At 44.1% G+C, this 57671-nt stretch carries 42 protein-coding genes, 2 rRNA genes and 9 pseudogenes (2 of these 53 only partly in view); 19 read left to right on the top strand and 34 right to left on the bottom strand.

What is annotated here, in order from left to right:
- The 3 genes from cgtA to rplU form a co-directional block, all read right to left on the bottom strand.
- Positions 1-356, bottom strand: the 5' end (the start) of a protein-coding gene (gene cgtA / locus J5O05_RS12815; protein ID WP_208842363.1) for an Obg family GTPase CgtA. Its footprint begins 805 nt before the window's first position; only the first 356 of its 1161 coding nucleotides appear in the window; its start codon is at positions 354-356; its stop codon lies off the left edge, out of view.
- A gap of 288 nt (positions 357-644) precedes the next feature.
- Positions 645-902 carry a 50S ribosomal protein L27 gene (gene rpmA, locus J5O05_RS12810; RefSeq protein ID WP_005490996.1) on the bottom strand — a complete coding sequence of 86 codons (258 nt, stop codon included), beginning with the start codon at positions 900-902 and terminating at the stop codon, positions 645-647.
- Positions 903-921: 19 nt separating this feature from the next.
- Complete coding sequence (rplU, locus tag J5O05_RS12805) at positions 922-1233, bottom strand: 50S ribosomal protein L21 (RefSeq protein WP_208842362.1); 312 nt, start codon at positions 1231-1233, stop codon at positions 922-924.
- A gap of 366 nt (positions 1234-1599) precedes the next feature.
- Here rplU and ispB point away from each other — a divergent pair, with 366 nt between their 5' ends.
- Positions 1600-2571 (top strand): octaprenyl diphosphate synthase, encoded by a 972-nt coding sequence (ispB, locus tag J5O05_RS12800; RefSeq protein WP_208842361.1) that lies wholly within the window; start codon positions 1600-1602, stop codon positions 2569-2571.
- A gap of 111 nt (positions 2572-2682) precedes the next feature.
- On the opposite strand, the gene rpoH is transcribed toward ispB, so the two are convergent.
- From rpoH to ftsY, 4 genes and pseudogenes are all read right to left on the bottom strand, one after another.
- On the bottom strand, positions 2683-3549 hold the full coding sequence (gene rpoH, locus J5O05_RS12795) for an RNA polymerase sigma factor RpoH (RefSeq protein ID WP_208842360.1): 867 nt from the start codon (positions 3547-3549) through the stop codon (positions 2683-2685).
- Positions 3550-4042: 493 nt separating this feature from the next.
- Entirely contained in the window at positions 4043-5029 is a 987-nt protein-coding gene (gene ftsX, locus J5O05_RS12790) for a permease-like cell division protein FtsX (protein ID WP_208842359.1), read from the bottom strand.
- Positions 5026-5703, bottom strand: a complete 678-nt coding sequence (gene ftsE / locus J5O05_RS12785) for a cell division ATP-binding protein FtsE (RefSeq protein ID WP_208842358.1) — start codon at positions 5701-5703, stop codon at positions 5026-5028. The genes ftsX and ftsE overlap by 4 nt, the downstream gene beginning before the upstream one ends.
- Positions 5704-5842: 139 nt before the next feature.
- A pseudogene (gene ftsY, locus J5O05_RS12780) lies at positions 5843-7863 on the bottom strand (signal recognition particle-docking protein FtsY); the annotation flags it as partial.
- Positions 7864-8279: 416 nt separating this feature from the next.
- On the opposite strand from ftsY, the gene rsmD reads away from it, so the two are divergent.
- From rsmD to purD, 11 genes and pseudogenes are all read left to right on the top strand, one after another.
- Entirely contained in the window at positions 8280-8861 is a 582-nt protein-coding gene (rsmD, locus tag J5O05_RS12775; RefSeq protein ID WP_208842357.1) for a 16S rRNA (guanine(966)-N(2))-methyltransferase RsmD, read from the top strand.
- Between the two features lie 152 nt (positions 8862-9013).
- Positions 9014-9229, top strand: a complete 216-nt coding sequence (rpsU, locus tag J5O05_RS12770; RefSeq protein WP_208842356.1) for a 30S ribosomal protein S21 — start codon at positions 9014-9016, stop codon at positions 9227-9229.
- Between the two features lie 20 nt (positions 9230-9249).
- Positions 9250-9696 (top strand): GatB/YqeY domain-containing protein, encoded by a 447-nt coding sequence (locus tag J5O05_RS12765; RefSeq protein WP_208842355.1) that lies wholly within the window; start codon positions 9250-9252, stop codon positions 9694-9696.
- A 131-nt stretch (positions 9697-9827) separates the two neighbouring features.
- Positions 9828-11585 (top strand): DNA primase, encoded by a 1758-nt coding sequence (gene dnaG / locus J5O05_RS12760; RefSeq protein WP_208842354.1) that lies wholly within the window; start codon positions 9828-9830, stop codon positions 11583-11585.
- A gap of 103 nt (positions 11586-11688) precedes the next feature.
- Positions 11689-13545 (top strand): RNA polymerase sigma factor RpoD, encoded by a 1857-nt coding sequence (rpoD, locus tag J5O05_RS12755; protein WP_208842353.1) that lies wholly within the window; start codon positions 11689-11691, stop codon positions 13543-13545.
- Positions 13546-13616: 71 nt separating this feature from the next.
- Positions 13617-14492, top strand: a complete 876-nt coding sequence (prmA, locus tag J5O05_RS12750; RefSeq protein ID WP_208842352.1) for a 50S ribosomal protein L11 methyltransferase — start codon at positions 13617-13619, stop codon at positions 14490-14492.
- A gap of 344 nt (positions 14493-14836) precedes the next feature.
- Complete coding sequence (dusB, locus tag J5O05_RS12745) at positions 14837-15817, top strand: tRNA dihydrouridine synthase DusB (RefSeq protein WP_208842351.1); 981 nt, start codon at positions 14837-14839, stop codon at positions 15815-15817.
- A gap of 2 nt (positions 15818-15819) precedes the next feature.
- Positions 15820-16111 (top strand): annotated as a pseudogene (gene fis / locus J5O05_RS12740) (DNA-binding transcriptional regulator Fis).
- 424 nt (positions 16112-16535) lie between these two features.
- A pseudogene (gene purH, locus J5O05_RS12735) lies at positions 16536-18123 on the top strand (bifunctional phosphoribosylaminoimidazolecarboxamide formyltransferase/IMP cyclohydrolase).
- Positions 18124-18218: 95 nt separating this feature from the next.
- Positions 18219-19040, top strand: coding sequence for a class I SAM-dependent methyltransferase (locus J5O05_RS12730; RefSeq protein WP_208842350.1), 822 nt, complete (start codon positions 18219-18221; stop codon positions 19038-19040).
- A 16-nt stretch (positions 19041-19056) separates the two neighbouring features.
- Positions 19057-20343 carry a phosphoribosylamine--glycine ligase gene (gene purD, locus J5O05_RS12725; protein ID WP_208842349.1) on the top strand — a complete coding sequence of 429 codons (1287 nt, stop codon included), beginning with the start codon at positions 19057-19059 and terminating at the stop codon, positions 20341-20343.
- Positions 20344-20798: 455 nt separating this feature from the next.
- Here purD and J5O05_RS12720 read toward each other — a convergent pair whose 3' ends face one another.
- The 11 genes and pseudogenes from J5O05_RS12720 to J5O05_RS12670 all read right to left on the bottom strand — a co-directional run bounded on the left by J5O05_RS12720 (position 20799) and on the right by J5O05_RS12670 (position 33495).
- Complete coding sequence (locus tag J5O05_RS12720; protein ID WP_208842348.1) at positions 20799-21767, bottom strand: PstS family phosphate ABC transporter substrate-binding protein; 969 nt, start codon at positions 21765-21767, stop codon at positions 20799-20801.
- Between the two features lie 86 nt (positions 21768-21853).
- On the bottom strand, positions 21854-23170 hold the full coding sequence (gene phoR / locus J5O05_RS12715) for a phosphate regulon sensor histidine kinase PhoR (RefSeq protein WP_208842347.1): 1317 nt from the start codon (positions 23168-23170) through the stop codon (positions 21854-21856).
- Between the two features lie 102 nt (positions 23171-23272).
- Positions 23273-23962, bottom strand: coding sequence for a phosphate regulon transcriptional regulator PhoB (gene phoB / locus J5O05_RS12710; RefSeq protein ID WP_208842346.1), 690 nt, complete (start codon positions 23960-23962; stop codon positions 23273-23275).
- A gap of 155 nt (positions 23963-24117) precedes the next feature.
- Positions 24118-25068: a porin gene (locus J5O05_RS12705; RefSeq protein ID WP_208842345.1), complete on the bottom strand. Its 951-nt coding sequence runs from the start codon at positions 25066-25068 to the stop codon at positions 24118-24120.
- A gap of 383 nt (positions 25069-25451) precedes the next feature.
- On the bottom strand, positions 25452-26516 hold the full coding sequence (gene fba / locus J5O05_RS12700; protein ID WP_208842344.1) for a class II fructose-bisphosphate aldolase: 1065 nt from the start codon (positions 26514-26516) through the stop codon (positions 25452-25454).
- A 117-nt stretch (positions 26517-26633) separates the two neighbouring features.
- Positions 26634-27809: a phosphoglycerate kinase gene (locus tag J5O05_RS12695; RefSeq protein WP_208842343.1), complete on the bottom strand. Its 1176-nt coding sequence runs from the start codon at positions 27807-27809 to the stop codon at positions 26634-26636.
- A gap of 33 nt (positions 27810-27842) precedes the next feature.
- Entirely contained in the window at positions 27843-28862 is a 1020-nt protein-coding gene (gene epd / locus J5O05_RS12690) for an erythrose-4-phosphate dehydrogenase (RefSeq protein ID WP_208842342.1), read from the bottom strand.
- Between the two features lie 165 nt (positions 28863-29027).
- Positions 29028-29594 (bottom strand): 3'-5' exonuclease, encoded by a 567-nt coding sequence (locus J5O05_RS12685; RefSeq protein WP_244369602.1) that lies wholly within the window; start codon positions 29592-29594, stop codon positions 29028-29030.
- On the bottom strand, positions 29594-31432 hold the full coding sequence (locus tag J5O05_RS12680; protein WP_208842341.1) for a DUF294 nucleotidyltransferase-like domain-containing protein: 1839 nt from the start codon (positions 31430-31432) through the stop codon (positions 29594-29596). Before J5O05_RS12680 ends, J5O05_RS12685 begins: the two co-directional genes overlap by 1 nt.
- Positions 31433-31494: 62 nt before the next feature.
- A pseudogene (locus J5O05_RS12675) lies at positions 31495-33220 on the bottom strand (sodium:solute symporter family protein).
- Positions 33221-33231: 11 nt separating this feature from the next.
- A complete protein-coding gene (locus tag J5O05_RS12670) occupies positions 33232-33495 on the bottom strand; it encodes a DUF4212 domain-containing protein (RefSeq protein ID WP_208842340.1) in 264 nt (87 codons plus the stop codon).
- 421 nt (positions 33496-33916) lie between these two features.
- Here J5O05_RS12670 and J5O05_RS12665 point away from each other — a divergent pair.
- Together J5O05_RS12665 and purU are read left to right on the top strand one after the other, a co-directional pair.
- Positions 33917-37342: pseudogene (locus tag J5O05_RS12665) on the top strand (PAS domain-containing hybrid sensor histidine kinase/response regulator).
- A gap of 90 nt (positions 37343-37432) precedes the next feature.
- A pseudogene (gene purU, locus J5O05_RS12660) lies at positions 37433-38264 on the top strand (formyltetrahydrofolate deformylase).
- A 34-nt stretch (positions 38265-38298) separates the two neighbouring features.
- Here the strand turns inward: purU and J5O05_RS12655 are convergent.
- Both J5O05_RS12655 and acs read right to left on the bottom strand, forming a co-directional pair.
- Entirely contained in the window at positions 38299-38952 is a 654-nt protein-coding gene (locus tag J5O05_RS12655; protein WP_208842339.1) for a LuxR C-terminal-related transcriptional regulator, read from the bottom strand.
- Between the two features lie 93 nt (positions 38953-39045).
- The gene (acs, locus tag J5O05_RS12650; protein WP_208842338.1) at positions 39046-40986 is read right to left on the bottom strand and encodes an acetate--CoA ligase; all 1941 of its coding nucleotides are present in this window, start codon (positions 40984-40986) and stop codon (positions 39046-39048) included.
- 350 nt (positions 40987-41336) lie between these two features.
- On the opposite strand from acs, the pseudogene J5O05_RS12645 reads away from it, so the two are divergent.
- Positions 41337-42501: pseudogene (locus J5O05_RS12645) on the top strand (DcaP family trimeric outer membrane transporter).
- 74 nt (positions 42502-42575) lie between these two features.
- Here the strand turns inward: J5O05_RS12645 and recA are convergent.
- A complete protein-coding gene (gene recA, locus J5O05_RS12640; RefSeq protein WP_208842337.1) occupies positions 42576-43625 on the bottom strand; it encodes a recombinase RecA in 1050 nt (349 codons plus the stop codon).
- A gap of 58 nt (positions 43626-43683) precedes the next feature.
- On the bottom strand, positions 43684-44181 hold the full coding sequence (locus J5O05_RS12635; protein ID WP_208842336.1) for a CinA family protein: 498 nt from the start codon (positions 44179-44181) through the stop codon (positions 43684-43686).
- A gap of 20 nt (positions 44182-44201) precedes the next feature.
- Between J5O05_RS12635 and mutS the strand changes: the two are divergent.
- A pseudogene (gene mutS / locus J5O05_RS12630) lies at positions 44202-46807 on the top strand (DNA mismatch repair protein MutS).
- 115 nt (positions 46808-46922) lie between these two features.
- Here mutS and rpoS read toward each other — a convergent pair.
- From rpoS to J5O05_RS12580, 10 genes and pseudogenes are all read right to left on the bottom strand, one after another.
- Positions 46923-47918 (bottom strand): RNA polymerase sigma factor RpoS, encoded by a 996-nt coding sequence (rpoS, locus tag J5O05_RS12625; protein ID WP_208842335.1) that lies wholly within the window; start codon positions 47916-47918, stop codon positions 46923-46925.
- A gap of 49 nt (positions 47919-47967) precedes the next feature.
- Complete coding sequence (locus J5O05_RS12620) at positions 47968-48690, bottom strand: peptidoglycan DD-metalloendopeptidase family protein (RefSeq protein ID WP_208842334.1); 723 nt, start codon at positions 48688-48690, stop codon at positions 47968-47970.
- Positions 48691-48853: 163 nt separating this feature from the next.
- Positions 48854-49495: a protein-L-isoaspartate(D-aspartate) O-methyltransferase gene (locus tag J5O05_RS12615; protein WP_208842333.1), complete on the bottom strand. Its 642-nt coding sequence runs from the start codon at positions 49493-49495 to the stop codon at positions 48854-48856.
- Positions 49496-50242, bottom strand: a complete 747-nt coding sequence (gene surE, locus J5O05_RS12610; protein WP_208842332.1) for a 5'/3'-nucleotidase SurE — start codon at positions 50240-50242, stop codon at positions 49496-49498.
- Positions 50243-51268: a tRNA pseudouridine(13) synthase TruD gene (gene truD, locus J5O05_RS12605; protein WP_208842331.1), complete on the bottom strand. Its 1026-nt coding sequence runs from the start codon at positions 51266-51268 to the stop codon at positions 50243-50245.
- Complete coding sequence (ispF, locus tag J5O05_RS12600) at positions 51262-51741, bottom strand: 2-C-methyl-D-erythritol 2,4-cyclodiphosphate synthase (protein ID WP_208842330.1); 480 nt, start codon at positions 51739-51741, stop codon at positions 51262-51264. Before ispF ends, truD begins: the two co-directional genes overlap by 7 nt.
- Positions 51738-52439 carry a 2-C-methyl-D-erythritol 4-phosphate cytidylyltransferase gene (gene ispD, locus J5O05_RS12595; RefSeq protein ID WP_208842329.1) on the bottom strand — a complete coding sequence of 234 codons (702 nt, stop codon included), beginning with the start codon at positions 52437-52439 and terminating at the stop codon, positions 51738-51740. The genes ispF and ispD overlap by 4 nt, the downstream gene beginning before the upstream one ends.
- Positions 52436-52718, bottom strand: a pseudogene (ftsB, locus tag J5O05_RS12590) (cell division protein FtsB). The gene ispD and the pseudogene ftsB overlap by 4 nt, the downstream one beginning before the upstream one ends.
- 13 nt (positions 52719-52731) lie before the next feature.
- On the bottom strand, positions 52732-53376 hold the full coding sequence (locus J5O05_RS12585; RefSeq protein ID WP_208842328.1) for a hypothetical protein: 645 nt from the start codon (positions 53374-53376) through the stop codon (positions 52732-52734).
- Between the two features lie 70 nt (positions 53377-53446).
- Positions 53447-53926, bottom strand: a complete 480-nt coding sequence (locus tag J5O05_RS12580; RefSeq protein ID WP_208842327.1) for a DUF2947 domain-containing protein — start codon at positions 53924-53926, stop codon at positions 53447-53449.
- 47 nt (positions 53927-53973) lie between these two features.
- On the opposite strand from J5O05_RS12580, the gene J5O05_RS12575 reads away from it, so the two are divergent.
- The 3 genes from J5O05_RS12575 (at position 53974) to J5O05_RS12565 (ending at position 56282) form a co-directional block, all read left to right on the top strand.
- Positions 53974-54198: a DUF1653 domain-containing protein gene (locus J5O05_RS12575; RefSeq protein WP_208842326.1), complete on the top strand. Its 225-nt coding sequence runs from the start codon at positions 53974-53976 to the stop codon at positions 54196-54198.
- 61 nt (positions 54199-54259) lie between these two features.
- The gene (locus tag J5O05_RS12570) at positions 54260-55096 is read left to right on the top strand and encodes an AAA family ATPase (RefSeq protein WP_208842325.1); all 837 of its coding nucleotides are present in this window, start codon (positions 54260-54262) and stop codon (positions 55094-55096) included.
- A gap of 1 nt (position 55097) precedes the next feature.
- A complete protein-coding gene (locus tag J5O05_RS12565) occupies positions 55098-56282 on the top strand; it encodes a vWA domain-containing protein (RefSeq protein WP_208842324.1) in 1185 nt (394 codons plus the stop codon).
- A 477-nt stretch (positions 56283-56759) separates the two neighbouring features.
- Here the strand turns inward: J5O05_RS12565 and rrf are convergent.
- Both rrf and J5O05_RS12555 read right to left on the bottom strand, forming a co-directional pair.
- Positions 56760-56874, bottom strand: a 5S ribosomal RNA gene (gene rrf / locus J5O05_RS12560).
- A gap of 131 nt (positions 56875-57005) precedes the next feature.
- Positions 57006-57671 (bottom strand): 23S ribosomal RNA (locus J5O05_RS12555); it runs 2220 nt beyond the window's last position.

The following is a 57671-nucleotide window of genomic DNA, read 5'->3' as shown; positions in this document are numbered from 1 at the left end:
TTTGCAACGATAAGTTTTTGACCATTCGCCGTTAAGTCACCAATGACTTCGTCGGTGTCGACGTCAGTAATACGAGTTCCAACCGGTACACGAAGGATAAGATCATTCCCTTTTTTACCAGTACAGTTACGAGACGCACCATTTGTACCACGTTCAGCAAAATGAAAACGCTCAAACTGGTAGTCAATTAGAGTATTCAGGTTTTCGTCGGCTTGCAAAAATACGCTACCGCCATCACCGCCGTCACCACCATCAGGACCGCCATCCGGAACGAACTTTTCGCGTCGGAATGATACGACACCATTGCCGCCATCACCGGCTTCTACACGAATTTCAACTTCATCGACAAACTTCATGCTTACTCTCTTTTGACTCGCTTGAGGTTTCAGACCAAACCAAGTTTGGTACTAATATTGGGGTATTATAACAATGATTTGGGGATTGCACCGAGACATAATGCGAATTTGCTCAATATTCGCAGCAGATTTGCTTATTCATGACATTGCCAATTGCCCAAAGCACCAACATTACTTTCGATTCGTGCCAATCCGCTGAACAACAGGTGCTATCTTTTGGAATTGGTCTTACTACCCCATAAAAACAAAAAACCCCGCCTAAGCGGGGTTTTTCTAATTCTTTACCGATTACTCAGCAACGATGCTAACGTATTTACGGTTAAGTGGACCTTTTTGCTCAAACACAACTTTGCCATCTGCAGTTGCGAAGATAGTGTGGTCACGACCGATTGAAGCGTTAGTACCAGCGTGGAATTTAGTACCACGTTGACGAACGATAATGTTACCCGCTAATACTGATTCGCCACCGAAACGCTTAACACCTAAGCGTTTGCTTTCTGAATCACGACCGTTACGAGTACTACCAGCTGCCTTTTTATGTGCCATCTTTCTGTACCTCTAAATATTAAGCGCTAATGCCAGTGATTTTAACTTCAGTGAACCACTGACGGTGGCCCATTTGCTTGCGAGAATGCTTACGACGTCTAAATTTAACGATCTTAATTTTCTCACCACGACCGTGTGAAACAACCTCAGCTGTCACTTTACCACCGTTAACGAACGGTGCACCGATCTCGATTTTTTCGCCATCAGCAATTAGAAGTACTGAATCGAATTCAACTGCCGCACCAGTCTCAACGTCTAGCTTCTCTAGACGAATTGTTTGACCTTCAGTCACACGGTGCTGTTTACCACCACTTTGGAAAACCGCGTACATAATTAACTCCGTCTGTGCGCCCTCAAATCGACGCAACTAAATATTCTTCAATAGGGCGCGAAGTTTACGCTAATGCGACCCTATGCGCAAGTCCATTTTGGACAAAAAACGAATAAAAAATAATTCGAGTGAGGGCGGATAAAATTTTTTTGCTATTGTAGCGATTTTTCGCCTTATGCCAAGCGCTTTTTACATCGAATTGTCACATTTGTAAAATTGCCTAGATGAGGTCCATTTCTGCTTAGGAATTGAGCAAAAAAGAACGTCTTCATGCTTTTTTTTACTCCAACCCGACAAAATCTCGAGACAATGTAATTTTTGTAGTACAATCGCGGCGTTTATCTCACTCACATGGCTTGGAGAGAAATGGATATTAAAGCTATCCAGACGCTAATAAATAACGATATGAAAAGCGTCGATCAATTAATCCATGCGCAAATGCGCTCCGATGTGGCACTAGTCAGCCAACTTGGTTTGTACATCATAAATAGTGGTGGCAAACGCGTACGCCCAATGCTCGCGCTTTTAGCTGCTAAAGCGCTAGGTTATGAAGGTGAGAAGCACGTAACACTCGCAACCATTATTGAATTCATTCACACTGCCACACTTTTGCATGACGATGTCGTTGATGAATCGTTACTTCGTCGAGGTGAGCCAACTGCAAATGCAGAGTTCGGTAACGCGGCAAGTGTTCTAGTGGGCGACTTTATCTATACTCGTTCTTTCCAATTAATGGTTGGTCTGAATAACATGGAAGTCATGCGCATTTTAGCTGACGCTACAAATATTATTGCTGAAGGCGAAGTACTACAGCTAATGAATTGCAATGACCCAGATACGACTGAAGCCAGCTACATGCAGGTTATTTACAGTAAGACAGCAAAACTCTTTGAAGCTGCAACTTTATTGCCCGCCATCATTTTAGATAAAGACGCACAGTGCCAAGAAGCGATGAAATTGTATGGTATGCACCTAGGCACAGCATTCCAACTTGTTGACGACGTACTGGATTACAGCGCTGATGCAAAAGCAATGGGTAAAAACGTCGGTGATGACCTAGCTGAAGGCAAACCAACGTTGCCGCTTCTATATGCGATGAAACATGGTAACGAGGCGCAAGTAGCGCAAATCCGTCATGCTATCGAACACGCGGATGGTTTAGATTATATTGATGAGATCCTAGAAACACTCTCTCAGACAAAAGCTCTCGAATTTACCATGGAGAAAGCTCAGCAAGAGGCTGACAAGGCAATTGCTTGCCTAAGTGTGTTAGATGCATCGCCATACAAAGAGGCGCTAATTTCACTCGCAAACATTGCTGTTCATCGCGACCGTTAAAAAAGATTAGTCGACAGTCGAGCTGAACAACTACAGCATTAGACACAAAAAAGCCCAATCATTGATTGGGCTTTTTTGTATTAATACGATGCGAATTCCGCTAAATGGTTGTTACACCATTGCTTGCTGTAACTTTTTCATCGCGGTTTTCTCTAGCTGGCGAACTCGCTCAGCCGAAACTTGATATTTCTCTGCAAGTTCTTGTAGCGTCGCTTTGTTATCATCTAACCAACGTGCCGCAATAATGTCTTGCGAACGTTCATCAAGTGTTTTAAGTGCAGAGAACAAACGGTTGTGAGACTGTTCTTGCCATTGCTCTTCTTCTACTGCATCAGCTAAATCACCGTTACCATCGGTAAGGTATTGTACTGGAGAGAATGCACCACTTGTTGAGCTGCCTTCATCTTCATCAGACGTAAGGTCAAACCCCATGTCCTGACCACTCATACGCGATTCCATTTCACGTACTTCGCGCTCACTCACACCCAGTTCATTAGCAACGGTAGTCACTTCTTCTTGGTTGAACCAACCTAGACGCTTTTTGTTTTTACGTAAGTTGAAGAACAATTTACGTCGCGCTTTGGTTGTAGCAACTTTAACGATGCGCCAATTTTTCAATACGTACTCATGGATTTCAGCTTTAATCCAATGTACCGCGAAAGAAACCAAGCGAACACCGACTTCTGGGTTGAAGCGTTTCACTGCTTTCATCAGGCCGATGTTACCTTCTTGAATTAAGTCAGCTTGTGGCAGGCCGTAGCCAGAATAGCTTTTAGCGATATGCACCACAAATCTGAGATGAGACATGATAAGCTGTTTAGCTGCATCCAAATCCCCTTCTTCGTGAAGGCGAGTGGCTAGCGCTTTCTCTTTTTCAGCATCGAGCATTGGAATAGTGCTAACCGCATGTACGTAGCCTTCTAAACTCGCGCTTTGCTGTCCAGTTGTAAGTGCCATTGCATATAAATCGTTACCCATTTTTCACCTCAGTGACAAATTTCACGTTAAACTTTAGCACTCTCCCCTTGAGAGTGCTAAAACAATTTATAACGTGGATCGCTGTGCTATGCAAGTTTTTTTACCCTTAGATGCAACAAGTTACAAACCACTGATAAATAATAAGAAAAAACATTAATACAGCATTCAGTTTAAGACAACAATGTGACAATCATGAGACTAAAGAGTGCTAAATAGGGTATGAACTTACGCTGAAAAGTGCTAAATCTGCCACTTGAAATACTGCATAAAGTACAACAACAGTGCGCAACCGATTGAGTTTTTAGCGATTTATCAGAGATTGAGGTTGTGACCTTAGACGGAGTGCTGCTTTTGAAGCTAAAAACGACCAGCGCCACAGAAGAATCGTCATAAAGGTTGATTTAGCACTCTTACATTTCAAATGACTTAATGACGGGCAGCGCTAACAATCCAACTAGCCATTTTGCTGCCCTGTGCCTGCGGTGTCGTTGAGTTAGACTTTATCGGGCTCTATTTCCTTTATATAGCGATTCACTGACAGGAAGGACCCAAAGAATCCGAGTTCAATGGCCATTGACAGCAAAATACCGAATTCGCTGCCACTTAAACCTGTCATCACAAAATCTGTTTGATATACCCCTGCTACACGATGTACTGCGGATTCAAGCCACCACATCATCAAAGTTAAACAAATAAACGCGATAAAACCGCCTATCACACCATACCAAATCCCCGTCCACAAAAAAGGAGTGTGGATAAAGCTATTCGTAGCACCAACCAGTTTCATCACCTGAATCTCGGCTTTTTTGTCCATAATTGATAAGCGGATTGTATTACCAATAATGAGTGTCACCGAAGTCAGCAGTAGTATCGCTATCGTAATTACGCTTTCACGTAATAAACTAAGTAACGCATTCAATCGCTCAAGCCATTCAATATCTAACTTACCAAACTCGACTTCACGCTCTGCAGTCAATTTTTCCAACAGCGCTTTCGCGGCATCCGCGTTACGATGACGGCTTGTCGGCGTAACTAATACGACTTCAGGCAAAGGATTTTCATCTAAATAATCCAAAGCATTGCCGAACCCAGACAAACTTTTGAATTCATCCAATGCTTGCGTTTTACTGATAAAGGTTACTTTTTCAATTTCAGGATAGAGTGCTAACCTTTTCACAAGTGATTGCGTTTGCTGTTCACTCATTTCCTGTTTAACAAACAGTGAGATTTCTGCCGCATCTTGGAAGCCGCTTCTTACCTGTTGTACATTTTTAACAATTAAGTACAAGGTCGACGGTAGGGTTAAACTTAGCCCCAATACACAAATTGTCATGATGGATGCTAAAGGTGTTCGCCACATTTCACCTAAACTTTGCACGCCTTGACGAATAATCATCAAAATAAAGAAATAAACACGGGCGATTATAGAACTGCGCTTTCGTTCGTAGGATACTTGTCGCCCTTTAAACAATAAACTCATTGTAATGCCTCCGCTAACGGGTCTTGAAGCAGGCGACCATGTGATAACGTCAATGAGCGATATTTCATACGCGCGATAAGACCTAAATCATGTGTTGCGATAAGTACAGACGTCCCATGACTGTTAAACTCTTCAAACAGATTCAAGATTTCCATGGACAATTCTGGATCTAAGTTACCCGTTGGTTCGTCCGCTAGTAGCAAAGGCGGGGATGTGACAATCGCGCGTGCAATTCCAACTCGTTGCTGTTCACCACCCGATAACGTTTGAGGATAACACTTCACTTTATCGAGTAATCCGACTTTGTCTAAAGCTGCGTGAACACGTTTAGTGACGTCGCCATGATGCGCACCTTCAATAATCAGGGGCAATGCAACGTTATCAAACACAGTGTAACGGTCAAGCAAACGATGGTTTTGAAAGATAATCCCAATGTCACGGCGCACGTACGGAATGTCCTTGTTACTAATCGAGTTGAGATCAACGCCATTAATATATACCTGACCCGCTGAAGGACGCTCCATCACACTGATGAGTTTGAGCAAGGTGCTTTTCCCCGCTCCACTGTGACCTGTCAAAAACGCCAACTCGCCTTTGGCTAATTCAAAGCTCACCTTTTGCAGCGCTTTGTGTCCACCGGGAAAGGTCTTACTTACCTGTTGAAACTTAATCATCCTCTCGCCTTATTCTTCTAATTTCCTTTATCCGTAAACTAACTCGAACTTTTGACATTCGCTCAAAGCGCCCTCATTAATCCCCACTTTAAAGGCTGTTATGGCAAGAGGCCAATAAGGCCTCTTTAAGTGTTGTTTTCTAATCTTCTTGACTGAACAATGCTTCAATAAAATCGTGACTATTGAATGCTCGCAAGTCATCAATGCCCTCACCAACCCCGATATAACGAATAGGGATCTGGAATTTATCTGCAACTGCAAAAATAACTCCCCCTTTCGCTGTGCCGTCAAGCTTAGTCAACGTAATGCCGGTTAAACCAACAGCTTTATTAAAGAGGTTAACCTGGCTAATTGCATTTTGGCCCGTTCCTGCATCGATCGTTAACATGACTTCATGTGGGGCATCAGGGTCAATCTTTTTCATCACACGAGCAATTTTCTCTAGTTCTTGCATAAGGTTATCTTTGTTTTGCAAACGACCGGCCGTGTCGGCAATTAAAACATCAATGTTACGCGCTTGCGCAGCTTGGAATGCATCAAAAACAACTGAAGCACTGTCAGCTCCCGTATGTTGGGCAACAACTTGAATGTTATTGCGTTCACCCCAAACTTGTAACTGTTCAACAGCTGCCGCACGGAACGTATCACCCGCCGCCAACATGACACTCTTGCCTTGTGCTTGGAATTGCTTAGCCAGTTTACCGATCGTCGTTGTTTTACCAACCCCATTTACGCCAACCATTAAAATAACAAATGGTTTTTTGGTGTCAGGAATGTCCAAAGGCTGCTCAGCAGACTTCAGCATATTAGCCATTTCTTGTTTAAGTAACTCGTAAAGCGCATCACCATCTTTTAGCTGTTTACGATCTGCTACGTCAGTTAGGGTATCAATCAACTTCATCGTTGTGTCTACCCCAAGGTCTGCCGTCAAAAGTTGAGTTTCGAGGCTCTTCAAATAACTCATCATCGATCTTCTTGCCCTTAAATAAAGACGCAAACCCCGACCCGATATTAACCTTTGTCTTTACCAAACTCTCTTTTAGACGAGAGAAAAAACCTTTCTTTGGCTGTGCTGCTTCTGCTGCGGCCTTACGCTCAGCTTCTACACGCGCCGCTTCTTCTGCGGCCTGACGCTCAGCTTCTGCACGCGCCGCTTCTTCCGCCGCTTGACGTTCGGCCTCTAAACGTGCAGCTTCTTCTGCGGCCTGACGTTCAGTTTCTAAACGTGCAGCCTCTTCTGCGGCCTGACGTTCTGCCTCTGCACGCGCCGCTTCTTCCGCTGCTTGGCGTTCAGCTTCTACACGCGCAGCCTCTTCCGCAGCTTGGCGTTCAGCTTCTACACGCGCAGCCTCTTCCGCTGCCTGACGCTCTGCTTCTACACGCGCCGCTTCTTCCGCCGCCTGACGTTCTGCTTCTACACGCGCCGCTTCTTCCGCCGCTTGACGTTCTGCTTCTACACGCGCCGCTTCTTCCGCCGCTTGACGTTCTGATTCTGCACGCGCCGCCTCTTCCGCAGCTTGGCGTTCAGCTTCTACACGCGCCGCGTCTTCCGCCGCTTGACGTTCTGCTTCTACACGCGTCGCGTCTTCTGCCGCCTGACGTTCTGCTTCTACACGCGCAACCTCTTCTGCGGCCTGACGTTCTGCTTCTACACGCGCAGCCTCTTCAGTTGCTTGGCGTTCAGCTTCTACACGCGCCGCTTCTTCCGCAGCTTGGCGTTCAGCTTCTACACGCGCAGCCTCTTCTGTTGCTTGGCGTTCAGCTTCTACACGCGCCGCTTCTTCTGCGGCCTGACGCTCAGCTTCTACACGCGGCTGCGTCTTCTGCGGCCTGACGTTCTGCTTCTACACGCGCTGCGTCTTCTGCCGCCTGACGCTCAGCTTCTACACGCGCTGCGTCTTCTGCCGCCTGACGCTCAGCTTCTACACGCGCTGCGTCTTCTGCCGCCTGACGCTCAGCTTCTTCTGCGGCCTGGCGTTCAGCTTCTACACGCGCGGCTTCTTCCGCGGCCTGACGTTCTGCTTCTACACGCGCCGCTTCTGCTGCCGCTTGGCGTTCAGCTTCGTCCGCCGCTTGACGTTCTGAGTCTGCACGCGCGGCTTCTTCAGCTGCTTGGCGTTCGGCCTCTAAACGTGCCGCTTCTTCTGCTGCTTGGCGTTCAGCTTCTACACGCGTAGCCTCTTCCGCTTCTTGACGTTCAGCTTCTAAACGCGCAGCCTCTTCTACCGCAGCCTTTTCTTGCTCTGCCTTTTTGCCAAAACCAAACCAAGATAAAATTTTATTCGTTTTTCCCATAAACCTTAATTACCGCATATTGAAATCTGGTAAACTGAAAAGAATCAATTTGTCGCATTAGTGCATCATCGATAACACCACCGACAGATCCTCTCCAACTACTTTGCTTTATATAAGTTGGAGGAAATACATAAAGCAAAACGCGTAAAATACATTTGGTTCAGAGTGTACCACGCTTTAACTTGCTTAAAAATGACGGTAAGCGGTTCGTTCATAATTTTATCAATGCCTTGAACGAGACTTGGATTTCGCCTTGCACTATAAAATCTGACGAGAATAACATGAGAAAAAATACGCCTTCAGCCAGCTCAAAAAATGGGTTTATCCGCATCATTGGTGGCAAGTATCGCGGCCGAAAACTACCGGTCAAAGACGTTGAGGGGTTAAGACCTACAACAGATCGTGTGAAAGAAACCCTGTTCAACTGGCTGATGCAAGACGTTCGAGATGCAACTGTATTGGATTGCTTTGCGGGTTCTGGCGGCCTTGGTTTTGAGGCATTATCGCGGTTTGCTGCAACAGTTACCTTTATTGAGCGAGACAAAAGCGCTGCACAGCAAATAGAAGCGAACATGGCGGCAGTAAAAGCAACAAATGCACGCGTTTTGCAATCAGATGCGCTTACCACAACGCAAACTCAAGCGACCCAACAGTATGACATAGTGTTTGTTGACCCGCCTTTTCGAAAAGCCCTGGCGGCGAAAATTTGTACACAACTAGAGACTAATGGTTGGCTTGCTAAAGAAGCCATCATCTATATTGAAGTTGAGCAAGAACTAGAGTTAAATGTGCCGGAAAACTGGCGACTTTATAAAGAAAAAAAGGCGGGGCAAGTGGCCTATCGCCTGTTTTTACGAGAGTAATTACCTAGTTTTCTGAACTCAAATTATTAGCTATAATTTAAGCTTTACAAGTGCTGTAGTGTCAGATTACAATACCGCACCATTTTTGAACCATATGATCATTTGATGATCAGCCTGAGCGAAAGCTCATTAATTAGGTAGGTGAATTTTTAATGCCAGTTATTAAAGTAAGAGAAAACGAGCCGTTTGACGTTGCACTACGTCGTTTTAAGCGTTCATGTGAAAAAGCAGGTATCCTTGCTGAAGTTCGTAGCCGCGAACACTATGAGAAGCCAACAACTGAGCGTAAGCGTAAGAAAGCTGCTGCAGTTAAGCGTCACATGAAAAAGCTTTCTCGCGAAAACGCACGTCGCGTTAAACTTTACTAGTCGAGTTTGGTTTGGTTTCAATGAGCCTTCAAGAACAGTTAAAGTCAGCCCAAAAAGACGCCATGAAAGCCAAAGACAAAATTCGTCTTGGCGCGATTCGTTCAGTACTTGCTGCCGTTAAGCAGCGTGAAATTGACGAACAAATTACGATAGACGATGCCGTTGTTACTGCCGTTATCGTAAAGCTGGTAAAGCAGCGTCGCGATTCTTACACTCAGTTTAAGGACGCAGGCCGTGACGATTTAGCTGATAAAGAAGCAAGTGAAATCGAAGCGCTTGAAACATTCTTGCCACAACCTCTTACAGAAGCTGAAGTAGCCGCGCTTGTCGAAAGTACGATTACAGAGCTTGGTGCATCAGGTATGCAAGACATGGGTAAAGTAATGGGAGTTATTAAAAGCAAAGCCGAAGGCCGCGCTGATATGGCTGTAGTTTCTGCTCTAATTAAGCAAAAGCTAACAGCATAAAGACTTCCCGCCCAAGCGAATATGAAGACCGAGCACTATGCTCGGTTTTTTCTTTTCTAAAGGGTGCAATCTCATGGATAGTGTGGTGAAATTCACGCGAGTTAACTTTTTGAGTGAGGAATAGTCTCAAGATGGCAGGTAAGATCCCTAGACAGTTTATTGATGATTTACTTGCTCGAGTCGATATTGTCGATCTCATTGATGGTCGAATAGGACTAAAAAAAGCTGGCAAAGATTACCAAGCCTGCTGCCCTTTCCACAACGAGAAGTCCCCTTCTTTTACGGTTTCACGTGACAAACAGTTTTATCACTGCTTCGGCTGCGGCGCGAATGGCAATGCTATTTCCTTTGTAATGGAATACGACAAATTAGAATTTGTCGATGCAATTGAAGAACTCGCTGCCACTTTGAATCTAGACGTGCCCAGAGAGCAAGGATCAGGTGCACCACAACGCACACAAGCAGAACGTCGCTCTGATTATGAACTGATGCAACAAACCGCAGTATTTTATCAACATCAGCTTAAACAACATGAAAAATCTGCTGAGGTGATTGAATATGTTAAACGTCGGGGCATATCGGGTGAAACGGCTAAACGCTTTCAAATCGGCTATGCGCCAGCTGAGTGGGACTCGCTTTATAAGTATTTAGGTAAAAGCAAAGAGTTGCAGCAACAACTTGTCGATCTGAAACTGGCGAATGAAAACCAGCAACAGCGCCGATTCGACTTTTTCCGTGACCGTCTTATGTTCCCCATCCGTGACAAGCGGGGGCGCGTCATTGCGTTTGGAGGTCGTGTAATGAGCGCCGATCAAGGTCCAAAATACCTTAACTCGCCAGAAACACGTATTTTCCACAAAGGGTTCGAACTTTACGGACTCTATGAAGCAAAACAAGCACACAACAAACTCTCTCAGGTTTTAATTGTTGAAGGCTATATGGATGTTGTCGCATTAGCTGAAAAAGGCATCGACTATGCGGTGGCAGCTCTAGGCACAGCAACAACTGCTGAGCATATGCAAACCTTATTTCGCACCACAGACAAAGTAATTTGTTGTTATGATGGTGACCGCGCAGGTCGTGATGCTGCATGGCGTGCACTTGAACACGCACTTCCTTACCTTAGTCATGGTAAGGCGCTCCAGTTCGTGTTTCTTCCAGACGGTGAAGACCCTGACTCGCTAGTGCAAAAAGAAGGCAAAGAGGCATTCGAAGAGCGGCTGAAAAATGCGGAAGATTACAGTAACGTACTGTATCAGAAGCTGACCTCGCAGGTAGATATGACAAGCGATGCAGGCAAATCTAAACTCATGTCGGACGCACTCCCTCTTATCGATAAAGTACCAAGTGATTTTTATCAAGACACGTTACTCGACTTACTCGCTCGCTTTATTGGTAAGACTCGTGAGCAGCTTTCTAAAAAGCTCACAACCCCAAAACAGCAGCAATCAATTGAACGCAAATTCAAAGTCACACCAATGCGCCAAGCAATTGGCCTCTTAGTGCAACATCCGGTTCTTGCAAAGGAAGTGGATTATTTACCTGAGCTTGCTGAAATGGGCATTCCGGGTATTGAGTTATTTCTGCGGGTGCAACAATTGTGTTTAGAAAACCCGAATTATTCGACGGCGCAACTTTTTGAAGCCTTTCGAGACACGAAAGAGTATGACATCCTCAAAAAGCTCGCTTCTTGGCCACATAACATCAAAGAAGAAGCGCTCATTAAGCAATTCCAACAAACTTTTCAATTTATCGAAGACCAGTGTTTAAATTTGCGACATGAGACCCTATTAATGAAGGACAAAACTGAGGGTCTTAGCAGCGAAGAGCGACACGAAGTGGCACTATTAACTATTGCCTTAAAGCGACGAAGTTCTAGTCAAAATTGATTTTTGCTGCTAATATACTCTATTCACTGCGTCTTCATTTGAGTTACAAACCTCGGGGGCGCCTTGTTGTAAACAACTTATCAGAGTGGAAGCATATTTCTCTATGGATCAATCTCCTCAGTCACAACTTAAACTTCTGATTCAGAAAGGTAAAGAGCAAGGTTACTTAACTTTTGCAGAAGTCAATGATCACCTTCCACAAGACATCATAGACTCAGATCAAGTAGAAGACATCATTAGTATGATCAATGACATGGGTATCACTGTTGCGGAAAACGCGCCAGATGCCGATGAACTAATGATGCAAGAGACAACGACTGACGACGATGCTGCTGAAGCTGCTGCGGCTGCGCTCGCAACAGTTGAAAAAGAGATTGGCCGTACAACTGACCCAGTGCGTATGTATATGCGTGAAATGGGTACTGTTGAACTTTTGACACGTGAAGGCGAGATCCTAATCGCAAAACGTATCGAAGAAGGTATTAACCAAGTTCAATTGAGCGTTGCAGAATACCCAGAAGCAATCGCTGAACTTCTCGAGCAATGGGACAAGTTTGAAGCAGAAGAAATTCGCTTAAGTGACATTGTTTCTGGTTTTTATGATCCAAATGCCCTTGAAGAAGACGATGGTTTCCCTATTTCAGCAACTCACGTTGGTTCAGAGCTAAGCGACGAAGACTTAGACGACGAAGACGATGACAGCGATGAAGACAGCGACGACGATAGCGATGATGGCGATTCAGGTCCTGATCCTGAAGTAGCACGCGAGCACTTCGAACAACTTCGTGTTTTATACAATAAAGCACGCGATGTCTTCGAGCAAAAAGGCCGTTCACACCCAGACGCACAAACGGCGATTCAAGAAATCGGCGAATTGTTCCGTATGTTCAAACTAGTCCCTAAACAGTTTGACCGTATGGTAAACAATATGCGCTCAATGATGGATAAGGTTCGCGTTCAAGAACGTATCATCATGAAGCAAGCGGTACAGGTTGCTAAAGTTCCTAAGAAAACGTTTGTGAAGCATTTTGCGAACAATGAAACAGACATGTCTTGGATAGACGCAGAAATTGCAGCAGGTGAAAAGCACTCTGCGAAATTGGAAGAAGTTCGTCCTGAAATCGAGCGTTGCGTTAACAAATTAAAAGCAATTGAAGAAAGCACAGGTCTAACTGTTGAGCGTATTAAAGACATCAACCGCCGTATGAGTATCGGTGAAGCGAAAGCGCGCCGTGCGAAAAAAGAAATGGTTGAAGCGAACTTACGTCTTGTAATTTCAATTGCGAAGAAATACACCAACCGTGGTTTACAATTCTTGGATCTTATCCAAGAAGGTAATATCGGTCTGATGAAAGCGGTAGACAAGTTTGAATACCGTCGTGGTTATAAATTCTCAACTTATGCAACATGGTGGATCCGTCAAGCGATTACGCGTTCTATCGCGGACCAAGCGCGTACAATCCGTATTCCAGTGCATATGATCGAGACAATCAACAAACTCAACCGTATTTCTCGTCAAATGCTTCAAGAAATGGGTCGCGAGCCAAGCCCAGAAGAGTTAGCTGAGCGCATGGCAATGCCGGAAGACAAAATCCGTAAGGTATTGAAAATCGCTAAAGAGCCTATCTCAATGGAAACACCTATTGGTGACGATGAAGATTCGCACTTAGGTGATTTCATCGAAGATACAACCATCGAGTCACCAATTGACTCTGCAACGATGGAAAGTCTTCGTGCTGCGACAAATGAAGTGTTAGCAGGTCTAACCGCAAGAGAAGCGAAAGTACTTCGTATGCGTTTTGGTATTGATATGAACACTGACCACACGCTTGAAGAAGTAGGTAAGCAATTCGACGTAACGCGTGAGCGTATTCGTCAAATCGAAGCAAAAGCACTTCGCAAGCTTCGTCACCCTTCTCGCTCTGACTTGTTGAAAAGCTTCCTAGACATCAAGTCTTAATCAAATCATAAAGAGGCCGCATCAAGCGGCCTCTTTTCAATCCAGATAACCAAATTCAAGTGGGTAGAAACATGGCTTGGATCCAAATACGTATCAATGCAACAAGAGACACCGCTGATCAAATCAGTGATTTACTAGTTGAAGCAGAATGTCCCTGCGTAACCTTTCTAGATGGCAGTAACAATCCAATTTACGAACCTAAGCCGGGCGAGAAAATCCTATGGCCTGAAACGATTGTTGTCGGCCTGTACGAAGCAACTCATGATATGGATGCTGTGGTTGCCTATCTTACGGAGCAATTTGCAGAACCGCTGAACTATAAAGTTGAACAACTCGAAGACAAAGATTGGGAACGTGAATGGATGGACAACTTCCACCCTATCCAATTCGGTGAACGTTTATGGATCTGTCCTAGTTGGCGTGAGATCCCAGATCCTACCGCAGTAAACGTATTACTCGATCCTGGCCTTGCGTTTGGCACAGGTACTCATGCGACGACTGCACTTTGCCTTAAGTGGTTAGACGCACAAGATTTAACTGGCAAAACCGTTGTAGATTTTGGCTGTGGCTCTGGGATTTTGGGCATTGCTGCACTTAAATTAGGTGCCGCACGAGTTATTGGTATTGACATCGATCCTCAAGCCATTGCCGCAACTTACGACAACGCTGCTCGAAATGGCGTGGCAGACCAAATTGAGGCCTACCTACCGGAAGATCAACCTGAGTTCCAAGCGGATGTTGTCGTTGCCAATATCTTAGCTCAACCACTACGAGAACTGCATGAAATCATCTTGGACTTCTTAAAGCCAGGCGGCGATATCGCGATGTCTGGTATTTTGGAAGAACAGGCACAAAGTGTAGCCGATGTTTATGCGCCGTTTGTTGAACTAGACCCTATCGCGCAAGAAGGCGAGTGGACACGGGTCAGTGGACGCTTTAAAGGTTAATCTCGCCCCTTAACCTGTGGAATGGTTGCAACAATCAATATTGCGCAAATTGCTGCAATTTTGGTGACAAAGTGAGAGTTAGTGCTTTGTAACAGCTAAAGCCTGTATTTAACAGGCTTTACACTTTTTTTACTGGTCATTTTTAAAATATTGCTTTTCCACTCAGAACATTTTTTACGCTAAAAGATTAATATTCGAACAAATCCCCAAGCTTTGTAATTTGTTACCAAAAGTCAACCCGAAAAGTTCAAAAAAAAAGCAATTATGTTCAATTTATAACCTTTGATTTTTTCAAAAAAAACCGTAAACTTAGCGCCCCTTGAACGAAGGCTAGTTGAAGTATTGTGCGTATAGGTCCTTACCAACTTGAAAACAACCTCATCGTCGCGCCAATGGCAGGTATTACTGACCGCCCATTTCGCGAACTTTGTCGGCGTTTAGGAGCTGGTCTTGCTGTCTCGGAGATGATGTCTTCGAACCCGCAAGTATGGAGCACGGACAAGTCAAGAAACCGTATGGTACATCTCGACGAGTCTGGCTTACGCTCAGTGCAAATTGCCGGAGCCGATCCTGAATGGATGGCACAGGCAGCACAGTTCAACGTCGAAAACGGGGCACAAATTATTGATATCAATATGGGTTGCCCTGCTAAGAAAGTGAATAAACGTTTAGCAGGCTCTGCATTGCTGCAGTTTCCTGAGCTTGTAGAAGAAATTATTCAATCTGTTGTTGGTGCGGTTGATGTGCCAGTAACGTTGAAGTTTCGAACAGGTTGGGATCCTGAAAATCGTAATGCAATTGAGATTGCTAAAATTGCAGAACGGAACGGCATCGCTTCTTTAGCCCTACACGGACGCACGCGTGCGTGTATGTATAAAGGCGAAGCCGAATACGACACTATCCGAGCTGTAAAGCAAAGTGTGTCGTTACCTGTGGTCGCAAATGGTGACATTACGTCGCCAGAAAAAGCTAAGCAGGTGCTGGAGTATACGGGCGCAGATGCCATCATGATTGGTCGAGCCGCCCAAGGTCGTCCTTGGATTTTCCGAGAGATTGGCCATTATTTGCAAACTGGCGAACATCTGCCTGAACCTCCAATTTCGGAAGTTCGCAGTATTTTGATGGAACACTTAGTTGAACTCCATCAGTTCTATGGTGAGCCTATGGGGGCGCGTATCGCACGCAAGCATGTGTCTTGGTATTTGCAAGCTCATGACAATGAAGGTCAATTTAGGCGAGTTTTTAATGCAATTGAGACGCCATATGAGCAGATCAACGCATTAGAGAATTACTTTGAAACACTAGAGAAAGAAAGAGACAGATAACGATGTTCGAACAAAATGTGACTTCTCCATTTATCACTAACGCTCATGTTCAGTCACAAGAGAAACCGCAACCTTTGCGCGATGCAGTTAAAAAAGCTGTTCACCACTACTTGAAACAGCTTAACGGCCAAGATGTGCAAGACGTTTACGATCTTGTTCTTTCAGAGTTAGAAGCGCCACTACTTGAAGAAGTAATGACGTACACTCGTGGTAACCAAACTCGCGTCTGCGATCTTACTAGGTATCAACCGTGGTACTCTACGTAAAAAATTGAAAAAGTACGGCATGAACTAATTTGTTCATAACGACTTTATGACAAAAGCACCTTCGGGTGCTTTTGTTGTTTCTCTATCCTGAAAAATATTCACGTTAAAGCGTCGCCAAAACGCCTTGTCTATCCCAGCATCGTGAATAGCATCTTTGCACAGATGCCAAGTTCAACCCCGTTGCATTTCGATTATTATTTATTTCAATATAGTAAATACCGCTCTAAGTCATTGTCACATCGACTAAACACGTATGTACATTGCTTTAAGCCGTTTGGCTTAATCACGGCCCTCTCGTCTAAATCATCAGTCTTGATAAACGTACAATACTTTCACCTTAATATAGATAGGCGGGCGCAGCCTGAAAACATCGTTTTTCAAGTCAAATTGGGCTAAAATACGCCTTTCTAAGCTAGCCCCTACAATTTGTTATTGAGGAAATCGTAACCATCATGGATATACATCGTCCAATTCGTCGCGCGTTGTTAAGCGTGTCTGATAAAACCGGTATCGTTGAATTCGCTCGTGCACTTGCTGCACAAGGTGTAGAACTACTTTCTACTGGCGGTACTTGCAAACTTTTGGCAGATAACGGCATCACTGTTACTGAAGTATCTGACTATACTGGTCACCCTGAAATTATGGATGGTCGTGTAAAAACGCTTCACCCGAAAGTACATGGCGGCATTTTAGGTCGTCGTGGTATAGATGAAGGTGTTATGGCAGAAAACAACATTTCTGCTATCGACATGGTGGTAGTTAACCTTTACCCATTCGCTCAAACAGTAGCTAACCCAAACTGCGCTTTAGAAGATGCTATTGAAAACATCGACATCGGTGGCCCAACAATGGTCCGCGCAGCCGCCAAAAACCATAAAGACGTCACCATTGTGGTCAATGCAACAGATTACAATCGTGTGTTGGAAGAAATGGCAGAAAATAATGGTTCTACGACGTTAAAAACGCGTTTCGATTTAGCCATTGCTGCGTACGAACATACAGCTCAGTATGATGGCATGATTGCGAATTACTTTGGAAAGATGGTACCTGACTATACCCCTGAGTCAGAAGAAAACACCAAATTCCCGCGTACAATCAATTTCCAATTCACTAAAAAGCAAGATATGCGCTATGGTGAAAATTCACACCAAGACGCGGCTTTTTATGTCGAAAACAATATTGAAGAAGCGTCTGTGGCAACCGCTAAACAACTTCAAGGCAAGGCACTTTCGTACAACAACATTGCGGATACGGATGCGGCACTTGAATGCGTGAAAGAATTCGCGGAACCAGCTTGTGTTATCGTGAAACACGCCAACCCTTGTGGTGTTGCTGTTGATAAAGACATTCTGAGCGCTTACGACCGTGCATACAAAACAGATCCAACGTCTGCCTTTGGTGGCATTATTGCATTCAACCGAGAGCTTGATGTTGATACCGCTGAAGCGATTATTTCTCGTCAATTTGTAGAAGTGATCATTGCTCCAAAAATCTCTGAAGCCGCAGCACAAATCGTTGCAGCGAAGCAAAATGTGCGTTTACTTGAGTGTGGTGACTGGTCGAAGAAAACCACCGGTGTTGACATCAAACGCGTTAACGGCGGTATTTTAGTTCAAGACCGTGACCAAGGTATGGTGACGTTTGATGACCTTAAAGTGGTGTCTAAACGCCAACCTACTGAGCAAGAACTTAAGGATCTGATGTTCTGCTGGAAAGTGGCTAAGTTCGTTAAATCAAACGCGATTGTGTATGCTCGCGATGGCATGACAATTGGCGTTGGTGCGGGTCAAATGAGCCGCGTTTATTCTGCGAAAATCGCCGGTATTAAAGCGGCTGATGAAAACCTCGAGGTGGTTGGTTCAGTTATGGCATCGGATGCGTTCTTCCCATTCCGTGATGGCATTGACGCAGCTGGCCGCGGCAGGTATTACCGCCGTTATCCAACCAGGTGGTTCGATGCGTGATGAAGAAGTTATTGCTGCAGCTGACGAAGCTGGCATGGCGATGATATTCACGGGAATGCGCCATTTCCGTCATTAATCAGTCAAGCGCGAAACTTAACGTTTCGCGCTTTTTGTTTGTGACTAATTCCAGTATGCTGCTCAAAAGACAATCATAACTAGGAAGGACTTCCCATGAAATTCGCATTCAAAACGCTTGCTGTAATCGGGGTTATTGGCGCACTCAATAGCACTGCTCTTGCACAAAGCTCAGACACCACATTAACCAGTGCAATCCAAGATACAACTCGCGACGAGAAAAGTCGTGCGCGTGATGAGTTCAGACACCCTGTAGAAACACTTGAGTTCTTTGGTTTCAAACCTTCACAAACGGTTGTTGAAATTGCACCAGGCGGTGGCTGGTATAGCGAAATATTGGCACCTGCATTAAAAGAACACGGACAGTACTACGCGGCGCATTTTCCGAAAGACTCAGACGTGGGCTATTACCAACGCTCATTGGCAAGCTTTCAAGAAAAAATAGCGAAAGATAGCCGCTTTACCAAAACGTTGTTAACCGAGTTTGCTCCTCCAACACACCTAGATATCGCCCCTGCTGAAAGTGCAGATTTAGTCTTAACATTTCGCAATGTTCATAACTGGTACATGAAGAATGGCGATGAAACCGTATTAAGTGCGTTTAAAGCGTTTAATAAAGCGTTAAAACCAGGTGCTATCTTAGGTGTTGTTGAGCATCGTCTGCCAGAAGATAAAGCTGACGAAGAACAAAAACGTTCTGGTTACATGAAGCAAAGTTATGTTGTCAGTATTGCAAAGCAAGCTGGCTTTGAATTAGTTGCAGCAAGCGATATAAACGCGAACCCCAAAGATACCGCAACTCATCCAAAAGGTGTGTGGACTTTACCTCCCACATTGGCTTTAGGTGATGAAGATGCAGACAAGTATCGCAAAATTGGGGAAAGCGATCGTATGACTCTCAAATTCAAAAAGCTCTAAATAGGAAAATTTCGCCATGAATGTACTCGTCATTGGCAATGGTGGCCGCGAACACGCCCTAGCGTTCAAAGCCGCTCAAAACCCAACTGTAAAAAACGTGTTTGTTGCGCCTGGCAACGCGGGCACCGCACTTGAATCAAAACTGCAAAACGTTTCAATTGCAGTTGATGACTTGGAAGGCTTACTGGCATTTGCTCAGCAAAATAATGTAGGTCTGACCATCGTTGGTCCTGAAGCTCCATTAGTTATTGGTGTCGTGGATAAGTTCCGTGAAGCAGGTTTGGCTATTTTTGGTCCAACCGCAGCGGCTGCTCAGCTAGAAGGCTCTAAGTCTTTCACTAAAGACTTCTTAGCACGCCACGCAATTCCAACCGCTGAATATCAAACGTTTACCGAGATTGAACCTGCTCTTGCTTATGTTGAAGATAAAGGTGCACCAATCGTTATCAAGGCTGATGGTCTTGCTGCAGGTAAAGGTGTGATTGTGGCTATGACATTGGAAGAAGCACAAGATGCTATCCGCGACATGTTAGCTGGCAATGCCTTTGGCGATGCGGGAAGCCGTGTTGTCGTAGAGGAATTCTTAGAAGGCGAAGAAGCGTCTTTTATCGTCATGGTTGACGGCAAAAACGTACTCCCTTTTGCTACTAGCCAAGACCATAAGCGCGCTTATGATAATGATCAAGGTCCAAACACGGGTGGTATGGGCGCTTATTCTCCAGCACCTGTGGTCACTGCCGAAATTCACGACCGCATCATGAAAGAAGTCATCTATCCAACGGTTGAGGGTATGGCATCTGAAGGAAATCCTTACACTGGTTTCCTTTACGCCGGTCTAATGATCACCGCTGACGGCACACCTAAAGTTATTGAATACAATTGTCGTTTTGGTGACCCTGAAACTCAACCGATTATGCTACGTTTACAGTCAGACTTAGTCGAATTGATTGAAGCCGCAAATCGTGAAGAACTCGATAAAACCGAAATCAAATTCGACCCTCGTGCTGCAGTAGGCGTCGTGTTAGCTGCAAAAGGCTATCCAGGTGACTATCCTAAGGGCGATGTAATTTCGGGTCTGCAAGTTAACTATGCGGAAGGTGAAAAAGTGTTTCATGCGGGCACAAAGCAAGATGGTGAGCATGTTGTGACTGCAGGTGGACGTGTACTTTGTGCAACCGCACTTGGTCACACAGTTACCGAGGCACAAAAACGCGCATACAGTCTGGTAAAAGACATTCACTGGGATGGTGTGGAATTTCGCACTGACATCGCATATCTCGCGATTGCACGTGAAAACGCGTAGTTTATTGGCTAATGCCTGAATTAAACAAGGAAGCTTCTGCTTCCTTTTTTTTGGATCAATTTATCCTTATTTAGATCGACTGAAAAAGTTGAACATTATCATTGCTGCACTTCCCTGTTTTCCACTGCTCTACAATACAAGCAAAAAGAACTCTACCCACACCACTGTGGCAAGCAAACATATCCAATTATTCTTGATTAACAAACAACTTCCCATTCCGCCAGGCGCACCATTTACTACACCTTAATGAAAGCACATTGCTCCCCTAAAGTTCATAATTTCTGGGCATCTTAAGTTAGTCTGAAGGATTGGCTGGCGGAGTTTTATCAACTAGCTCTCCGATAGTAAATGAATTAAATACCATTCCATTCACGAACGTATGGCGAGGTACTTGAAAAACTTGAAACAAAAAAGCCGCTTGAATAAGCGGCTTTTCGTTAAGCTGTGACTTTTACTTACAGCAGACCTAACTTCTGTAGTTCTGCAGCAGCCAACTTACCTGAAAGAGGAACATAGCCATCTTTTTCAACAATCTTCTGACCTTCTTGAGAAAGAACCATCTTCAAGAATTCAGCTTCAATTGGTGATAAAGGTTTATTTGGGTGCTTGTTCACGTAGATATATAGGAAACGTGACATTGGGTACTTGCCTTGAGCAACGTTTTCTAGAGTCGCATCGACAAAGTTATCACCTTGCTTAGCAAGAGGTACTGTACGTACACCCGATGTTTTGTAGCCGATACCAGAATAGCCGATCGCATTCACTGAAGATGAAATAGATTGTACTACTGACGCTGAACCAGGTTGTTCGTTCACGTTATTACGGAAATCACCTTTACATAGCGCTTTAGACTTAAAGTAACCATATGTACCAGAAACAGAATTACGACCGTAAAGTTGAATATCTTTAGTTGCCCACTCACCTTCTAGACCGACATCACCCCAACGTGTAATTTCTTTGTCTGCACCACACTTACGTGTAGACGAGAAAATAGCGTCTAGTTGGTCAATACGAAGACCTTGAATTGGGTTGTCTTTATGAACGAATACTGCCAAAGCATCGATCGCAACACGAATTTCGGTTGGCTTGTAACCGTAGCGCTTTTCGAAAGCTTCGATTTCTTTTGACTTCATTTTACGGCTCATTGGGCCGAAGTTTGCCGTCGCTTCTGTTAGCGCCGGTGGAGCCGTAGAAGAACCTGCTGCCTGAATTTGAATGTTTACGTTTGGATAGATACGTTTGTATTCTTCTGCCCAGAACGTCATCATGTTTGCCAATGTGTCAGAACCAACTGATGAGAAGTTACCTGAAATACCAGATGTTTTTTGATATTCCGGTAGCGTTTGATCAACAGCTAACGTTTGAGTTGAAACTAGCGCAGTAACCGCCACACCCATCGCGGCAACAAGGTTTTTAAATTTCATTGGGTAACTCCAATTGTGTCCCATTAACTTAACGAGTCCATTGTGCGGCCATAAAATGACATTTACATGTCTTTTGTTTTACACTTTTATGACAGCTCTTTAGGTATAGCTACTTTCTTGCTTTGTGGCAAAGAAAAGGAAAAACAGGAGCCTTTCCCAACTTCGCTTTTAATTTGTAATGACGCATCATGACGGGACAGCACATGTTTCGTAATAGCGAGACCAAGTCCGGAGCCTCCCGTTTTTCTGCTCCTTGCTTTGTCTACACGATAAAAACGTTCGGTCAGCCGATGTAAGTGTTCAGGCGCGATTCCGTCACCATTATCTGTCACAGCAAAATAAGGCAATCCGTTCTTTTCTGCCCACTCTACCTGTATATGGCCATTCGGTTTTGTATAATGAATTGCGTTGAATACGAGATTTGAAAACGCACTTCGAAGTTCATCAGGCGCGCCTCGTACGTCTAAACTCGCATCAATATTAAATTCAATCTTATGATGCTTGTCTTGATTGAGTGAATTAGCTTCTGTCTCGATGATCTTCAATAATTTGGGCACATCTATTGGTTTATCCTTATCCTGTTTGCGCGCCCCTTCAATTCGCGAAAGCGAGAGTAATTGATTAACCAAGCTATCCATGCGTTTGCACTGCTCAATCATCGTGTTGTGCGCTTTCTCCCACATTGCCGGTGGTGGCATGTTATCCGCATCCATCATTTCCAAATAACCGGTAACAACGGTAAGTGGGGTACGTAATTCGTGAGATACATTTGCCACAAAGTCTTTCCGCATCTGTTCAAGCTGTTTTAGACGCGTAATATCCCTAACGACGACCATCAGTTGCGTTTCGGCATAAGGCATTACACGGAATTCGAGTACGTGCTCACCCGAGAGTCCCATATCCAATTCAAGCGGCTCATCGAATTGCTTAGTTTGCATGTAGCGAACAAATTTTGGATCTCGCACTAAATTATCTAGTCGTTGGCCATGGTCGGTTGGCCATTGCAACCCGAGCACCTTTAACGCAAGCTGATTACACCACACAATACTAAGATCGAATTGCAGTACGATCACGGCATCAGGCACGGCTTCCGCTCCTTCACGAAAACGGCGGATCAGATCCGCAAGCTCATTGCGTTTTTTTCGATTACGATGCTGAAGGTGATAAATTCCTTCAAAGATTTGTTCCCACGCACCTTCACCTTCTGGTGGATTAAAACTGCGTTGGTTAAGAAGCCAATCGCTCAATCGATATAACTGATGGTAATGCCACAGAAGCAAAGAGAATGCGCCAATAAATAGCAACACGAATGGCGCGCCAATTAAAAGCCCGATTAAAACTAACGGTAGGAAATACAAAAACAGGCGCTTATATAACGCCTGTTTGGTCACCACTTTGTACATACAAGATGAGTTCCTTCACTCAAGTGCAGTGTCTATCACAAATCTTAATGCTTAGTTCGTCTTTTCAAAAGAGAAAAGCCTAAAATCTTTCACTAAAGCAGTTTAAAGTTTGCTTGAAAAACGATAGCCCGCACCACGTACCGTTTGTACTAAACGGTCATGCCCAAGCGGCGCAATCGCTTTTCTTAATCGACGAATATGCACGTCAACGGTACGGTCTTCAACATAAACGTTGGTGCCCCATACATGATCTAGTAACTGTTCACGGCTGTAAACACGTTCAGGGTGTGTCATAAAGAAGTGCAGCAAACGGAATTCCGTTGAGTCCATGTCTAATTCGTTTCCAGCGGAAGTCACACGGTGAGATACTGGATCTAATCTTAAACCATGAACTTCTATCGCCTCTTCAAGCGACGTGGGTGATACGCGGCGAATAACGGCTTTAATACGTGCCATCAACTCTTTTGGAGAAAAAGGCTTAGTTACATAGTCATCTGCGCCAACTTCAAGTCCACGCACTTTGTCTTCTTCTTCACCACGCGCGGTCAGCATGATAATTGGAATTTGTCGCGTATATTCGCTTTGCTTAAATTTCTTAGCAAGTTGAATACCGCTGCCGCCTGGCAACATCCAATCTAATAAAACCATATCAGGGTATGGTTCGACCATCGCAGCTACCGCAGAGTCATAGTCCTCTGCTTCGATGGCCTGAAATCCATTCTGTTCTAAGACGAAGACCAACATCTCTCTGATTGGTGCTTCGTCATCCACCACAAGTACTCTACGTGACATTACGACAAATCTCTTTCGTTACCGAACTTGATGTCATTATTATGACTTACTATGACAGTTTTATGAAAGTCTAGCGAGTATCTTGAAAAGAAACAAAATTGTTTATTATTTAACCGAACATGAACAAAAAAGGGCTATCATATAGCCCCTTTAAGCTAGAAATCGTAGCGCAACCCTACTGCTATATGGTCTTGATCTGGCTTGTTATCTAGTTCAAATTGAGAGTACCAAAGGAACATACGTACTTGTTTTGACATCATTCGTTCAACCCCAATGGAAGTGCCTGTGCCTGAGTCTTTCATTTTTCCAGCTTCACTTTCACTGTCTTGGTACTGAGCGAGTAGATTATAATCGTTGATCTTGTAGGACGCGCTCACAACGTAGCTGTCTTTCTTATCATCGGTATCCACTTTTTCACTTTGTTGATACATCCCGCTTAATGTTAACGCGCCCATTTTCCCCTGTACGGTGACTCGATTTACATCTTGTCCTGCAACTTTACTGTCTCGAGCCACACTCACAAAAAACGGCATAGCCTTAAACTTGCGATCACCATAGGAAGCGGCAAGCGACATACCTGCATCTCCGTTTTGCTTGTTGTTGTCTTTTGCAATATAACTTACTTCAAATTGCAAGTGTGCTAACGACGGCGTTGAGTATTGAATGGTGTCTCCTAAACGATTTTCACCAACCATCAAACTGCTGATATCCCCAGTGTAATCATTCATTAGATCCGCTGAGTTTTGAGAACGTTTCATAGGCGTATCATTTCGACCAACAATAAATTGGCCAAACGCGCCTTTAACACCAATGTATTCCGATCGCGCACTTAGATTATCTGCGGTTTTCCCATCGTTTTCATTTTCAGTTGGCTTTACTTCAAATTCAAAGACATAAAACGCTTCAAGCGAATCCGAAACTTTAGTGTTTCCTTTTACGCCGATCCTGGAAGCATAACTTTCAGCTGATACGACACTCGACGTGCCATCATCTTTGGACTGGATCCCGATGTTAGCTCGTCCATACAATTTGACTAGATCATCTGCCAAAACTGGCGAGGAACAGAGCAACGTTGATATAGCAACGAAAATGAGATGGTTTTTCATGGCGCAGCCTCTTTTACAATTTTGACGAGGATATTTCTAACGGCATCCCTATATTGAATTTAGACGCTGGCGGGTTAAGATCAAGTTGTGCTAAAGATCATTTTTTTACCAACCACATGAAGAAGGATCACGATCCTACTAACCAGTTCGACTTAGGATCATTATTTTACCAAGCAAGATCGCTTTTTTATCAACCAATACTTCCTAACTCATTGATCTTTTGAGTTTCTAGCCACTATTTAGTATAAGTCTTTGTTATTTGAGCCTAATAAATAAACAGCACGCTCGTTTTCTTAGTAAAATAATGATCTACACACGAATAGTTAGTATAAATTTGATCCAAAAAAAAGCCCCTGATCGGGGCTTTTCAATTGAGTTAGTATTTATTTGATCTTTGGATCAAGTTTGCCTGCTTCATACAATCCAAACATTTGCTCAAGCGATAATGGCTTGATCTTGCTTGCTTGTCCTGCAGTACCAAATGCTTCGTAACGAGCAATACAGATATCTGTCATTGCTGTTGTTGCTTCTGCTAAAAACTTGCGAGGATCGAAATTAGAAGGATTCATTGCCAAGTGACGACGGATAGCCCCTGTTGATGCCAAACGCAGATCGGTATCAATGTTTACCTTGCGAACACCGTGTTTGATCCCTTCAACGATTTGCTCAACTGGCACACCGTACGTTTCTGGAATTTCGCCACCGAATTCATTGATAACGGCCAACCACTCTTGCGGCACTGAGGAAGAACCGTGCATTACAAGATGGGTATTCGGAATACGCGCATGGATTTCTTTAATTCGGTCAATCGCGAGGATGTCACCCGTTGGTGGGCGTGTGAACTTGTACGCTCCATGAGATGTACCACACGCGATGGCTAGCGCATCTACACCTGTTTTACGAACGAAATCCGCCGCTTCTTCTGGATCAGTGAGGAGTTGATCATGGCTAAGCGTGCCTTCAGCACCAATGCCATCTTCTTCACCAGCTTGACCAGTTTCAAGAGAACCTAGTACACCAAGTTCACCTTCAACCGAAACACCACAAGCGTGTGCCATTTCTACCGTACGACGTGTTACATCAACATTGTATTCGTAGCTTGAAGGCGTTTTACCATCAGAAAGCAAAGAACCATCCATCATTACTGATGAGAAACCCAGTTGAATTGAGCGTTGGCATACCGCAGGCGATGTACCATGATCTTGATGCATTACAACTGGAATATGAGGCCATTCTTCAACTGCAGCCAAAATCATGTGACGAATGAACGCAGCTCCTGCGTATTTTCTTGCACCCGCAGAGCCTTGTACGATAACAGGGCTGTTAGTTCGGTCTGCCGCTTCCATGATTGCACGCATTTGCTCTTGGTTGTTCACGTTAAACGCTGGAACACCATACCCATACTCAGCCGCATGGTCGAGTAGTTGGCGCATACTGATTAAAGCCATTTGCTTTTCTCCACAGTTTGGTAACTGGGTTACCTGATTTGAACGGATAACTAAATTTGTTGGCCAATTAGCCCTAAAACAGGCAAAAGTGAGAGAGTTGCCTGTTTTAGTATAGATTTACTTTGCGCGTGATTCTAACATCGCTACAGCAGGTAATTGCTTTCCTTCTAAAAATTCAAGGAAGGCACCACCGCCCGTCGAAATATAAGAAATCTTGTCTGCAACACCATATTTGTCAATAGCCGCCAATGTGTCACCACCACCCGCAATACTAAACGCATTTGAATTTGCGATAGCATTGGCAATCGCTTGTGTGCCATTACCAAATTGATCAAATTCGAAAACACCAACCGGACCATTCCATACGATAGTGCCTGCATTTGCGATGATCTTAGCAAGCGTATTCGCAGAATCAGGGCCAATATCAAAGATCATGTCATCTGCGGTTACTTCACTGACGTCTTTAATTGTTGCGACCGCACTTTCAGAAAACTCATTTCCTACAACGACATCGGTTGGCACTGGAATATCACCACCATTGCTACGTGCAGCAGCGGTTAACTTATTTGCTTCTTCAATTAAATCAGCTTCATACAAAGACTTGCCAACCGGGTGGCCCGCGGCAGCAATAAAGGTGTTTGCAATACCACCGCCTGTCACCAACTGATCAACAACTGAAGACAGAGATTCTAATACCGTAAGTTTAGTCGATACTTTTGAACCGCCAACAATTGCCACAAGCGGACGAGCTGGGTTTTCTAGTGCCTTACCAAGCGCATCAAGTTCAGCTGCTAACAAAGGACCTGCGCAGGCGATTTCGGCATACAATCCGACGCCATGAGTGGATGCTTGCGCACGGTGAGCGGTACCAAACGCATCCATTACGTATACGTCACACAATGCCGCCATTCGTTTGGAAAGGACTTCATCGTCTTTCTTTTCACCGACATTGAAACGTACGTTTTCAAAGACAACCACTTCATTGTCAGCCACTTCCACGCCATCTAAATAATCTTTCTCTAAACGGACGCTTTGTGAAAGCACACCGTTTAAATAATCAACCACAGGTTGCATTGAAAATTCAGGGTTGTACTCGCCTTCTGTTGGGCGACCTAAATGCGACATCACCATTACTTTTGCACCTTTTTCAAGTGCAAGTTGAATAGTTGGAAGCGATGCACGAATGCGCGCATCAGAAGTGACTTTGCCATCTTTAACCGGCACATTCAGATCCTGTCGGATCAAAACGCGTTTTCCCGCTAAATCCAAATCTGCCATTTTAATGACTGACATTGATTTCTCCTTAGTGAACGATACGTAACTAACTCAATAACGTGTTCTGGCCATCATAGCCACGGTGGTGTCGAGCATACGATTGGCAAATCCCCATTCGTTGTCGCACCACACTAATAATTTTACTAATCTTTTATGACTTACACGTGTCTGTGTACCATCGATGATACAAGAATGCGGATCATGATTAAAATCAACGGATACCAGCGGCTCTTCAGTGTAACTTAAGATCCCAATCAATCGGCCTGTTGCCGCTTTCATCAGTTCTTTATTGACCTGCTCTATTGTCACATCCGTATTAAGCGTGACACTCAAATCCATCGCTGTAACGTTAATTGTAGGAACACGCACGGCAATAGCCTCAAAGCGCCCTTCAAATTTAGGTAAAATACGCTCGATACCTCGTGCAAGCTTTGTATCTACAGGAATAATCGATTGGCTGGCTGCTCGAGTACGACGTAAATCTGAATGATAGGCATCTATTACTTGTTGATCGTGCATCGAAGCATGAATTGTGGTGATTGCGCCCGACTCAATACCAAATGCATCGTCCAATACTTTAATCACGGGAACAATACAATTTGTCGTACACGAGCCATTTGACACAAACGTATCGCTGGGTTTTAGTTCGTCATCATTGATACCAAAAACGATCGTGGCATCTAAATCATTATCGGCTGGTTGCGAATACAACACTTTCTTGGCGCCAGCTTGGATATGCGCCTCACCATGCGCGCGCGAATGAAAGACGCCAGTGCATTCAAGCACCACATCTATTTCCAACTCTTTCCATGGCAAGTTAACCGGTTCTTCTTCAGCAAACAACGCAATGCTATCACCTGCAACCAAGATGGCATTTTCTTCTAGTTGAACTGGGAATTTAAAACGACCGTGAGAGGTATCATATTTGAGGAGGTGAGCTATCCCTTGGGGGTCAGCAAGTTCGTTAATTGCGACGATGTGGATTTCTGACTGTCGCCCTGTCTCGTATAACGAACGCAAGATGTTACGCCCGATACGCCCAAATCCGTTAATTGCGACTCGAATAGCCATTAACTTTGTCTTTCCACCTTAATAACGGGAACAAAACCCAAAAGATGGCGCTATTGTAATCGACCTGAAGCAAATGTGTAAGGGATACTGGTAACTTTTTACAGGAGTTGCCCAAGTTTAAGCGACTTCAAATTTCCTATTTGATGACTTTGTGCTAGGAGCAATTCAGCCGTGGCTAGTGCATCCGTTAAAGCATGGTGGCTCGAGTACAGGGGTAAACCATAACGAGCCTCGGCACTGCTCTAACGTTAAATCATCCAAAGCAATTTCATGGCCTTGAGATAATAACCTACGACGTTCAATCGATAAGGTATCTAAGATCAATGCTGGCCGTGCATGTATCCCTGACGCTTTAAATAATTCTCGAATAAATGCCATATCAAGATGACTGTGATGAAACACCACCAGCTTCCCCTCGATTGCCTGTGCAAGTTGCGCTGTAAAGCTCTTTAAATCGATACCTTGCTCAACGTCATTGTGGCAAAGACCGTGAAAAACGGGACTTTGCGCAAGTGACTTAACCTCTTTATTGACAATATGTACGGCGTCATTCAGTTGAATACATTGTTTCGTAATCGGCAACCAAGCCGCGGACACCACTTCATGCTGTTTTGCATCAAGCCCAGTGAGTTCTAAGTCTACGACAACGAAATCGCTATCAATGAATTGTTGTTTTGCTATTTGCTGCCGATGCCACCACTTGGAAAAAAATTGAATACAATGTGTGACCATTACAAACTGCCTCGAGCAAACTTAAAGGCGCAAGCTTGCTGGGCCTGTTTGATTAAATAGAATGCTTCTTTGAGTTGATGGCGCTCAAGAGAAGACAAATTCTCTGGATTAATGCAATTGCCAGGAAGGCCTTCTTGATTGATCTGAGTGCGTAGTCTCAATTGCGTCAAAAATCGCCAGCAGTCTTTGAGATCAAACAGATCTTTTTTGCTGATTAAATTGAATTTCGCCAACGCATCCAATCGCTCCAATGTATTTGAACGTTTTATGCCAGCCTTTAACGCGTACAACCGCGCGATATCGTTAATGATCACAACCCCACGCTTTTTAAGATCAAGAAAACGACTGGTGGTTTTACTCTTTTCCAGCTTAAATTGGTTAAACAATCCGATCGGAACGGAATTTGCGTTAATGTCGGTTGCCATCGCCGCGTAGAAAAGATCGTTACGTGCGATCTTCGTTAACCCTTGCACAAGATCGTTGTATAGATCGTTGTTGCCATCAATAAACCGAATATCAAAATAAATTTTGCAATTCAACATTGCATGTGGTGTTGGCTCTGTGATCCATTTGTTGAATCGTGTGACCCACTGTACCATCGAACCTCGGCATTCGGGATTACTCGCCATTATGTTGCCCGGACAATGGATAATTCCACATTCGTGAAGATGATCGCAGACATAACGACCCATCTCACTAAAATAAACTTTTTGCTCTTCATTCAATGTATTAGGAAGCACTAAGCCGTTATCTTGATCCGAGTGCAATGTCTGCTCTTCGCGGGCCTGAGAACCAAAACATATCCATGCAAATTGGCAAGGTGCATCGCCCCGCTCGTGCTGAAACAATTGAATCAGTCTCGATGTCAATGCATCGCTAAGTCCACTGAGTAATTTCCCCATAAGCGAGATATCGTCGATGTTATTGGAAAAGCGTTTAAGTAAGTCAGGGATCTCGGCTGCGTAACGTTTTAGCATGGCCACGCTTTCCGCTTTGTATAATCTACCGATCAATTGCACGGGATCGCTTTTTTGCTGTCGCAGTAAGTCCGTACTTGTGATCATTCCAAGCGGTTTACGCTCTTCATCCAGTACCGGTAAATGATGTATGTTGTGTTTTAGCATCAAATGAAGCGCAGAAAAAACGCGATTGTTTTCAAATATGTATTTTGGCTTGGTAGTCATGATCGATGCAACAGGTTCGTGAGGATCGACCCCCGCTGCTAACACACGGTTTCTGAGATCTCTGTCGGTGACGACGCCTAACAACGCCGAATCATCTGTGATCATGATAGAAGAAACCCGTGCTTCACTCATGGTTTTTGCCGCTTCTTGGATACTCGCCGAAGGGAGCAGAGTTACCGCTGTGCGCGTCATCAGTTCCGCAATCTTGCGCTCAGACCAACTGTCGCTACTTTGCTTGTAATGAGAGGACAACAAACGATTTGCGTGTGCCCTTACAAAGTACTGCTCAAATGCTTTGTACTCTCGCCTTAGAAAATCAAAATGTGTTTGAGTTAATACATACACAAGCCCTGCGGTTTGCACTTCCAAGCGATTTTGGATCATATCCCCTGTCAGCAAGGACGGGAAACCGAAGTAATCTCCTTGTGACAAACGGGTGACTAATTCACCTTTGCCATTCACCAGATCAAAATGCCCAGATCGGACAAGATATAAATGAGGGTTGTCTGATTTTAACCAATCTTGTTGATTTTCATGAGATAAATAAACAACTTCAAGGTGAGAACAGAAATAGCGTGTTGCGGATTCCTGCAATTGATTAAACGGTGCTTGAGTTGAAACAAACTGAAAAACGTCTTGTATTTCGCTTGTCATGAGTTCTCCCTACAAAACAACAACAGCTCGGTACAAAACCGAGCTGTTGAATAAGGTCGAAATTAGTGCGCGTGCGCTGCACTCGAACCTTTTGGATTACGAATACTTTCAACCATTTCTTGTACTTCAACGGGTGTTTCTTTGGTTAGTTTCAAGACAACTGCTGCTACTACAAAGTTAACGACCATACCGATTGTACCGATGCCTTCAGGAGAAATTCCAAACAACCAATTTGCTGGAGCATTCAGTTCTGGACTCACAAATTTAAAGTAGATAATATACGCTGCAGTAAACGTAATACCACTCACCATACCCGCAATCGCACCTTCCTTATTCATACGTTTAGAGAAGATCCCCATGATAATTGCAGGGAAGAAGCTGGATGCCGCCAATCCGAAGGCAAATGCCACCACTGAAGCGACGAAACCGGGTGGATTGATACCGAAGTATGCCGAGATGGCAATCGCGACCATCGCAGCCAAGCGTGCAGCGAGAAGTTCTTGTTTGTCACTGATGTCCGGCTTTAATGTACGTTTTAACAAATCATGAGAAACGGACGTTGAAATAACCAACAACAAACCCGCAGTAGTCGACAATGCCGCAGCAATACCACCGGCTGCAACCAATGCAACAACCCATGCAGGAAGGTCAGCAATTTCAGGGTTTGCTAGAACCATAATGTCACGGTCGATTTTTACTTCGTTCGCGCTATTTGGATCTTCAATTTTACCCGCTGAATAATGCATTCTGCCATCAGCATTCTTATCTTTGAATACGATAAGACCTGTTCTTTCCCAATTCTTCACCCACGCAGGTGCTTCTTCGTAAAGCGTACCGCTACCATCTTTGCCGTTAATAGTGTCTATCATGTTCACTCGAGCAAACGCTGCCACTGCAGGCGCGGTTGTATACACAATCGCGATGAAAACAAGTGTCCAAGCTGCTGAAATACGTGTGTCTTTTACTTTCGGCACAGTGAAGAAACGCACGATTACGTGAGGCAGACCAGCTGTACCAACCATAAGCGCAGCAGTGATTGCAAACACGTCAATCATGCTTTTAGACCCTTCGGTGTATTGCGCAAATCCCAGTTCGGCACTCAATCCATCAAGCTTGTCCATTAGATACATGCCTGAGCCATCAGCCAATGTTCCGCCAAAACCGGTTTGTGGCAAAATGTGACCCGTCATCATCATGGAGATAAAGATAGCTGGTACAAGGTAGGCAAAAACTAATACGCAGTACTGCGCTACTTGCGTGTACGTAATGCCTTTCATACCGCCAAGCACCGCATAGAAAAATACGATCACCATACCGATGTAAACACCCGTTTCGATATCCACTTCTAAGAAACGAGAGAACACTACGCCAACACCGCGCATTTGACCTGCAATGTAGGTGAAGCAGATGAAGATAGCGCACAAAATAGCCACGATTCGGGCAAGCTGCGAGTAATAACGGTCACCGATAAAGTCAGGCACGGTGAACTTACCAAATTTACGGAGATACGGAGCAAGACACAGTGCTAGAAGTACATAGCCGCCTGTCCAGCCCATCAAGTAAACACCGCCATCGTAACCTGCGAATGAGATAATACCAGCCATAGAAATGAATGACGCGGCACTCATCCAGTCGGCTGCTGTTGCCATCCCGTTAGCAAGAGGAGGTACACCGCCCCCAGCAACATAGAATTCTTTGGTTGAGTCTCGCACGGTCTCAAATTGCGATGCCGATGTAAAGCGCGAAGCTCAAACCGACAAGTAGAAACGTAAAACCTTGAACATCCATCATCGTGCTCCTTATTCATCTACGCCATATTTTTTATCAAGCGCATTCATTTTGAACGCGTAGACAAAAATTAAAGCAACGAAGGTATAGATTGCGCCCTGTTGTGAGAACCAGAAGCCTAACTTAAATCCAAAGAAACGGATTTCGTTGAGTACATCAACCAGCAAAATCCCAAAGCCAAATGAGACCAAGAACCAGATTGCAAGTAACTTGAATACAAGACTTAAGTTCTCAGACCAATAAGCTTTTGCGTCATCTTCACTTTTAAAAGCCATTTTTATTGTCCCCTATCACTTCACCCATAAAGGCTGTGTTGGTATTAGTTGTCATTATTGACTGTAGCAACAGGTTATCTGATTGAAATTGAGACCTTAGTCGTAACAGCTGATTTACGTTTACGTAAACTGTTAACTGGTGCGGCTATCGATGTTATATTCTCTTTAAATTACATAGGCTTAAAAAACATGATTCCATATTCTCCACAAAGGTTAGACCAGTTAAAGTTACATTCGACATTAGTCTATAAGTAATTAGGAAAAGACGCTTATCCATCTGATTTTATGCAGTTTATTGAAATAGAATTTATCTCAACGAGTGAAGCACTACTTTTGTTCATAAGTTTGATATGGTTACATTTATGAGTTCAGAGACTTAACATGATCAACCTTGCCATGTTACCGATAAAAAAGAGAAGTTATGACGGCTGCACTATTATTTGTCGCGATTTGCTATATAGGGTTACTTTTTTGGCTCGCAAATTGGGGGGATAAAACAACGCCATTGGCGAAAAAGATTACGCACCACCCCTTCGTCTATGCTTTTTCATTGGGAATTTATTGCACCTCTTGGACGTATTACGGCTCTGTTGGTACTGCGGCAAGTAGTGCCTGGCATTATCTCCCCATTTTGTTAGGGCCGGCGTTGTTATTTCTGTTCGGGCAAGGCTTTTTGCGAAAACTGATACTGGTCAGCAAAAAACAAAATATCACGACTATCGCGGACTTTATTTCTGCACGATATGGTAAACGCCAGACTACCGCCATTATGGTTACTATCATTGCGTTGCTTGCGACCATCCCCTACATCGCGTTACAACTAAAAGCGCTGAGCAGCAGTTTCTTACTGCTACAACGCCAAGAAACTCAGCTTTCGGGGACCATGCTCGCGTTATCTGGTACTATCATAATGGCAATGTTCGCCATCTTCTTCGGGACACGAAAAGTCGATGTCACAGAGTACCGTTCGGGACTAATGCTCGCGGTAGCATTCGAGTCTATCATCAAACTTCTAGCCCTAAGTGCTGTGGCATTTGTTGCTGTGCTAACACTTTTAAAAGTGGACCATTCCCAGATATGGGCGCATTGGCAGGACTTTGATTTTGGCAATTTTAATTTTATTGGGCAGACGCTTATGGCCGCAGCAGCGATCATTTGCTTGCCAAGGCAATTTCACGTAACGGTTATTGATAACCAAGATAGAAGACACTTAAAAACCGCACGTTGGGCGTTTCCGCTTTACTTGATGTTAATTGCCGCCATGATAATTCCAATCGCGTCCGCCGCAATTCATCCTGCAATTGGCCTAGGTATTTCCGCAGATAGTTTTGTGCTCGCGCTCCCGCTTATTGAGGGACATCCCCTAATCACAACCTTTGTGTTTATCGGTGGCTTGTCTGCGGCTACCGCAATGATCGTGGTCGCGACGTTGACGCTCAGCACCATGATCTCCAATGACGTTGTTTTACCACTCCTATTTAAACGTAAATTCAAACGTAATCTCATTTCGAGCAACTTTAAAACCCAAATTTTGCTCGTACGTCGATTTACCATCGCCGCCATTTTACTGCTTTCCTATTTTTATCAGCAGTGGTTTGGCCACGGCGAGGCTTTAGCGAGTATGGGTACTTCGTCGCATTTTCATTAGTAACGCAACTACTCCCAGCCATTGTCGGTGGGCTGTATTGGCGAAAAGGTCATGCATACGGCGTTTACGCAGGATTGCTCGCCGGTGTAATTTGCTGGATGCTGTTCCTCATGCTCCCGGTGCTTGAAGCGACGGGAGGGATCGACCCGGAGTTTCGACAAACACTCATCACTCGAGGCACACTTATCGCCTTATTTGCTAACGTTGCTTGCTACATTAGCTTCTCATTAGGTGCAAATGAACGACTCATAGATAAAATACAAGCCGCCGCGTTTGTGAGTCCAAAAGAACAGGCCATCTTAACCAAGCGTCTCAACAAACACGTTAAAGCAACCATTTACGATTTCAAAATTCTTCTACAAACTTTTCTAGGCGTACAACGTAGCCAGCAAGTGCTTGCCGTATATTCTATAAATCACGATATAAGCGACAACAACGCTCAACCTGAACAAGACTTTATCGCCTATTGCGAGCGTGCGCTTGCAGGCGTACTTGGTGCATCCTCTGCCCAAGCGCTTATTCATACGGTTGCATCTGGTAAACAAATGGCGTTCGAAGAAGTTGTCAATATATTCGATGAAACCACTCAAGCGCTGCAGTTCAATCAAAACCTATTGTTTACGTCTCTTGAAAATCTCTCACATGGCATTTCGGTGGTTGATAAAGATCTCCACCTCGTTGCTTGGAATAAGCGCTATAGCGAAATGTTTCATTATCCCGAAGGATTTTTGGAAGTTGGCATGCCAATCGAAACCATTATCCGCTTTAATGCCGAGCGTGGTGAATGTGGTCCGGGTGAAATAGAGAAGCACGTGGAAAAGCGAGTTCAACATATCCGCAATGGCACTCCCCATCATTTTATTCGCCACAGACGCAATGGCCAAGTGTTCGAAATGATTGGAAATCCCTTACCCGAAGGGGGATTCGTGACGAGTTTTTCAGACATCACAACGCACATCGCAACTCAAAATGCGCTTGAAGAAATTAACATGGATTTGGAAAATCGGATCGAAGCACGAACCCAAGAAATTCGTAATATTAACTTAGATCTTCAAGCTCAAATTGCCAGCCGAGTGGAAATTGAGAAAGCATTAACGGAAGCGAAGAAAGAGGCTGAACGAGCAAACGACAGTAAAACTCGGTTTCTTGCCCTTGCGAGTCACGATATTTTACAACCGCTAAATGCTGCACGACTTTATTTAGCGTCAATAGACAATCCCCAGCTATCTAAGAACAACCAAGATACTTTGCACAAATTAGGTGACAGCTTGGATTCAACAGTTCATTTAATGTCTTCATTATTAGAAATTGCCAAGCTGGAACAAGGAGCAATGAGTTCCTACACCTAGGCATTTTTCAATCCACGATATTCTCTCTCCGTTAGCAAATGAATACGCTATCTTGTCCAAAGACAAAGGCTTAACGTTAAAGGTACGCGGAAAAGATTGTATCGTTCACAGTGACACCACCTACCTGCGACGGATCATTCAAAATCTTGTCTCAAATGCAGTGAAATACACGGATAACGGTCAAGTTCTGGTCGCATGTCGACATCGACGTCATAGCCTTCGAATTGAAGTGTGGGACACAGGACCCGGTATCTCCGAAGTTGAACAGCAAAAAATTTTTAACGACTTTTATCGCATTCACAAATCGGATAATAAAGGCGTCGGACTGGGTCTTGGTGTTGTTAAACGCCTATGCGATTTAATGAGTATTCCACTAAATGTTGCCTCGATCCCCGGCAAAGGCAGTCGTTTTAGTATCGATGTGCCTATTGGTGACAGTGCCTTAGTGCAGCAAAAAGTTACGCTAAAAAGCGCAGTGGAAAGTAAGCCTCAATTATCGGTGTTAGTCATTGATGACGACCCGAAAAATCTTGAAGCAATGGCGACACTTTTGCAAAAGTGGCATTGCCAATATACATTATTTTCCAGTGTGCAAAGTGCTATCGACTTTGGCAAACAACACAAAGCCCCAGATGTAATGCTGGTTGACTATCAATTAGGCGAGAGTTGCGATGGCGTGACGCTCATCAAGACACTCCGCGAGATTTGGCAACATGAAGTACCCGCTATCCTCATTACCGCTGTGCGAGATCCTGAATTGAAAACTCACGTTAAGACACAGGGTATTCATTATCTCTCGAAACCGGTGAAACCTGCGAAGTTGAAAGCGCTGTTGAATCATAGTCATTAGGGCAGACATTTGACCTTAAAAGACACTACCGATCGACGATATAACGTCGTATAGTGGTTAACCCTGTTTATATCGGTAAGGAATGAGGAAATGTCGATAGTATTAACCGCGGAATGTCCCGATGATGTTGGACTTATCGCGAAAATTACGGGCTTATGTTACGAGCACCAGCTCAACATCACTCGAAATCAGGAATTTGTAAATAAAGAAGCTGCACGTTTTTTTATGCGTACCGAGTTATCTACACGTCCAAGTGATAGCTTTTTAACGGAGCTGAAGGCACGTTTGCCCATTGGCAGTAAGGTAGAACTACATAGTAATGAAAAAACCAAAGTAGTACTGCTCGCAACGAAAGAGGCTCACTGCTTAGGCGGAGTACTACTGAAACAGTTTGAGCAAGCTATGAACATCGACGTGCTTGCAGTAATCGCAAACTATCCTGATCTAGAACCACTAGTAAAAGGCTTCAATGTGCCTTTTCACGTTGTCTCACACGAAGGGTTAACACGTGAGGAACACGATAAAAAAGTGGGTGATTTAGTTGAGGAATACAAACCGGATGTGATTGGGCTTGCTAAATACATGCGTATCCTAAGTCCCAGTTTCGTCTCTCGTTTTAGTAACCGAATTATCAATATTCATCACTCTTTTTTGCCCGCATTTATCGGCGCTAGGCCTTATCACCAAGCATTTGAACGAGGCGTAAAAATCATTGGTGCGACCGCACACTTTGTGAATGATGAGACTCGATGAAGGGCCTATTATTTTGCAAGATGTCACCCAAGTAACACATGCAGATAACGCCGAAGACATGGCCAAAATTGGTCGAGATATTGAAAAAACCGTTTTTTGTAAGGCGTTACAATTAGCCTGTGAACAGAAAGTGTTTATCAATGGCAATAAAACGGTGGTTTTTGCTTAAACACGAATAGATTGAATGTAAGAGGCATTGCCTCTTACGCTGATGGTTCGATTGGTTCTAGTTGTAGTTTTGAGGCGATCAGCACAGCTTGAGTACGGTTATAAACACCCAATTTTCTAAATATTGCAGTAATGTGGGCCTTTACGGTGGCCTCAGAAATATTCAATTCATACGCAATTTGCTTATTTAACAGTCCTTCGTGTAAATATTGCAGCACTTTGTATTGTTGTGGGGTTAGCGAAGCAACTTGTTGTGCAAGCTCCTTATCTTCAACGGTAATGGCAGCGACTTTATCTTTAATTGATTCCGGCAACCAAGACTCCCCTTCAAGGATTTGCTCTATAGCATATGCAATGTCATCAGAGGATGACGCCTTTGGGATAAAGCCCATTGCTCCATATCCCATGACTTTAGAGACAATCGTTAGGTCTTCACTGCCCGAAACGACGGCGATAGGCAAACTAGGGTAATCTTCACGAATACGAATAAGTCCATATAAGTCGCCATTGCCTGGCATGTGGAGGTCTAACAACAACAAATCTAAGTCTTCTTGCTCAGACAAAACAGCCAATGTGCTGTCGAAATTATCCGATTCGAATACAGTTAAGCCTTCAATTCGAGACAGTAAGGCCCCTTTTAGTGCTTCCCTAAATAGAGGATGGTCATCCGCGATTAAAAACTGACTCATGGTTTGCTCCTAAAAAATCGGCTGCCCTTGAGCGCAAGGGCAGCCGTTATAGTACGTTTATAACTCAATGAGAATCAAGTTTTTAACGCTCAATTAACGGTTCAAGCGATTCTCAATCAACTCTTCAACCACAGATGGGTCTGCAAGCGTTGACGTATCACCCAATTGCTCGTATTCATTCGCCGCGATTTTTCGCAAAATACGACGCATAATTTTACCTGAGCGTGTTTTTGGCAGACCTGGAGTCCATTGGATCATGTCTGGTGAGGCAATAGGACTCAATTCTTTGCGAACCCAATTACGCACTTCTTTCGTTAACTCTTCAGTGACCGTGACACCCTCATTTGGCGTTACGTATACATAGATGCCTTGGCCCTTAATGTCATGCGGATAACCAACGACTGCAGCTTCCGCTACTGATTCGTGTGCAACTAACGCACTTTCAATTTCCGCAGTACCTAAGCGATGTCCAGATACGTTTAGTACGTCATCCACACGACCCGTGATCCAATAGTAGCCATCTTCATCACGACGACATCCATCGCCCGTAAAATAAACACCTGGATAAGCGGAAAAATAGGTTTGTTCAAATCGCTCATGATCCCCAAAGACTGTACGAGCTTGAGATGGCCAACTATCGAGGATCACTAAGTTGCCCTCTGTAGCACCATCCAATGTATTACCTTCCGCATCGAATAGCGCAGGCGCAATACCAAAGAAAGGACGCGTCGCTGAACCCGGTTTCATATCAATTGCACCAGGGAGTGGCGTGATCATGATGCCACCAGTTTCGGTTTGCCACCACGTATCTACAATAGGGCATTGCTGGTTACCAATTTTATCGTAATACCATGTCCATGCTTCTGGGTTAATTGGTTCGCCAACCGAACCAAGCAAACGCAATGATTTACGTGTAGAAGAGGCTGTTGGTTCATCACCTTTTGCCATTAACGCTCGAATTGCGGTAGGTGCTGTGTATAGTATCGTAACGCCATGTTTATCAACGACATCACCGATTCGACCAGATGTAGGATAAGTAGGAACGCCTTCAAAAATAACTTGTGTGCAACCATTTGCAAGTGGACCATACGCCATGTAGCTGTGGCCTGTGATCCAACCCACATCGGCTGTACACCAATAGACATCATTGTCTTTCATGTCGAACACGTATTCGTGCGTCATTGATGCGTAAACTAAATAACCACCAGAAGTATGTACCACGCCTTTTGGTTTACCTGTTGACCCAGATGTATAGAGAATGAAAAGCGGATCTTCCGCATTCATTGGTTCCGGTTCACATGTCGCAGGTAAATCGGCAACAAGGTCATGCCACCAAACATCAACATCATTCCATTCGACTTCACCGCCAGTCAGTTGATGAACGATAACATGTTCAATCGTTTTCACGTCTTTGTGTGTTAACGCCTCATCGACGTTCGCTTTCAGAGGCACGCTATTACCACCACGGCGCCCTTCATCAGAAGTGATTACGACTTTTGCGCCCGAATCGACGATTCGGTCAGCAATTGCGGTTGGCGAAAAGCCACCAAAAACCACGGAGTGAATTGCGCCAATACGCGCACACGCTTGCATCGCATAGATAGCTTGAGGCGTCATCGGCATATAAATCGCAACACGGTCGCCTTTTTGAACACCTAATTTGCGAAGGCCATTTGCTAGTTTTGCTACTTCGTCGTGAAGTGTTTGATAGGTAATGTTTTCACTTTGATTTGGGTTGTCCCCTTCCCAAATCATGGCAACTTTATGCGCTTTGTCTTTTAAATGGCGGTCGATACAGTTATACGACACGTTTAACACGCCATCTTCATACCATTTTATACTAATGTGGCCTTTATCGAATGACGTGTTCTTTACTTTGCTATACGGGGTAAACCAGTCCAGTCGTTTGCCTTGTAAAGCCCAAAATTGCTCAGGATCGTCTATAGATTGTTGGTATAGTTCGTTATAGCGATCATTATCAACGAGTGCTGTGTTCTTGAATGCTTCAGGAACTGGATAAATACTCTGTGACATAGTCATCTCCATATTAATTTATTGGCCTTGCGGCTTTCCTCAAGGATCTATCAGCAATATCCCTTAAAGTATTAGACCTTAGTTGTAATTCGGCTATTTATACTCAGCTAAATTTATCTGTTTCAGAAAAATTGTCTAAGCTTCACGCAGTAAGTCGTTCTAATTCCATTATTTATATCAATAAAGTTAGATTTACCGTTACAATTAGTACCCAATACAAAAACACATTAACACACGCGACCTTAGTCTTATAGACCAAAGGGTAATTGAGTAAAAAGCAACCTTAGACAAAAGTGATTTTGACCAGTTGGCTCGTTTTTTGTGCGAAGCCCATTAGAGGAACTTAATGTATGACAACCAAAACTATGACAACAAAATCTTTGTGTGCACTTGCGGTTGCAAGTGTTCTCAGTGCTCCTGCTCTAGCGACAGACCTTAATGGTACATCAGTAAACTATGGCGGTTACATCAAACTAGATGCAATGTGGAGTGATTTCTCCGACGGTTCACTAGGCGCGCAAAATCTAGGCCGAGACTTTTACATTCCGAGCAGCACACCGGTATCCGCAACCTCAAGTGAGGATGCGGTATTTGACATGCACGCGAAACAATCTCGATTCTTTTTCGGTACTAAAACAGCGCTTGATGATGGGAGTAGTATCGATACGAAAATCGAACTCGATTTTTTAGTGACGCCAGGCGGTAACGAGCGTGTTAGTAACTCGTATGTGCCTCGTATTCGACAGGCCTATGTGACATATAAAGGTTGGTTGTTTGGTCAGGCTTGGTCAAACTTCCAAAACGTTGGTGCATTGCCGGAAACACTTGATTTTGTGGGTCCAACAGAAGGCACCGTATTTAACCGTCAAGCCATGATCAAATACACAACAGGTAATTGGTCGTTCTCAATGGAAAACCCTGAAAGTACAGTAACAGTCAATAAAGCGATGGTTGTTACCGATGATGCAAGCATGCCTGATTTTACCGCACGCTACACGCACACTGCTGATTGGGGTAATTTTGTTGTGACCGCACTTGCTCGTCAACTGACTTACAAAGCCGGTGCTGCTGATGAAACGGAATCTTCATTCGGTATCAGTGCGTCCGGTATGGTGAAAGTTGGTTCGAAAGACAACGTTAAGTTTATGCTTACACAGGAGCTCTGGACTTGGTCGTTATGTAGGCTTGAACGCGGCGCACGGGGCGGTTTATGACGGCAGCAAGTTAGATGCTATCGATTCAACATCAGGCTTTGTCGCATATCAACACTTCTGGAGTGATCAACTACGCTCTACATTCTTATATTCATTCTTTGATGCAGATAATAATGTCGACCTACTCGCTTACTCTGGAGACCCTACGAAAAAAATTCATAGTTATAGCGCTAACATCCTTTACTCGCCAGTTAAAAAACTAACGTTCGGTGTTGAATATAAAGTCGCAAATCGTGAAACAGAAAGTGGATTAGACGGTGACTTAGACCGCATTCAACTTTCAGCTAAATACGTTTTCTAATCAACATCTTCTCCCTAAAAACAAGAAAGCGGCTTACGCCGCTTTCTTTTCGCTTAATAATCGATACTCATCGATTATAGTTCTAATTCACTTTCTGCAAGGCCCGGATCAACACCTTCTTCAGGCTTAATTGTTGCCTGTAGAAGTAACATGTCACGTAGTTTGCCTTCAATCTCGTTCGCAATTGCCACGTTTTCTTTTAAAAACTTAATCGAGTTCGATTTACCTTGGCCAATTTTGTTACCATTGTAGCTATACCAAGCACCCGACTTATCAACAATCTTGTGCTGTACACCCAAATCAAGTAACTCACCTTCTTTGGAGATACCTTCACCATACATGATGATGAATTCTGCTTGTTTAAATGGCGGCGCTACTTTGTTTTTTACGATCTTAACACGAGTCTCGTTACCGACGACTTCTTCACCTTCTTTTACCGAGCCGATACGACGAATATCGATACGAACCGATGCATAAAACTTCAGTGCGTTACCACCTGTGGTCGTTTCTGGGTTACCAAACATCACACCAATCTTCATACGGATTTGGTTGATGAAAATACACAACGTGTTTGAACGTTTGATGTTTGCAGTAAGTTTACGAAGAGCTTGTGACATTAGACGCGCTTGCAAACCTACGTGTGTATCACCCATTTCACCTTCAATCTCAGCTTTAGGTGTAAGTGCAGCAACTGAGTCAACAATCACAACATCAACGGCGCCTGAACGTACTAACATGTCGCAGATTTCAAGAGCTTGCTCACCTGTATCTGGTTGAGATACGAGTAATTCGTCAACGTTTACGCCTAACTTTTGCGCATAAACAGGGTCAAGTGCGTGCTCTGCGTCAACGAACGCACAAGTTTTACCTTGCTTCTGAGCTTCTGCGATAACTTGTAAAGTCAGCGTTGTTTTACCTGAAGATTCAGGACCATAAATTTCAACGATACGGCCTGTAGGCAAACCACCAATACCAAGCGCAATATCGATACCGAGTGAACCTGTCGAAATCGCTTCAATATCTAAAGCTTGGCTATCACCCAACTTCATGATTGAACCTTTACCGAATTGACGCTCGATCTGAGACAGTGCTGCTTCCAACGCTTTTTGCTTGTTATCGTTCATTTGCTTCTCCAAACTTGCTGAATACATCCAGTATACTGTATAGAATTACAGTATCAAGCTAATTTTTATCATTAAGCAGCTTCAGTAAATTTTCTAAAGCAAAAGCAATAGCTTGGCTTCTAACTTCAGATCGATTTCCTGAAAAGGTGTGTGACACACTCATTGTTTTATCCAGTACTTTCCAAGCAAACCACACAAGTCCCACCGGTTTTTCCACACTACCACCTGAAGGTCCTGCGATGCCGGAAACCGCAATGGCCACATCAGCATGAGCCGCCGAAGCACCACCATTTGCCATTTCACGCACGACTTGCTCACTGACAGCACCAAAAGCCGCAAGGGTTTCAGTTGAAACATTAGCCAGTGCTGATTTAGCGGCATTGCTATAGGTGACAAAACATTGTTCAATGTAAGCCGAGCTTCCGGGGGTATCCGTGAGCGCGTAACTGATACCACCACCTGTACATGATTCAATAGTAGTGATCGTCAATCTCTTATCCGTTAGAATACTCCCTACTTTTGCAGCAAGGGTCGTTATCTCTTGATGTAAGTTCATAGTTAACCTTAGGTAGCAACATGCCAATTGATCTCTATTCTGAACATACTATAAAACAACAAACTCCAATGATGCAGCAGTATCTGCGTATAAAGTCGGAGCATAAAGACATTCTATTGTTCTACCGAATGGGCGATTTCTATGAATTGTTTTTTGACGATGCTAAAAGAGCGGCTCAACTGCTCGATATTTCGCAAACTCATCGTGGAAAAGCCGGTGGAGAACCAATTCCTATGGCGGGTGTGCCCTATCATGCGGTTGATAACTATTTAGCACGTCTTGTGCAGATGGGAGAGTCGGTCGCAATTTGCGAACAAATTGGTGATCCCGCCACCAGCAAAGGTCCGGTAGAACGTAAAGTGGTTCGTATCGTTACGCCAGGTACTGTCACAGATGAAGCTTTACTTCAGGAACGACAAGACACCCTACTGGCCGCGATTTGGCAAGACAAAACCACCTGCTTTGGCATCGCTTACCTTGATATAAACTCAGGTGAGTTTACTGTTGTTGAACTCGACACTGAAGAGGCCGTGCTCTCAACACTGCAACGCTTGCAACCCGCGGAACTACTTTATCCTGAAGAATTCAATGCACTCCATATCGTGGAAAAATACAAAGGAGACTCGCCGCAGGCCTCAGTGGGAGTTTGATTTAGACACGGCAAATCATCTACTTTGCCAACAGTTTGGGACACAAGATCTCGTTGGATTCGGCGTCTCACAGTCCACAAGAGGTTTGATTGCTGCGGGCTGTGTGATGCAGTATGTCAAAGACACTCAGCGCACGGCATTACCGCATATTCGAGCAATTCGCCTTGAGAAAAATGAACATGCCGTCATTCTTGATGCCGCGACTCGTAGAAACTTGGAGCTGACCACCAACTTAGGCGGTGGCATTGAAAATACGTTGGCTCAAGTTTTAGATAAAACAGCGACAGCAATGGGGTCTCGCTTACTTAAACGTCGAATTCATACGCCGATACGAGATAGGCTTGAACTCAATGCTCGTTTAAACGCCATTTCGAGCATTATTGACGAGCAACTGTATTTGTCGCTATTTGAGCTATTAAAGCAAATTGGTGACATCGAACGCGTAGTTACTCGACTTGCTCTGTGTAATGCTAGACCACGAGATTTAACTCGATTGCGTTTTGCATTAGAAGTACTCGCTCCCTTACACGAGGTACTGGCACAAAGCCAAGATTCACGTCTCACTGCAATCTGCAGTAAAACACCTGAATTTCCTGAGTTACTTGAACTTTTGACTCGCGCCGTTGTTGAAAACCCTCCCGTACTCATTCGAGATGGTGGTGTAATCGCTCCTGGCTACAACGCGGAACTGGATGAATGGCGTGCACTCAGCGAAGGCGCGACAGACATCCTTGAGCAATTGGAAGAACGCGAGCGGGTTCGCACTGGTATCAGTACCCTCAAGATAGGCTTTAATAAAGTACATGGTTTTTACATAGATGTAAGTCGTGCAAACAGCCATTTAGTGCCAGCCGACTACATTCGTAGACAAACTCTCAAGAATAATGAACGATATATTATTCCTGAACTTAAAGAACACGAAGATAAAGTACTTGGGAGTCAAAGCAAGGCTTTGGGTCTTGAAAAGCAACTCTATGAAGAACTGTTTGAATTCATCGCACCTTACATCGAACAATTGCAGCTTATGGCCGCCGCTTTGGCCGACTTGGATGTGCTAAATACATTTGCGGAACGTGCGCAGACACTCGATTATTGCAAACCTGAATTACATGAACACGATGGACTTAATATTGAAGGCGGTCGTCATCCTGTTGTTGAACAAGTGTCGAAAGCGCCATTTATCGCAAACCCTGTAAAGCTCAGCACAGACCGTAAAATGCTGATTATTACCGGTCCAAACATGGGGGGTAAATCAACTTACATGCGCCAAACCGCGTTAATCGCGTTAATGGCCCATATCGGTAGCTTTGTTCCAGCTAACCGCGCTCAAATTGGGGCTATCGATCGTATTTTTACACGTATCGGTGCCAGTGATGATCTTGCTTCTGGCCGCTCAACATTTATGGTTGAAATGACTGAAACGGCAACGATATTAAATAATGCGACGAGCCAATCCTTAGTATTAATGGATGAAATTGGGCGTGGCACAAGTACGTACGACGGCTTGTCTTTAGCTTACGCAACCGCAGACTATCTCGCGTCGAAACTATCAGCTAAAACGTTGTTTGCAACACATTACTTTGAGTTGACTGAGACTCGCTCAACTGCAGCAGGGCCTCGTCAATGTACATTTAGATGCGGTAGAGCATGGTGACACGATTGCGTTCAAGCACACTGTGTTGGAAGGCCCAGCGAGCAAAAGTTTCGGATTGCAGGTTGCGGCACTTGCGGGGGTTCCCAAAGATGTGATCCAAACGGCAAAACGAAAACTGGCACTGCTAGAGTCACATCAATCCGTGATTGAAACCGAATTAAATGAACCCAGAAATAACATGACGGGGACCGCACAATCACAGCTATCACTGTTACCAGCTACAAGCCCTGTAGAAGACAAACTGACGAGTATTGATCCTAATGAATTAACGCCAAAACAAGCGCTTGATTTATTGTTTGAACTTAAAGCGTTAACGAAGTAGAGCCGATGAGGTCTGATTCGTTGAGTAACGAGCGAATACTTTCATAAGTCTATACGTCTACGAATAAAGTAAAAAACCACTCAAGAGAGTGGTTTTTTTATACAAAATTGACGTATCAGAGCTGCTCAAAAAGGCTATCTGTACTTAACCCTTCGTGTTGCAAGATATCTTTCAAGCGGCGTAGTGCTTCAACTTGAATTTGACGCACGCGTTCACGAGTTAGACCGATTTCTCGACCTACATCTTCAAGCGTAGATGGTTCGTATCCAAGCAAACCAAAGCGACGGGCGAGTACTTCTCGTTGTTTTGGATTCAGCTCACCCAACCAATCAACAATATGGCGGTTGATGTCGTTGCTTTGAACTTCATTCTCAGGACCGAAACCGCGTTCATCCGTTAAAACGTCCAATAACGCTTTGTCATTCTCACCACCTATAGGCGTATCTACAGAGGTGATCTTTTCATTGAGTCGGAGCATCCGACTTACTTCTTCAACAGGCTTATCCAAACAGGCGGCTATTTCTTCAGCCGTCGGCTCGTGATCGAGTTTTTGTGTAAGCTCTCTTGCGGTTCGCAAGTACACATTTAATTCTTTTACAACGTGTATCGGTAAACGAATGGTGCGGGTCTGGTTCATTATTGCACGTTCAATCGTTTGACGTATCCACCAAGTTGCGTATGTAGAGAAACGGAATCCGCGCTCAGGATCGAATTTTTCGACGGCTCGGATCAGACCTAGATTGCCCTCTTCGATTAAATCGAGTAGCGCAAGGCCACGGTTATTATAACGACGAGCGATTTTGACCACTAAACGTAAGTTACTTTCAATCATACGTTTTCGTGAAGCTTCGCATCCTTTGAGGGCTTTACGTGCGAAGTAGACTTCTTCTTCTGCACTAAGTAAGGGGGAAAATCCGATCTCACTCAAATAAAGCTGAGTCGCATCGAGATTTTTGACGGCTTCATCTTTTAAAAAAATCTCTTCGTCAGCGTCATCTTCCTCGTTGAGTATTTCTTCATCATCAATTGATTCGTCGATCGTTACTTCATCTTCGAATTTGTCTTCAAAATCGCTCGTTTTCTTTGATTCAAGTTTCGCTGTTTGACTCATACCGTCCTCCCAAGCAACTTAATGATCATATCCATCCGATTGGATTAAATTAGTTTTTCGGTAAATAGATCACCGGATCAACAGACTGCCCTCTAAAGCGGATCTCAAATCTGAGCGCCGATGATTCAGCATCTGTACTTCCCATTTCGGCAATCTTTTGACCAACTTTAACCTGCTGTTGCTCTCTAACAAGCAATTTTGAGTTGTGTGCGTATGCACTTAAATAATCATCATCATGTTTCAATATGATTAAATTGCCGTAACCGCGTAAGGCGTTTCCAGCGTACACAACGACACCTCCAGCAGCAGCAACGACGTTAGTCCCTTGTTTGTTACTTATCTGCAAACCTTTGTAGCCATTTTCCTTAATCGAAAACCGTTGAGTAATTTTACCCGACGTAGGCCAAATCCAATGTACCCCTTTACTATCCAACTGCTTGGTACGACTGGATTTTTTACTGACCTCTTTTTGAACATACTCTGGTTGATTTTTAGGATCAAGATCTTTTTTTACAATTTTGTTATATTTTCGTTGTTGAGAACTAGACTTATTACTCAGATTGGTATATTTTTTGCGCTTTTTATTTTTATTATTGGAATTGTCAAAAAACAACTTCTGACCAGGATAAATAGTGAATGGGGCGGGAATATTGTTGCGTTTTGCAACTGTGCGAAAATCTTGATTTGCTGCGAATGCAATAGAGAAAAGTGTATCGCCCTGCTTTACAACGTAGGAAGAACCTTTAATATTAATTTTTTGTGGTGAAGACATCGGACGAGTTTCCAAGCTACTCACTGGTGCCGGCTTTTGACGGGAACTACACGCGCTTAAGACGATACATGCAGACAACAATGTAACAACGCGCCAATGTAACACTGTCCTCTCCTCGGCCTATTTCCTAATCGATTAACTAATTAACGTCTTGAAAATAAGATTAAAGCACAATTTCTCCAGCGACTAAAGGCACAAACCGAACTGCGGCCAGCTGTTCGCTTTGGATTCCTTGCTCTGTTTTCCTAAACAACATTAACGTTTGCTCACTTTCTCCGATTGGAGCAATCATGACACCATTTAATGCAAGTTGTTCAAGAAGTGCTTCTGGCACCGTTTTAGCTGCCGCGGTAACAATAATGCCATTGAATGGCGCCTTACTCGACCAACCCTGCCATCCATCGCCATGTTTCATTGCAACATTGTATAAGTCGAGTTGATGCAAACGCCTTTTCGCCTGCCATTGTAGTGACTTGATGCGTTCTATAGAGCAAATTTCATCGAAGGTTTGTGCCAAAATAGCGGTTTGATACCCTGACCCCGTACCTACTTCAAGTACTTTGCCTTTCACGCCTGCATCCAATAGTAACTCGGTCATTTTCGCGACAATGTAGGGCTGCGAAATCGTTTGTCCTTGCCCTATTGGCAGCGCAGTATTCTCATAGGCTTTATGTTTTAGTACGTCATCAATAAATAAATGTCTCGGCGTACGCTCTATTACTTGTAAAACACTCGCATGGCGAATGCCATTTTGCTGGAGTAATGTTTTTAACGCCGAAGCGCTACGAGAATAATTACTAAGCACTTAGTCCACCTGTAACCACGTTTTCATTGCATCAATACTAGAGTGGGCTGTCATGTCGATTTGCAATGGAGTAATCGACGCATAACCGCTATTTATCGCATGAAAATCGGTGCCTTCTCCGGCGTCACTTTCATTCCCAAGCGACCCATACCAATAAATCTCGCGACCCCAAGGGTCTTCTCGCTTAGTCATCGTTTCAGCTTTATGACGAGCACCCAAACGCGTCACTTTCATTCCTTTTAGTTCAGACAACGGAATGTCCGGTACATTTAGGTTTAGAATTTGGTCTTTAGGTAGCGGGTGTGCATTTAAGCGTTTAATGATATCAACTGTGACTGCAGCTGCCGTTTCATAATGAGCTTCTCGTTTTGAACACAATGAAACCGCTATTGCAGGTAAGCCCATATGACGGCCTTCCATTGCGGCTGCAACCGTCCCCGAGTAAAGCGTATCATCACCTAAGTTAGCTCCACAGTTTATGCCTGCAACCACTAAATCAGGTTTTGCTTCCATCAGTTGGTTTACCCCTAAATGGACACAATCTGTTGGCGTACCATTGACCGAAATGAAACCGTTATCCAAGGTTGTTGCTCGAAGAGGATTGAGTAAAGTTAGTGAGCTGCTTGCACCACTGCAGTTTCTATCCGGTCCAATAACCGTAACCTCTGCAATTTGGCTTAGAGCATGGTATAAAATTGCAATCCCCTTTGCATGCACACCATCATCGTTACTTAGTAGTATTCTCACTTACTCAATCTCCTCGCTGATTACTTTGCTGACATCTTGATAGAGCGCAAGCTCTCTTAAAACCGCTGTTGCGAATGTGCCTTTTGGTAACTCAAAGCCTAGCTTCAACGTCGTTTCATTCACTGATTCCACGGTAAAATTTTGCGGTACTAGGCGAAGAGCACGACGTTCCATTTTTAATCCAAGTTGACACAGTCCTTCACACCATTTTTGATAGCTTTCAAGCCAGTGGCGTTCTTGTTCTACTATGCCTCTGTCTCCTTTACCAAACAAGGGGGCTGATAAATGAATATCACCTTCCAATAATCGTGCGACATTTGCATCACTTAAATCCTCTTCAAAAAAGGCGTTACTTCCTTCAAGAAGAAAAATCTCTCTCGGCCAACTGACAGCAAGCCCATGCGCTTCCACTCTTTTACTAACAACGTGATTAAATAATGCCGAGCGGGCCGCAGAGATCACCAATCCTCGGAGTTTCTTATCGCGGATCACTTCTCCATCGAACATCCGCTCTGCCATCGTCAAATTGTGGCCATCAAAGCCAAAACGCTGTTCACCAAAATAATTTGGCACACCTTGCCTAACCGCGTTTATTCGAGCCAGAATAGCGCGAATGTCAGATACATTCCGCAACGTAATTTCAAATCGATTACCTTTGTGGCATCCCGTACGCAACTTACGATTATGCCTGAGTTGCTGTATCACCATCCGTTGTTCATTGTTCAACAAACTAAAATCGATGTCTTTTTTAATTGCGACAGGTACGCTAAACCACTGAGTACAAACACCGTGTTTATCCTTGAGTCCAGCATAACTTACATCACGAAGGCCGACACCTGCCGCTTTAGCAATTGCTTTTGCAAGACTAATGGTGTTTTCACCTCGTTTGATGATTTGCAGGCACACATGTTCACCTTCACCGGTAAACTCAATGTCCATGACCTCATCCACCACAAAATCTTCCGGCAAGGTCTTAAACTCAGCCGTGGCAGTCGGTTTCCCATAAAGGTAGTTAAGCGTTAACATGCTTTCACCAATAACACGACGGCATGACTCGAAATACCTTCCTTACGACCTTCAAAACCTAATTTTTCGGTTGTTGTGGCTTTTACATTCACATTGTCGATGTGCGTTTCACAATCCGCAGCTAAATTAGCGCGCATGGCGTCAATGTGTGGGCGCATTTTAGGTGCTTGCGCCACTATCGTTACATCAAGGTTACCTATTTTATAACCTTTTTCTTTTACTAGACCAAAGACGTGCCGGAGTAAAATCCGACTGTCGATATTTTCATACTCACTGGCTGTATCAGGAAAATGCAGGCCAATGTCACCTAAAGCGAGTGCGCCAAGTAATGCATCACACAGAGCGTGGATAGCAACGTCGCCATCGGAGTGCGCAAGAAAACCTTGATCGTATGGGATTTTGACTCCACCGAGCGTAATCGGTCCTTGCCCACCAAATTTATGTACATCAAAGCCGTGTCCAATTCTTATCATTGTGCATTCTCTTTTTGTTTGTTGAGCAGATAGCAAGCCAAATCGTAATCTTCAGGCGACGTAATTTTAATGTTATCACTGCGTCCCGACACCAATTGCACAGGCAAGTTCAGTCGCTCCATCGCGGAGGCTTCATCGGTAATAGTATGAGGTGCTTCTTTAAGTCCTAGTTCTAACGCCGCTAATAATTCGTCAAATTTGAACATTTGTGGAGTCAGAGCTGACCAAAGTTGTTCTCGAGGGACCGTTTTTTCAATTTTTGTATCGCCCTGTTTAATCGTATCTTTCACTTTAGATGCGAGAATACCTCCCTCATCTTTTTCCAAGCATTGAGTTACGAGCGTCGCGATATCTTCAGGCAGAACTAATGGACGAGCAGCATCGTGTACCAACACCCAATCGGGCTTGTCATCTCGTAAATGCTTAAGCGCGTTAAACACCGATTCCGCACGCGACGCACCACCAAAGCAAGCGCATACTCTGTTATCGGTAAACGTAATATCGGAAAAGTAATCATCTTCTTTACTTATCGCTATCACCACGGTCGTGATACATGGCAAAGCAAGGAGTTTGTGTACGGTGTGCTCGAGAATGGTTTGGTCTTGAATAACTAAGTATTGTTTAGGGAAATCTAGCTGCATCCGACTGCCGACACCGGCAGCAGGTATAACAGCGGCTATCTTAACTCGATTTTTCATGGTTGTTTTGCAGGTAATACTCGAATAAAGGTCTCGTCTTTTTTGATCAGGCCAAGTTCATGTCGAGTCCCGTTCTTCAACGCCTTCCAATCCAAGTTTAAGGTCATCAATGTCCGCTTTGAGTAAGCGATTTCGTTTTTGTAATTGCGTATTTGTTTCTTTGTGTTCAACCACGGCATGTTTGATATGAACATAATCCTGGATGCCATTATGCCCAAGCCACAATTTATATTGTATATACCCTGCAAGACAAAGCAGAATAAGCTGAAACATTCGCATTTATGCGCTCCAATTACGTCGTCGGCTGACGGAGGTTCAGTTTCGCTTTTTTCACGTCTTTCCAATTTATACTACTGGCCAGCAGCATTTCACGTAACGTTAAAAGCCTAGGGGCTGATGGCTTTCCCAATTTCCACTGGTGTCCACAACAAGCAGCCGTCATCAGTGCCAGTGTTGGTTTTAATAATCTTAAATTCGGGTTCTCTTTGTGTTCACCCGTCAGATGAAACCAACCGTACTGATTGCAATGCACGCTATTTTCGCTCAACTGATCTAGGCTGTCCATGAATAGCTGACAATAAACTTCATCTTTATGGAGGATGGGAACAACTAAGCCCAATTTGCCCGCTTGTTTAAAATAGCCTTCTGTTTTAAGCGGATCTGCATTTGGCTGCTTACGAATAGGACTTAACCAACAGGCATTTTGTGTATCAAGTTGGATGGGAATATCACCTTGAACGATATGGCGAGCCGCACGTTCAACGTATATCGGTAGGCTTTTCAATAAACGCTGCATACGCGCCAAATCGGCCAATTGACTAAGATGGCTAATTTCTCTGGCGTAAAACACATTGGCAAGCTCAGCGAATGCTAATCTTTCTGCTTCATTTTGCCAAATCGTTGTTTGTAATTGGTTCGTTACTACGTCACGCTTCAAGTGGCCTCCTTGATGTGTAGCCAGTTATAGCATGCCAAGGAGGACAAATAAACGTCAGGATGGCGGATTTTTAGTCTTTTGGCCTATGACCCAATTTCGCGCTGCCATCGGCTAAAAACTGAATAACCGCATCGCGCTTTTTGCCAAGCAGCAAACTGCCATCCGCCAAAAACATAAAGTTTTGCCAAGTGCGTTTAAACACATCGAAACGTGTTTCAATAACATGTTCTCTGGATAAGCAGAAATACACTGTTGTGTTATCTTCCCAACCCAAAAATGTGGTAAATACTTCAGGAAGTTCAGGTTCTTCGGCTTCCCATTTTGCTTCCCAATTGACGCTTTCTTGCCAAGACTTACTGTCACCAGTCCATTCTGACGAGACAAAGAAATCAGGATGATCTTTTTCTTTGCTAACCATCGTAGTCCATAGCGTTGCCGATCGAGCTGCGCTCATTAATTTGATCTGTGCCAGATCCTGCTCTTCAATGGGAAGATCTTTATGTCTAAATACCCAGGCTTTTTTAAATTCATCTAGGGCAATATAATTCATGCTTATGCCTAATTCGAAAATCACCTGACTATTATACGGAGCAGGACGTGCAAAACCAAATCAAACCTGGACTTTACCAACATTACAAAGGTCCAATGTACAAAGTACTCTTTGTTGCTACTCACTCAGAGACAGAAGAATCGCTCGTTGTATATCAAACTCAGTACGGTGACTTCGACCATTGGGTAAGGCCACTTGCTATGTTTACTGAAGAAGTCGACTTAGATGGTACTCGCGTTCCTCGATTCAAATATGTAGGTCCTAGCAACTAAGTTGAGGTCACATAATGAGTATGGCAAGATATTTACCATACTCATTAGACCAGAGACTATTATGCTTTTTACCGGCACGGATTCATACATTGCAACATCCGCTCTTCAGCAAGCCGTCAATGCGGCAGTTATACTAGAAAAACCTCTACTTATAAAAGGCGAACCAGGTACGGGTAAAACCTTACTCGCGGAAGAACTAGCAAAAAGCCTAGAAACAGAGTTAATTCAGTGGCACATAAAATCCACCACGAAAGCTCAACAAGGCCTTTACGAGTATGATGCAGTATCGCGTCTTCGCGATAGTCAGCTTGGTGACCCTCGAGTCCACGACATCAAAAACTACATTAAAAAAGGGAAACTATGGCAAGCCTTTAGCGCTGAAAAACGTCCAGTATTGCTAATTGATGAGATAGATAAGGCTGATATTGAGTTTCCAAATGACTTGCTGCTTGAACTCGACAAGATGGAATTTCATGTTTACGAAACAGGAGAACAAGTAAAAGCGGCAATTCGCCCGATAGTGATCATTACCTCCAATAATGAAAAAGAGTTACCAGATGCGTTCCTACGCCGATGCTTCTTTCACTATATCGATTTCCCTTCTCTAGATGAAATGGAACAAATTATTGATGTTCATTTTCCCAATATCCAACAACGATTAGTAAAAGAAGCGTTAGAAGTGTTCTTTAAACTAAGAGACATACCAGGACTGAAGAAAAAGCCCAGTACAAGTGAACTGCTAGATTGGTTAAAACTTTTAATGGCCGATCAGATTGACCCTCAGGTCTTACAGGACAAATCACATCAAGGAGGATTGATGCCACTGTTTGGAGCACTGCTTAAAAATGAGCAGGATGTCAGCTTAGTCGAAAAGCTCGCATTTATGGCGAAACGATAAGATGTTACTCAAATTCTTCTTCACACTAAAACGCCATGGTGTAAAAGTCAGTCTACGTGAATGGCTAGATCTGCTGAAAGCACTTGAAAATGACTTATGTTTCGCTGACATAGAGGGATTCTATCATTTAGCGCGTACTATTTTAGTAAAAGACGAAACACAGTTTGATAAATTTGACCGAGCATTTGCTCAATATTTTCAAGGAATCGAGAACTTAGACTTAGTTTCTGCACTGCAACAACATGAAATACCGACTGAGTGGCTCAGGAAAGAGTTTGAGAAACATTTGTCTGAAGAGGAAAAAGAGAAACTAAAGGCTTTAGGTGGGCTTGAGGAACTGCTTAAAACTTTGCAGGAAAGGCTTAAAGAGCAATCGAGTCGTCACGCAGGCGGGAATAAGTGGGTTGGAACAGGTGGAACCTCACCGTTTGGCGCTTACGGATTTAATCCAGAAGGTGTTCGTATTGGTCAAGACGGCAATCGCAATCGTCGAGCGGTAAAAGTATGGGATAAACGGCAATATCGCAATTTGGATGACAATAGCGATATTAGCAGTCGTACAATGAAGTTAGCGTTAAAAAAACTTCGTAAGTTTGCACGTAGTGGAGCAAGTGACGAGCTGGATCTAAACGAGACTATCCGCGCAACAGCCCAGCAAGGAGGAATGTTGGATGTTGTCATGTCACCGGAAAGACATAATGCCGTTAACGTAATCATGTTGTTTGATATTGGTGGCTCGATGGATGATTATATCCACATCTGCGAAGAGCTATTCAGTGCGGCACGAAGTGAATTCAAGCATTTAGAATTCTTTTACTTTCATAACTGTGTCTATGAACATGTGTGGCAAGATAACCTTCGCCGCCACGCTGAAGTAATAGATACGTACCAATTAATCCACCGTTTTGGCAGAGACTATCGCTTGATATTTGTTGGTGATGCAACTATGGGACCATACGAAATCGCGTATCCAGGGGGCAGTGTAGAACACTGGAACCAAGAAGCAGGAAGCGTTTGGATGAAACGACTCACCGATCATTTTGAAAAAACGGCTTGGCTCAATCCTCAACCCAAAGAACATTGGCGCTATTACCATTCTATTGAACTAATGAATCAATTGATGGATGACCGTATGTATCCTTTGACCTTAGATGGCATTTCTAGCGCGATAAAAGACTTAAGCTAACCTGTTCGATACTCAAAGAGTTTTTTAACGGTACATGTTTACTAAACGAAGGGCTATTTACCTATGCGATTGATTCTCCGAATAGTTTTGGCATCGCAGTTTGAAGGTGTCAGCAGAGTATTTGAAATGTACAAAGGCCTCTTCGTTTGACGAGGCCTTTCTTTTTATCGTGACCAAGTGATAAGTCTACGGGGATTATTCCAACCTTAAATTAGTTTTGGATATATTTTTGAGCGCACAAAGCACAAAAACAACCTGACTCGTTCGGATCGGGCTTTCTTTAATTAAGAGTCGGGGGCGCCTAGCCTGGCGATGGTCGGGGACTCCTGGTCCGGCTGCGCTTCGCTTGCGTTCCTCGGACTGAGAAGATTATCAATCTTCGATTCCTCGTCACCCTACTTTCACGTAGGACATCTCTAAACACGTAATAAATAAAAAGGCCTCTTCTTTCGAAGAGGCCTTTTTATTTAATTAAGAGCCTGGCGATGTCCTACTTTCACATGGCAGCTGCCACACTATCATCGGCGCTGTTGCGTTTCACTTCTGAGTTCGGCATGGGGTCAGGTGGGTCCACAACGCTATTGTCACCAAGCATAAGCTGGTCGTCTACTCGCTACCGCAAGTAAACTAAATCTGGAATTCTGATATTAATGTCTTTTACTTCGTCGTTGTCTACTTTAGTCAATACTTAACTTCTAACAACTTAAACCACTTTGGCGTTGTATGGTTAAGCCTCACGGGTAATTAGTACAGGTTAGCTTCACGCCTCACAGCGCTTCCACACCCTGCCTATCAACGTTGTAGTCTCCAACGGCCCTTTAGTGGAGTTAAACTCCAAGTGAGAACTCATCTCGAGGCTCGCTTCCCGCTTAGATGCTTTCAGCGGTTATCGATTCCGAACGTAGCTACCGGGCAATGCCATTGGCATGACAACCCGAACACCAGCGGTTCGTCCACTCCGGTCCTCTCGTACTAGGAGCAGCCCCTCTCAATTCTCAAACGCCCACGGCAGATAGGGACCGAACTGTCTCACGACGTTCTAAACCCAGCTCGCGTACCACTTTAAATGGCGAACAGCCATACCCTTGGGACCGACTTCAGCCCCAGGATGTGATGAGCCGACATCGAGGTGCCAAACACCGCCGTCGATATGAACTCTTGGGCGGTATCAGCCTGTTATCCCCGGAGTACCTTTTATCCGTTGAGCGATGGCCCTTCCATTCAGAACCACCGGATCACTATGACCTACTTTCGTACCTGCTCGACGTGTCTGTCTCGCAGTTAAGCTTGCTTCTACCATTACACTAACCGAGCGATGTCCGACCGCTCTTAGCAAACCTTCGTGCTCCTCCGTTACTCTTTGGGAGGAGACCGCCCCAGTCAAACTAC

Origin of the sequence: Pseudoalteromonas xiamenensis (genome assembly GCF_017638925.1) — a bacterium.
In the GTDB taxonomy this organism is placed as follows: domain Bacteria; phylum Pseudomonadota; class Gammaproteobacteria; order Enterobacterales; family Alteromonadaceae; genus Pseudoalteromonas; species Pseudoalteromonas xiamenensis.
Note: the sequence above shows the minus strand (reverse complement) of the source record. Positions and strands in the feature narration are given on the sequence as shown.

Bases quoted from the DNA above. Each gene is read 5' to 3' on its own strand.
- rpmA (WP_005490996.1), bottom strand. From the start codon at position 902: ATGGCACATAAAAAGGCAGCTGGTAGTACTCGTAACGGTCGTGATTCA.
- rplU (WP_208842362.1), bottom strand. From the start codon at position 1,233: ATGTACGCGGTTTTCCAAAGTGGTGGTAAACAGCACCGTGTGACTGAA.
- ispB (WP_208842361.1), top strand. From the start codon at position 1,600: ATGGATATTAAAGCTATCCAGACGCTAATAAATAACGATATGAAAAGC.
- rpoH (WP_208842360.1), bottom strand. From the start codon at position 3,549: ATGGGTAACGATTTATATGCAATGGCACTTACAACTGGACAGCAAAGC.
- ftsX (WP_208842359.1), bottom strand. From the start codon at position 5,029: ATGAGTTTATTGTTTAAAGGGCGACAAGTATCCTACGAACGAAAGCGC.
- ftsE (WP_208842358.1), bottom strand. From the start codon at position 5,703: ATGATTAAGTTTCAACAGGTAAGTAAGACCTTTCCCGGTGGACACAAA.
- rsmD (WP_208842357.1), top strand. From the start codon at position 8,280: ATGAGAAAAAATACGCCTTCAGCCAGCTCAAAAAATGGGTTTATCCGC.
- rpsU (WP_208842356.1), top strand. From the start codon at position 9,014: ATGCCAGTTATTAAAGTAAGAGAAAACGAGCCGTTTGACGTTGCACTA.
- J5O05_RS12765 (WP_208842355.1), top strand. From the start codon at position 9,250: ATGAGCCTTCAAGAACAGTTAAAGTCAGCCCAAAAAGACGCCATGAAA.
- dnaG (WP_208842354.1), top strand. From the start codon at position 9,828: ATGGCAGGTAAGATCCCTAGACAGTTTATTGATGATTTACTTGCTCGA.
- rpoD (WP_208842353.1), top strand. From the start codon at position 11,689: ATGGATCAATCTCCTCAGTCACAACTTAAACTTCTGATTCAGAAAGGT.
- prmA (WP_208842352.1), top strand. From the start codon at position 13,617: ATGGCTTGGATCCAAATACGTATCAATGCAACAAGAGACACCGCTGAT.
- J5O05_RS12730 (WP_208842350.1), top strand. From the start codon at position 18,219: ATGAAATTCGCATTCAAAACGCTTGCTGTAATCGGGGTTATTGGCGCA.
- purD (WP_208842349.1), top strand. From the start codon at position 19,057: ATGAATGTACTCGTCATTGGCAATGGTGGCCGCGAACACGCCCTAGCG.
- J5O05_RS12720 (WP_208842348.1), bottom strand. From the start codon at position 21,767: ATGAAATTTAAAAACCTTGTTGCCGCGATGGGTGTGGCGGTTACTGCG.
- phoR (WP_208842347.1), bottom strand. From the start codon at position 23,170: ATGTACAAAGTGGTGACCAAACAGGCGTTATATAAGCGCCTGTTTTTG.
- phoB (WP_208842346.1), bottom strand. From the start codon at position 23,962: ATGTCACGTAGAGTACTTGTGGTGGATGACGAAGCACCAATCAGAGAG.
- J5O05_RS12705 (WP_208842345.1), bottom strand. From the start codon at position 25,068: ATGAAAAACCATCTCATTTTCGTTGCTATATCAACGTTGCTCTGTTCC.
- fba (WP_208842344.1), bottom strand. From the start codon at position 26,516: ATGGCTTTAATCAGTATGCGCCAACTACTCGACCATGCGGCTGAGTAT.
- J5O05_RS12695 (WP_208842343.1), bottom strand. From the start codon at position 27,809: ATGTCAGTCATTAAAATGGCAGATTTGGATTTAGCGGGAAAACGCGTT.
- epd (WP_208842342.1), bottom strand. From the start codon at position 28,862: ATGGCTATTCGAGTCGCAATTAACGGATTTGGGCGTATCGGGCGTAAC.
- J5O05_RS12685 (WP_244369602.1), bottom strand. From the start codon at position 29,594: ATGGTCACACATTGTATTCAATTTTTTTCCAAGTGGTGGCATCGGCAG.
- J5O05_RS12680 (WP_208842341.1), bottom strand. From the start codon at position 31,432: ATGACAAGCGAAATACAAGACGTTTTTCAGTTTGTTTCAACTCAAGCA.
- J5O05_RS12670 (WP_208842340.1), bottom strand. From the start codon at position 33,495: ATGGCTTTTAAAAGTGAAGATGACGCAAAAGCTTATTGGTCTGAGAAC.
- J5O05_RS12655 (WP_208842339.1), bottom strand. From the start codon at position 38,952: ATGAGTCAGTTTTTAATCGCGGATGACCATCCTCTATTTAGGGAAGCA.
- acs (WP_208842338.1), bottom strand. From the start codon at position 40,986: ATGTCACAGAGTATTTATCCAGTTCCTGAAGCATTCAAGAACACAGCA.
- recA (WP_208842337.1), bottom strand. From the start codon at position 43,625: ATGAACGATAACAAGCAAAAAGCGTTGGAAGCAGCACTGTCTCAGATC.
- J5O05_RS12635 (WP_208842336.1), bottom strand. From the start codon at position 44,181: ATGAACTTACATCAAGAGATAACGACCCTTGCTGCAAAAGTAGGGAGT.
- rpoS (WP_208842335.1), bottom strand. From the start codon at position 47,918: ATGAGTCAAACAGCGAAACTTGAATCAAAGAAAACGAGCGATTTTGAA.
- J5O05_RS12620 (WP_208842334.1), bottom strand. From the start codon at position 48,690: ATGTCTTCACCACAAAAAATTAATATTAAAGGTTCTTCCTACGTTGTA.
- truD (WP_208842331.1), bottom strand. From the start codon at position 51,268: ATGTTAACGCTTAACTACCTTTATGGGAAACCGACTGCCACGGCTGAG.
- ispF (WP_208842330.1), bottom strand. From the start codon at position 51,741: ATGATAAGAATTGGACACGGCTTTGATGTACATAAATTTGGTGGGCAA.
- ispD (WP_208842329.1), bottom strand. From the start codon at position 52,439: ATGAAAAATCGAGTTAAGATAGCCGCTGTTATACCTGCTGCCGGTGTC.
- J5O05_RS12580 (WP_208842327.1), bottom strand. From the start codon at position 53,926: ATGAATTATATTGCCCTAGATGAATTTAAAAAAGCCTGGGTATTTAGA.
- J5O05_RS12570 (WP_208842325.1), top strand. From the start codon at position 54,260: ATGCTTTTTACCGGCACGGATTCATACATTGCAACATCCGCTCTTCAG.
- J5O05_RS12565 (WP_208842324.1), top strand. From the start codon at position 55,098: ATGTTACTCAAATTCTTCTTCACACTAAAACGCCATGGTGTAAAAGTC.